Origin of the sequence: Methylovorus sp. MP688 (assembly GCF_000183115.1) — a bacterium.
GTDB lineage: Bacteria > Pseudomonadota > Gammaproteobacteria > Burkholderiales > Methylophilaceae > Methylovorus > Methylovorus glucosotrophus.
The window spans coordinates 2590973-2648354 of record NC_014733.1; the positions used below are offsets into that span (position 1 = coordinate 2590973).

Annotated in this window: 55 protein-coding genes and 1 riboswitch (2 of these 56 cut by a window edge); of the genes, 23 read left to right on the plus strand and 32 right to left on the minus strand. The window is 55.4% G+C overall.

Annotation, left to right across the window (positions count from 1 at the left end):
- The 3 genes in view from MPQ_RS12310 to MPQ_RS12320 are tightly spaced (at most 13 nt apart) and all read right to left on the minus strand, a layout consistent with a single transcriptional unit that may run on beyond the window.
- Positions 1 to 25, minus strand: partial view of a VIT1/CCC1 transporter family protein gene (locus MPQ_RS12310; protein ID WP_013443287.1) — the 5' portion only. The gene continues 1019 nt to the left of window position 1, outside the view; 25 of the gene's 1044 nt are visible here — the first part of the coding sequence; the start codon lies at positions 23 to 25; the stop codon falls past the left edge of the window.
- A gap of 13 nt (positions 26 to 38) precedes the next feature.
- Positions 39 to 1529, minus strand: coding sequence for a YifB family Mg chelatase-like AAA ATPase (locus MPQ_RS12315; protein WP_041362418.1), 1491 nt, complete (start codon positions 1527 to 1529; stop codon positions 39 to 41).
- A gap of 9 nt (positions 1530 to 1538) precedes the next feature.
- Positions 1539 to 1805 (minus strand): accessory factor UbiK family protein, encoded by a 267-nt coding sequence (locus MPQ_RS12320; RefSeq protein ID WP_013443289.1) that lies wholly within the window; start codon positions 1803 to 1805, stop codon positions 1539 to 1541.
- Positions 1806 to 2047: 242 nt separating this feature from the next.
- Between MPQ_RS12320 and MPQ_RS12325 the strand changes: the two genes are divergently transcribed.
- The 5 genes from MPQ_RS12325 (at position 2048) to gshB (ending at position 7387) form a co-directional block, all read left to right on the plus strand.
- Positions 2048 to 2866, plus strand: a complete 819-nt coding sequence (locus MPQ_RS12325; protein ID WP_013443290.1) for a TorF family putative porin — start codon at positions 2048 to 2050, stop codon at positions 2864 to 2866.
- Positions 2867 to 2963: 97 nt separating this feature from the next.
- Positions 2964 to 3302, plus strand: a complete 339-nt coding sequence (gene glnK, locus MPQ_RS12330) for a P-II family nitrogen regulator (RefSeq protein WP_013443291.1) — start codon at positions 2964 to 2966, stop codon at positions 3300 to 3302.
- A 12-nt stretch (positions 3303 to 3314) separates the two neighbouring features.
- Positions 3315 to 4754 carry an ammonium transporter gene (locus MPQ_RS12335; RefSeq protein ID WP_013443292.1) on the plus strand — a complete coding sequence of 480 codons (1440 nt, stop codon included), beginning with the start codon at positions 3315 to 3317 and terminating at the stop codon, positions 4752 to 4754.
- Positions 4755 to 5172: 418 nt separating this feature from the next.
- Complete coding sequence (gene gshA, locus MPQ_RS12340; RefSeq protein WP_041362419.1) at positions 5173 to 6450, plus strand: glutamate--cysteine ligase; 1278 nt, start codon at positions 5173 to 5175, stop codon at positions 6448 to 6450.
- Between the two features lies 1 nt (position 6451).
- Entirely contained in the window at positions 6452 to 7387 is a 936-nt protein-coding gene (gshB, locus tag MPQ_RS12345) for a glutathione synthase (protein ID WP_041362421.1), read from the plus strand.
- A 33-nt stretch (positions 7388 to 7420) separates the two neighbouring features.
- Here gshB and MPQ_RS12350 read toward each other — a convergent pair whose 3' ends face one another.
- The 6 genes from MPQ_RS12350 to MPQ_RS12375 are packed head-to-tail and all read right to left on the minus strand — an operon-like array spanning position 7421 to position 14336.
- Complete coding sequence (locus MPQ_RS12350; protein WP_013443295.1) at positions 7421 to 11116, minus strand: pilus assembly protein; 3696 nt, start codon at positions 11114 to 11116, stop codon at positions 7421 to 7423.
- Positions 11117 to 11127: 11 nt separating this feature from the next.
- The gene (locus MPQ_RS12355) at positions 11128 to 11748 is read right to left on the minus strand and encodes a hypothetical protein (RefSeq protein ID WP_013443296.1); all 621 of its coding nucleotides are present in this window, start codon (positions 11746 to 11748) and stop codon (positions 11128 to 11130) included.
- A 2-nt stretch (positions 11749 to 11750) separates the two neighbouring features.
- Positions 11751 to 12878: a PilW family protein gene (locus MPQ_RS12360; RefSeq protein WP_013443297.1), complete on the minus strand. Its 1128-nt coding sequence runs from the start codon at positions 12876 to 12878 to the stop codon at positions 11751 to 11753.
- Positions 12875 to 13330 (minus strand): pilus assembly protein PilV, encoded by a 456-nt coding sequence (locus tag MPQ_RS12365; protein ID WP_238525311.1) that lies wholly within the window; start codon positions 13328 to 13330, stop codon positions 12875 to 12877. Before MPQ_RS12365 ends, MPQ_RS12360 begins: the two co-directional genes overlap by 4 nt.
- Positions 13330 to 13896, minus strand: coding sequence for a prepilin-type N-terminal cleavage/methylation domain-containing protein (locus MPQ_RS12370; RefSeq protein ID WP_041362900.1), 567 nt, complete (start codon positions 13894 to 13896; stop codon positions 13330 to 13332). The genes MPQ_RS12365 and MPQ_RS12370 overlap by 1 nt, the downstream gene beginning before the upstream one ends.
- Positions 13896 to 14336 carry a type IV pilin protein gene (locus MPQ_RS12375; RefSeq protein ID WP_041362423.1) on the minus strand — a complete coding sequence of 147 codons (441 nt, stop codon included), beginning with the start codon at positions 14334 to 14336 and terminating at the stop codon, positions 13896 to 13898. Before MPQ_RS12375 ends, MPQ_RS12370 begins: the two co-directional genes overlap by 1 nt.
- Positions 14337 to 14505: 169 nt before the next feature.
- Here MPQ_RS12375 and MPQ_RS13760 point away from each other — a divergent pair, with 169 nt between their 5' ends.
- Both MPQ_RS13760 and lysA read left to right on the plus strand, forming a co-directional pair.
- The gene (locus MPQ_RS13760; protein WP_013443301.1) at positions 14506 to 14664 is read left to right on the plus strand and encodes a lipoprotein; all 159 of its coding nucleotides are present in this window, start codon (positions 14506 to 14508) and stop codon (positions 14662 to 14664) included.
- Positions 14665 to 14725: 61 nt separating this feature from the next.
- Positions 14726 to 15973 carry a diaminopimelate decarboxylase gene (gene lysA, locus MPQ_RS12380; RefSeq protein ID WP_013443302.1) on the plus strand — a complete coding sequence of 416 codons (1248 nt, stop codon included), beginning with the start codon at positions 14726 to 14728 and terminating at the stop codon, positions 15971 to 15973.
- Positions 15974 to 16062: 89 nt separating this feature from the next.
- Here lysA and purU read toward each other — a convergent pair whose 3' ends face one another.
- Complete coding sequence (gene purU / locus MPQ_RS12385; RefSeq protein ID WP_041362903.1) at positions 16063 to 16917, minus strand: formyltetrahydrofolate deformylase; 855 nt, start codon at positions 16915 to 16917, stop codon at positions 16063 to 16065.
- A gap of 171 nt (positions 16918 to 17088) precedes the next feature.
- Here purU and MPQ_RS12390 point away from each other — a divergent pair, with 171 nt between their 5' ends.
- Genes MPQ_RS12390 through ispH form a run of 3 tightly spaced genes read left to right on the plus strand, consistent with a single transcriptional unit; the run spans position 17089 to position 19511 of the window.
- A complete protein-coding gene (locus tag MPQ_RS12390; protein ID WP_013443304.1) occupies positions 17089 to 17622 on the plus strand; it encodes a GyrI-like domain-containing protein in 534 nt (177 codons plus the stop codon).
- Entirely contained in the window at positions 17619 to 18536 is a 918-nt protein-coding gene (locus tag MPQ_RS12395) for a CobD/CbiB family protein (RefSeq protein WP_013443305.1), read from the plus strand. The genes MPQ_RS12390 and MPQ_RS12395 overlap by 4 nt, the downstream gene beginning before the upstream one ends.
- Positions 18537 to 18584: 48 nt before the next feature.
- Positions 18585 to 19511 (plus strand): 4-hydroxy-3-methylbut-2-enyl diphosphate reductase, encoded by a 927-nt coding sequence (ispH, locus tag MPQ_RS12400; protein ID WP_013443306.1) that lies wholly within the window; start codon positions 18585 to 18587, stop codon positions 19509 to 19511.
- Positions 19512 to 19584: 73 nt separating this feature from the next.
- Here the strand turns inward: ispH and MPQ_RS12405 are convergent, their stop codons facing one another.
- Positions 19585 to 19965, minus strand: coding sequence for a DoxX family protein (locus MPQ_RS12405; RefSeq protein WP_013443307.1), 381 nt, complete (start codon positions 19963 to 19965; stop codon positions 19585 to 19587).
- 88 nt (positions 19966 to 20053) lie between these two features.
- Here MPQ_RS12405 and MPQ_RS12410 point away from each other — a divergent pair, with 88 nt between their 5' ends.
- From MPQ_RS12410 to fae, 3 genes are all read left to right on the plus strand, one after another.
- Positions 20054 to 20236 (plus strand): hypothetical protein, encoded by a 183-nt coding sequence (locus MPQ_RS12410; RefSeq protein ID WP_013443308.1) that lies wholly within the window; start codon positions 20054 to 20056, stop codon positions 20234 to 20236.
- On the plus strand, positions 20223 to 20666 hold the full coding sequence (locus MPQ_RS12415) for a GNAT family N-acetyltransferase (protein ID WP_015831080.1): 444 nt from the start codon (positions 20223 to 20225) through the stop codon (positions 20664 to 20666). Before MPQ_RS12410 ends, MPQ_RS12415 begins: the two co-directional genes overlap by 14 nt.
- 103 nt (positions 20667 to 20769) lie before the next feature.
- Entirely contained in the window at positions 20770 to 21321 is a 552-nt protein-coding gene (gene fae / locus MPQ_RS12420) for a formaldehyde-activating enzyme (RefSeq protein ID WP_013443310.1), read from the plus strand.
- Positions 21322 to 21473: 152 nt separating this feature from the next.
- Here fae and MPQ_RS12425 read toward each other — a convergent pair whose 3' ends face one another.
- The 16 genes from MPQ_RS12425 to MPQ_RS12500 form a co-directional block, all read right to left on the minus strand.
- Positions 21474 to 21839: a hypothetical protein gene (locus tag MPQ_RS12425; protein ID WP_013443311.1), complete on the minus strand. Its 366-nt coding sequence runs from the start codon at positions 21837 to 21839 to the stop codon at positions 21474 to 21476.
- A gap of 123 nt (positions 21840 to 21962) precedes the next feature.
- The gene (sulP, locus tag MPQ_RS12430; RefSeq protein WP_013443312.1) at positions 21963 to 23579 is read right to left on the minus strand and encodes a sulfate permease; all 1617 of its coding nucleotides are present in this window, start codon (positions 23577 to 23579) and stop codon (positions 21963 to 21965) included.
- 125 nt (positions 23580 to 23704) lie between these two features.
- Entirely contained in the window at positions 23705 to 24811 is a 1107-nt protein-coding gene (mutY, locus tag MPQ_RS12435; RefSeq protein WP_238525312.1) for an A/G-specific adenine glycosylase, read from the minus strand.
- A gap of 151 nt (positions 24812 to 24962) precedes the next feature.
- Positions 24963 to 27653 (minus strand): AsmA family protein, encoded by a 2691-nt coding sequence (locus tag MPQ_RS12440; protein WP_013443314.1) that lies wholly within the window; start codon positions 27651 to 27653, stop codon positions 24963 to 24965.
- Between the two features lie 91 nt (positions 27654 to 27744).
- Entirely contained in the window at positions 27745 to 28380 is a 636-nt protein-coding gene (locus MPQ_RS12445; protein ID WP_013443315.1) for an exopolysaccharide biosynthesis protein, read from the minus strand.
- 3 nt (positions 28381 to 28383) lie between these two features.
- On the minus strand, positions 28384 to 29202 hold the full coding sequence (locus tag MPQ_RS12450; RefSeq protein ID WP_013443316.1) for an undecaprenyl-diphosphate phosphatase: 819 nt from the start codon (positions 29200 to 29202) through the stop codon (positions 28384 to 28386).
- A gap of 118 nt (positions 29203 to 29320) precedes the next feature.
- A complete protein-coding gene (locus tag MPQ_RS12455) occupies positions 29321 to 29716 on the minus strand; it encodes a YidB family protein (protein WP_013443317.1) in 396 nt (131 codons plus the stop codon).
- An 86-nt stretch (positions 29717 to 29802) separates the two neighbouring features.
- Positions 29803 to 31149 carry a pseudouridine synthase gene (locus tag MPQ_RS12460; RefSeq protein ID WP_041362905.1) on the minus strand — a complete coding sequence of 449 codons (1347 nt, stop codon included), beginning with the start codon at positions 31147 to 31149 and terminating at the stop codon, positions 29803 to 29805.
- Between the two features lie 133 nt (positions 31150 to 31282).
- The gene (gene thiC / locus MPQ_RS12465) at positions 31283 to 33166 is read right to left on the minus strand and encodes a phosphomethylpyrimidine synthase ThiC (RefSeq protein WP_013443319.1); all 1884 of its coding nucleotides are present in this window, start codon (positions 33164 to 33166) and stop codon (positions 31283 to 31285) included.
- Positions 33167 to 33233: 67 nt separating this feature from the next.
- A riboswitch (TPP riboswitch) is annotated at positions 33234 to 33345 on the minus strand.
- Positions 33346 to 33482: 137 nt separating this feature from the next.
- Positions 33483 to 34130 carry a tetratricopeptide repeat protein gene (locus MPQ_RS12470; protein ID WP_013443320.1) on the minus strand — a complete coding sequence of 216 codons (648 nt, stop codon included), beginning with the start codon at positions 34128 to 34130 and terminating at the stop codon, positions 33483 to 33485.
- A complete protein-coding gene (locus MPQ_RS12475) occupies positions 34127 to 34951 on the minus strand; it encodes an SDR family oxidoreductase (protein WP_013443321.1) in 825 nt (274 codons plus the stop codon). The genes MPQ_RS12470 and MPQ_RS12475 overlap by 4 nt, the downstream gene beginning before the upstream one ends.
- On the minus strand, positions 34948 to 35628 hold the full coding sequence (locus MPQ_RS12480; RefSeq protein ID WP_013443322.1) for a TenA family transcriptional regulator: 681 nt from the start codon (positions 35626 to 35628) through the stop codon (positions 34948 to 34950). The genes MPQ_RS12475 and MPQ_RS12480 overlap by 4 nt, the downstream gene beginning before the upstream one ends.
- Positions 35615 to 37141 (minus strand): AMP-binding protein, encoded by a 1527-nt coding sequence (locus MPQ_RS12485; protein ID WP_013443323.1) that lies wholly within the window; start codon positions 37139 to 37141, stop codon positions 35615 to 35617. Before MPQ_RS12485 ends, MPQ_RS12480 begins: the two co-directional genes overlap by 14 nt.
- A gap of 8 nt (positions 37142 to 37149) precedes the next feature.
- Positions 37150 to 37791: a thermostable hemolysin gene (locus MPQ_RS12490; RefSeq protein ID WP_013443324.1), complete on the minus strand. Its 642-nt coding sequence runs from the start codon at positions 37789 to 37791 to the stop codon at positions 37150 to 37152.
- Positions 37792 to 38017: 226 nt separating this feature from the next.
- On the minus strand, positions 38018 to 38557 hold the full coding sequence (locus tag MPQ_RS12495) for a hypothetical protein (protein WP_015831091.1): 540 nt from the start codon (positions 38555 to 38557) through the stop codon (positions 38018 to 38020).
- Positions 38557 to 39552 carry a hypothetical protein gene (locus tag MPQ_RS12500; protein ID WP_041362426.1) on the minus strand — a complete coding sequence of 332 codons (996 nt, stop codon included), beginning with the start codon at positions 39550 to 39552 and terminating at the stop codon, positions 38557 to 38559. Before MPQ_RS12500 ends, MPQ_RS12495 begins: the two co-directional genes overlap by 1 nt.
- Positions 39553 to 39660: 108 nt before the next feature.
- Between MPQ_RS12500 and MPQ_RS12505 the strand changes: the two genes are divergently transcribed.
- The 5 genes from MPQ_RS12505 to MPQ_RS12525 all read left to right on the plus strand — a co-directional run bounded on the left by MPQ_RS12505 (position 39661) and on the right by MPQ_RS12525 (position 44726).
- On the plus strand, positions 39661 to 41340 hold the full coding sequence (locus MPQ_RS12505; RefSeq protein WP_049821909.1) for a PAS domain-containing sensor histidine kinase: 1680 nt from the start codon (positions 39661 to 39663) through the stop codon (positions 41338 to 41340).
- A complete protein-coding gene (locus MPQ_RS12510; RefSeq protein ID WP_013443329.1) occupies positions 41340 to 42713 on the plus strand; it encodes a sigma-54 dependent transcriptional regulator in 1374 nt (457 codons plus the stop codon). The genes MPQ_RS12505 and MPQ_RS12510 overlap by 1 nt, the downstream gene beginning before the upstream one ends.
- Before the next feature lie 95 nt (positions 42714 to 42808).
- A complete protein-coding gene (locus MPQ_RS12515) occupies positions 42809 to 43471 on the plus strand; it encodes a protein-L-isoaspartate O-methyltransferase (RefSeq protein WP_013443330.1) in 663 nt (220 codons plus the stop codon).
- 73 nt (positions 43472 to 43544) lie between these two features.
- Entirely contained in the window at positions 43545 to 44114 is a 570-nt protein-coding gene (locus tag MPQ_RS12520; protein WP_013443331.1) for an isochorismatase family protein, read from the plus strand.
- Between the two features lie 6 nt (positions 44115 to 44120).
- Entirely contained in the window at positions 44121 to 44726 is a 606-nt protein-coding gene (locus tag MPQ_RS12525; protein WP_013443332.1) for a hypothetical protein, read from the plus strand.
- Positions 44727 to 44878: 152 nt separating this feature from the next.
- Here the strand turns inward: MPQ_RS12525 and waaA are convergent, their stop codons facing one another.
- A complete protein-coding gene (gene waaA / locus MPQ_RS12530) occupies positions 44879 to 46177 on the minus strand; it encodes a lipid IV(A) 3-deoxy-D-manno-octulosonic acid transferase (protein WP_041362910.1) in 1299 nt (432 codons plus the stop codon).
- A 385-nt stretch (positions 46178 to 46562) separates the two neighbouring features.
- Between waaA and MPQ_RS12535 the strand changes: the two genes are divergently transcribed.
- Together MPQ_RS12535 and MPQ_RS12540 are read left to right on the plus strand one after the other, a co-directional pair.
- On the plus strand, positions 46563 to 48707 hold the full coding sequence (locus MPQ_RS12535) for an adenosylcobalamin-dependent ribonucleoside-diphosphate reductase (protein ID WP_013443334.1): 2145 nt from the start codon (positions 46563 to 46565) through the stop codon (positions 48705 to 48707).
- A 69-nt stretch (positions 48708 to 48776) separates the two neighbouring features.
- A complete protein-coding gene (locus tag MPQ_RS12540; RefSeq protein ID WP_013443335.1) occupies positions 48777 to 49496 on the plus strand; it encodes a hypothetical protein in 720 nt (239 codons plus the stop codon).
- A 39-nt stretch (positions 49497 to 49535) separates the two neighbouring features.
- Here the strand turns inward: MPQ_RS12540 and MPQ_RS12545 are convergent, their stop codons facing one another.
- Positions 49536 to 50714: an MFS transporter gene (locus tag MPQ_RS12545; protein ID WP_238525313.1), complete on the minus strand. Its 1179-nt coding sequence runs from the start codon at positions 50712 to 50714 to the stop codon at positions 49536 to 49538.
- 95 nt (positions 50715 to 50809) lie between these two features.
- Here MPQ_RS12545 and MPQ_RS12550 point away from each other — a divergent pair, with 95 nt between their 5' ends.
- The 3 genes from MPQ_RS12550 to MPQ_RS13590 all read left to right on the plus strand — a co-directional run bounded on the left by MPQ_RS12550 (position 50810) and on the right by MPQ_RS13590 (position 53966).
- Complete coding sequence (locus MPQ_RS12550) at positions 50810 to 51316, plus strand: MarR family winged helix-turn-helix transcriptional regulator (RefSeq protein WP_041362430.1); 507 nt, start codon at positions 50810 to 50812, stop codon at positions 51314 to 51316.
- Positions 51300 to 52334 carry a DUF2628 domain-containing protein gene (locus tag MPQ_RS12555; RefSeq protein ID WP_148225299.1) on the plus strand — a complete coding sequence of 345 codons (1035 nt, stop codon included), beginning with the start codon at positions 51300 to 51302 and terminating at the stop codon, positions 52332 to 52334. Before MPQ_RS12550 ends, MPQ_RS12555 begins: the two co-directional genes overlap by 17 nt.
- A 159-nt stretch (positions 52335 to 52493) precedes the next feature.
- On the plus strand, positions 52494 to 53966 hold the full coding sequence (locus MPQ_RS13590) for a hypothetical protein (RefSeq protein ID WP_013443338.1): 1473 nt from the start codon (positions 52494 to 52496) through the stop codon (positions 53964 to 53966).
- Positions 53967 to 54097: 131 nt separating this feature from the next.
- On the opposite strand, the gene MPQ_RS12565 is transcribed toward MPQ_RS13590, so the two are convergent.
- The 3 genes in view from MPQ_RS12565 to MPQ_RS12575 are tightly spaced (at most 9 nt apart) and all read right to left on the minus strand, a layout consistent with a single transcriptional unit that may run on beyond the window.
- Entirely contained in the window at positions 54098 to 56467 is a 2370-nt protein-coding gene (locus MPQ_RS12565; protein ID WP_013443339.1) for a hypothetical protein, read from the minus strand.
- A 9-nt stretch (positions 56468 to 56476) separates the two neighbouring features.
- Entirely contained in the window at positions 56477 to 57232 is a 756-nt protein-coding gene (locus tag MPQ_RS12570; protein ID WP_013443340.1) for an ABC transporter permease, read from the minus strand.
- A gap of 3 nt (positions 57233 to 57235) precedes the next feature.
- Positions 57236 to 57382, minus strand: partial view of an ABC transporter substrate-binding protein gene (locus MPQ_RS12575; protein WP_013443341.1) — the end only. 864 nt of this gene lie beyond the right edge of the window; 147 of the gene's 1011 nt are visible here — the last part of the coding sequence; its start codon lies off the right edge, out of view; the stop codon is at positions 57236 to 57238.

Consider the following 57382-nt stretch of genomic DNA (forward strand, 5'->3'; position numbering starts at 1 on the left):
GCCAGGCGGAATGGTATTTTTCCATGAGATGTAAGCCTTTATATTTCGTGCTTGCGGTACTGAATCGCCTCGGCCACATGCGCAGTTGCGATATCCCTGGCACCCGCCAGATCGGCAATCGTGCGGGCCAGCTTCAATATCCGATGATACGCCCGGGCGGACAGGTTGAGCCGATTGATGGCCTGCTTTACCAAGGCTTGGCCTTGGGCATCCAGCTCGCACCAGATATCGATCTCATGACTTTCCAATAGTGCATTGGCTTTCCCCTGGCGTTGCACTTGCAGCGCACGCGCAGCCTCGACACGGCGACGCACCAGATCACTGCTTTCGCTGCTCTCACGCGCCAGCAATTCATCGTCGCGCAAGGCAGGTACTTCTATATGCATGTCGATACGATCCATCAGCGGGCCGGAAAGACGATGGCGGTAGCGCGACACCTGGTCAGGCGTGCAGCGGCATTTATTGTTGTAATGCCCCAGATACCCGCAAGGGCAGGGATTCATCGCGGCTACCAGCTGGAAGCGCGCGGGGAAGTCCGCCTGCCGGGCAGCTCGGGAGATGGTGATGCGCCCCGATTCCAGCGGCTCGCGCAGCACCTCAAGCACCTTGCGATCAAACTCCGGCACTTCATCCAGAAACAGAATGCCGTGGTGCGCCAGGGATATTTCGCCCGGGCGTGGCACACTGCCGCCTCCCACCAGCGCCACCGCCGATGCCGTGTGGTGTGGCGCGCGGTAAGGCCGCTGCCGCCACGCGCTTGCTCGAAACGCGCCGTTGAGCGACTGAATGGCGGCAGACTCCAATGCTTCTTCTTCGGTCATCGCGGGCAAAATGCCTGGCAATCTGGCGGCCAGCATAGACTTCCCGGTACCCGGCGGTCCTTGCATCAAGATACTGTGTCCCCCTGCCGCCGCCACTTCCAGAGCACGCTTGGCATGTGCCTGCCCCTTCACGTCGGCGAAGTCAGCATAAGCTAGCGTGGTGGATGGCACTTCCGGCTGCTGCAATGCCAGCGGCGACTGACCAAGCAAATGCGCGCATACCGCAAGCAAACTGCTGGCGGGCAGTATCTGCGCATCCGTCACCAGCGCAGCCTCCGCTGCACTGGCTTCGGGCAAAATAAAAGCCCGGCCATCGCGCCAGGCTTTATAGGTCATAGCCAAGGCCCCTTTGACGGGGCGCAGCTCCCCGGTAAGGGCGAGCTCTCCAGCCATTTCATATTGCGCCAAACCCTCTATCGGCAATTGGCCGGACGCCGCCAGAATCCCGATCGCGATCGGCAAATCATAGCGCCCACTTTCCTTGGGAAGATCGGCAGGCGCCAGGTTGACCGTAATGCGGCGAGCAGGAAATTCGAACTGCGCCGTCTGCAGGGCAGCGCGTACTCTATCTTTGCTCTCCTTCACCTCAGCTTCGGGTAAACCGACTATCGTAAAGCTGGGAAACCCATTGGCAAGGTGCACTTCCACATCCACCGGTGGTGCATCCATGCCACACAATGCACGACTTTTAATGACCGCAAGTGACATGATTCACATCTAATTGTTGGTTTTTTGCAACAAAACTTCCAGTTCTGTCAGTTTTTGTTCCATTTTTTCCAATTTAATCTGCGCATCATCCAGCTGTTGCCTTGCAACCCGCAACAAATCGGCCTGTACGTCAAATTCCTCTCGAGAAACCAGCTCCAACTTGGTGAACGCGCCCTGTAATAGTGCATTTAAATTCTTCTCCAGATCACCCAATGGGGATGATTTGGAAATTTCCTTTATTTTCAATGACAAATCATTCAAAAAAGCCGAATTCATGTTTCATTTACCTCCATCCATTACGTCATATTGGCTGTTATTCAGTGCGCGCATACATATGTAAACGCACCATAGGGGTGCCGCAAATTATTGTAAACAAGGAAATACTCTCATTGTTTCACCCAGCTCATTACTTTAGCATTGTAACTCAATGTTTTTCCGTGCTTTGTCTTTTTGGCACGAGTGTTGCTTTATGTTTGTTGCTCGTTTTATGTTGTTTTTTTACTCTGAAAGGAAATTCAATGCGTAAATCGCTTTTACTGGTAGCCGTTCTGGGCACCTTCGCAGCACCTGCTGCCGTTTTGGCCGCCGACGCTGCCGCTGAAGAAGCTGCTTCGCCACACACTTTCACCTACAACGTTGGCCTTTACAGCCAATACATCTTCCGTGGTTTGACACAAACCGCTAATGAGCCAGCTCTGCAAGGCGGCGTTGACTACTCCCACTCCAGCGGTTTCTACCTGGGCACCTGGGGCTCCAACGTTAGCTGGACCAATGCTAACAACGCTGGCGGCAACTCCATGATCAAGCAAGACAGCAGCCTTGAGTGGGATATCTATGGTGGCTACCGCAGCACCATCGGTGACACTGGCATTGGCTACGATGTTGGTTTGCTGCAGTATGTATACCCAGGCAAGAAAGTTACCGGCGCACAAGATCCTAACACCACTGAAGTTTACGGTGCTTTGACTTGGAAGTTCTTCACTCTGAAAGATTCTTACGTTGTTTCTGACGGCGCTTTCGGTGTTGATGATGGCCGTGGTTCCAACTACGTTGATCTGACAGCTGTATATCCATTTGCAGATACTGGCTACTCGCTGATTGCCCACGTTGGCTACCAATACTTTGACGGCACTGCAAAATCCCTCAAAGGTACTAGCGAAGACAACGACGATCGCTTCACCTACACCGACTGGAAACTGGGCGTAGCTAAAGCCTGGGACAACGGTGTTAACGTTGGCGCTTACTACACCGGCACCGACACCGACAATGCCTGGAAGCTTGACGGCAAGAACATCGGTAAAGATGCAGTTACCGTTTACGTTCAAAAAACCTTCTAAATTCATTTAACCCTCAAGGTTAAATTGTTTAGTTAAACTGGGATGAGGCGGCTGAGCAACCCGCCTCATCACTTTCAACACTCATCAGGAGACACGCATGAAATTCGTATCCGCGATCATCAAGCCATTCAAGCTTGACGAGGTACGGGAGGCTCTTTCCGCCATCGGCGTACAGGGGATCACCGTTACTGAAGTCAAGGGTTTTGGACGTCAAAAGGGCCACACCGAGCTGTATCGTGGTGCCGAATATGTCGTCGATTTTCTGCCAAAAGTAAAACTCGAAGTCGCCATTAAAGACGACATGCTCGATCAGGTGATTGAAGTGATTGAGAAGTCCGCCACCACCGGCAAAATCGGCGATGGCAAAATTTTCATTTTTGATCTTGAGCAGGTTTATCGCATCCGTACCGGTGAAACCGGTCCTGACGCGCTCTAATAGGGGACAGCCATGAAACGATTTTTATCTCTGATTACATTAGTTGGTATGTTGGGCCTGGGTACACTGGGCGCCAGCACCATTGGTTTTGCCGAAGATGAAGCTCCGGCAGCCACCACCACCGAGGCAGCTCCTGCAGCTGCCCCAGCTGAAGCAGCGCCTGCCGCTGAGGCAGCTGCTCCTGCAGAAGCCGCACCTGCCGCTGCTGCTGAAGAACCAAAACTGGATACCGGCAGCGCTGCCTGGATGATCACTGCCACTGTGCTGGTCGTGATGATGGCGGTACCTGGCCTGGCTCTGTTCTACGGCGGCCTGGTTCGCACCAAGAACATGCTGTCCGTGGGCATGCAGGTATTCGTTGCCTTCTCCCTGATCTCCGTCCTGTGGGCCGTATATGGCTACAGTATGGCCTTCTCGGAAGGGAACGCGATTGTCGGCGGCCTGAGCAAAGCTTTCCTGGCAGGTGTAACGCCTGACAGCCTCAGCGGTGTTATCCCTGAGTATGTCTTCATCACCTTCCAGCTGACCTTTGCTGCCATTACGCCAGCCCTGATCATCGGTGGTTTCTCCGAGCGTACCAAGTTCCCAGCCGTGCTGCTGTTCCTGGCACTGTGGGTGACCTTCGTTTACATCCCAATCGCCCACATGGTTTGGGGCGGCGGTCTGCTGAGCGATGCTGGCCCACTGTTTAACGGTCACGGCGCCAAGGACTTTGCTGGTGGTACTGTTGTGCACATCAACGCTGGTATTGCAGCGCTGGTAGGTGCCCTGGTTATCGGCAAGCGTATTGGTTACGGCAAAGAAGCCATGCCTCCACACAACCTGGTGATGACGCTGATTGGCGCCTCCTTGCTGTGGGTGGGTTGGTTCGGTTTCAACGTAGGTAGCGAACTGGCTGTTGATGGTGTTGCTGGCCTGGTTCTGATCAACACACAACTGGCTACTGGTGCCGCTGTTGTTGGCTGGGTATTTGCTGAATGGCTGTTCAAGGGCAAACCAAGCATGCTGGGTGCTGCTTCTGGCGCGATTGCTGGTCTGGTTGCCATCACCCCTGCTTGCGGCTTCATCGGCCCTATGGGTTCCATCATCCTCGGCTTCCTGGCCAGCTTCATCAGCCTCTGGGCTGTTACCAAGCTGAAGAATGCCCTGGGTTATGATGACTCTCTGGATGTCTTCGGTGTACACGGCATTGCCGGTATCCTGGGTGCCATTGCAACTGGCGCACTGATGTCTGCAGACTTCGGCGGTGTTGGATATGCTGAAGGCGTGACCATGGGCCAGCAAGTAACGACCCAAGCCATCGCAGTGGGTATCACTGTGGTATGGACTGGCGTTATCAGCTACATCCTGTTCAAGATTGTTGACATCGTCATCGGCCTGCGCGCAAGCGAAGAGTCCGAGCGCGAAGGTCTGGACACCACTGAACATGGTGAACGTGCTTACCACTACTAAGCCTTGACGCTTAAGTAGCAGTTAGTCAAAACGGGCGCAGCAATGCGCCCGTTTTTTATTGTTCATTAAACTCTTCAGCACACGGCGACCTGAGCCGCAGCAACATCGGTGGATTGGCTTGGCGTCATAAGGCGATTGCTTGGTTTTGCACATTCATGGTGCATAAATGCACATTTATCAGCTTTGGCAGGCCGTTTACCCCAGGAAAATAGCAGAGAATGCCGCCTCAAGAGCTGGCACAGCGTTTGCTTATGTATGATCAGGCATAAATTGCTCCACACCTCGGTGTTTCGAACATTTTATTGCTCGGTTTCCATGCATTATCTCCTCCTCTTCGGGCGCAATCTGCGCCCGTTTTTTTTAGGCAGATGGATGCAACTAAGCTAAAATCCTACGGACTCATACAATTTGATTGAATATGGTCCCTCATCTTACAACGGCCTTGACCGGCCCCCTGTTATCCCTTGAACAACGCATGCTGGCAGCCATGCCACAAATCGAACATTGGTTTCGCAGCCAGTGGGCCGAATACAGCGTTCCTTTTTATGCTTCCGTTGATTTGCGCAATGCCGGTTTCAAACTGGCTCCGGTAGATACCAATCTCTTCCCCGGCGGATTCAATAACCTGAATCCCGAATTTCTCTCCCTCTGCGTGCAAGCCGCCATGAGTGCAGTTGAGAAGATCTGCCCGGATGCCCGGCGCCTGCTGGTGATTCCCGAAAACCATACCCGTAATACCTTTTACCTGCGCAATGTGGCAGCGCTGACCAACATCCTGCGACATGCTGGTTTGGAGGTACGCATTGGCAGTATCTCGCCCGAAATTACCGAGCCGACCTACCTGGAAACGCATGATGGTGGCAGCATTCTGCTCGAGCCTGTGCAGCGCAAGGGCAATCGTCTGGTGCTCGATAATTTCGACAGTTGCGCGATTTTGCTCAATAACGATTTATCCGGTGGCGTGCCGGAGATTCTGCAAGGGCTGGAACAGAACCTGATTCCCCCTTTGCATGCTGGCTGGGCTACCCGCCGCAAATCGCAGCACTTCAGTGCCTACAACCGCGTTGCCCAAGACTTCGCCAATCTGCTTGGCATTGATGAGTGGTTGGTAAATCCGTATTTCGATACCTGTAGCGGCCTGGATTTTCATGCGCGCGTAGGCGAAGCCGAGCTGGCTGAAAAAGTGGAACAACTGCTCGCCAAAATTCGCATCAAGTATGCGGAATATGGCGTTGAGCAAGAACCGTTTGTCATCGTGAAAGCCGATGCCGGCACTTACGGCATGGGCATCATGACGGTGAAAAGCCCGGATGACGTCAAAGACCTCAACCGCAAGCAGCGCAATAAAATGGCCGTGGTCAAAGAAGGCCTGCAAGTATCCGAAGTGATACTGCAAGAGGGCGTATACACGTTTGAATGCATCCATGATGCGGTGGCTGAGCCCGTGGTCTACATGATGGATCACTTTGTGGTGGGCGGTTTCTATCGTGTGCATACCGGACGTGGCGTGGATGAAAACCTCAATGCCCCTGGCATGCACTTCGAACCCCTGGCTTTTGAAAAACCTTGCTCGCTGCCCGACTGTGCGGGAGCGCCGGATGCGCCACCCAATCGCTTCTATGCCTATGGTGTTGTCGCGCGACTAGCCTTGCTGGCAGCGGCAATTGAGCTGCAAGAACACGACCCAGACCAATAATATGCGGCTACTCTTCATTCTGGATCCGCTGGACAAGCTGGTCACTTACAAAGATACCAGCCTCGCCATCATGCGCGAGGCTGCGCGTCGCGGCCATGCGCTGGCCGTATGCGAACAGCAGCAAGTGTTGCTGCGACATGACAAAGTCACCGTGCAATATCGCGACTTTGCCTTTGGCGAGCATGGCTATGTGCTGGGGGATTTGCAGGAGACAGCGCCTGAGCAGTTTGATGCCGTGCTGATGCGCAAAGACCCGCCGTTTGATAACGAATTTCTGTATAGCACCTATCTGCTGGAAATCGCCGAACGTCAGGGCGCGCGCATTCTGAATGCACCACAAGCGGTGCGTGGCTGGAACGAGAAACTCTCCATCACCCGCTTCCCGCAGTTTGCACCGCCCTTTCTGGTGACACGCCAGCGTGGGCTTATTCGCGAGTTTCTGGCGTTGCATGGCGATATCGTAGTCAAGCCGCTGGATGGCATGGGCGGTAGCAGTGTGTTCCGTTTGACGCAGCAAGATCCGAACATAGGCGTGATTCTTGAAACCATCACCGACTTCGAAAAGCGTACCGTCATGGCCCAGCGCTATCTGCCAGAGATCGTTAAAGGCGACAAACGCATCCTGATCATTGACGGGGAGCCAGTACCTTACGCCTTGGCACGCATCCCGCAAAATGGCGAAACACGCGGCAACCTGGCAGCAGGCGGCAAAGGTGTAGCGCAACTGTTAACCGAACGCGATCGCGAGATTGCCACTACCGTCGGCAAAGTCTTGAAAGCGAATGGGCTATTCCTGGTTGGGCTTGATGTAATTGGCGACAGCCTCACAGAAGTGAATGTCACCAGCCCGACCGGCATGGTAGAGATTGCCGCACAAACTGACTGCAACCCGGCGGCATTGATGGTGGATGCGCTGGAAACACTAGCGACAAAGTAAAGGCTCCAACGCGGTTGGAGCCTGATGACATCTCTATTCCGTGGTGATCTCTCTCCAACTGGCACGTATTGATGTCTGATCAACCCCACCTGTAGGGCCAGGACCACCTGTACATGAAGGACATCCGATGTCACCTCCCACCGTTGAGGTGTTATAACGCAAGGTTCCATTCGGCAGGGTATATAGCGAGAGGCCAGTAATCAACCCACCCGAAGAGTTATAGCTGCCCTGCGCGCTAGTGCCTGCCGTCGTGAAGCGACCCGTTTTGTAATCAAAGAAATAGATCCAGCTATCTCCGCCTGGACTGCAGGCATCCCCGCTAGGAATACCACTTGCCACCACCAGCGTACCTAGCCCCAGTTGCGGATTGACGAAGACCCGCTCGCCGGTGGTCGGAAGATCGGCGTACCAGCTGCCATTGACGCCAGTGCCACTGACGGTAGCCGTATTGCCTGATTTGGTAATGGTGATGGCATTAGTCCGCGGATTACTGATCGCTGTACCAGTATCGCGCAAGGCATAAATACTCTGCACACCCGTCGTTGCCAAATCCGTCAAGCCCAGATATGCACCCGTAGCGACATATACGATATGCGCGGTACTGCCCGAGATCGCTCCAAGTTGAGGCTTAGTGGTGATGGGCTGCGCGGTGTTACCATATTTCAGCTGAGCCAAAGTAGACACATTGTAATCACTCATGTTGAAGCGCCAGACATTACCCAACATATCTCCACCATAAACCTGGGTGATCGTGGCGTCGGCATTCGGATTATCCGCCCAGCCAGCAATTCTGGATAATCCACTAGGCGTCGTGGTGTCACCCACGCCAGTCGAGACTTTTCTGATCAGCGCACCTGTCAGGGCATTCAATACATACAAATAGCCCTTGCCATCGCCTGGTGTGACATTGTTGTAACCTGAAGTCACCATCACCACCCAGGTACCATTGGGCAACTTGCCTATCACCGGGTTGCCAAAACTATAGCCCAGGTTTTCGTCAGCTACATCGCAATAGGTGCTATCGCTGCAGAATTCCCATAACCCGCGCGGTGCAGTGGGATCTGTCACATCCAGTGCGTAATAGCCACGCCCACCTGCATTCAGACCGCCCACCAAAATGGTTTTCCAGCCACCACCCGCATAAATATCCATCACGATAGGCGAACCGTCTACATAATACTTGTGCTTGGAGGAGTAATTTTTATCCGCCAAAGCATACATATTCTGCATAACCACCCGCGGTACAAACGCCCAGCGCTCCGCACCCGTGTCGGCATTGAATGCATGCAGCATGCCATCATTCCCGCCAACATATAACGTAGCTGGTCGATTGGCATTAGCTGACTTGAAGGCCCCATAACTGGGCGAAACATAATCACCAAAGTTGTAACGCGGCGCTTTCACATAGGCCGGAATCGAGTTGGCGAGATCGCCCAGCACATGATCACGATCGCGAAACGCCTTGCTCGCTTGCGGGTTGCTGCCGACATTTTCATGCTGGCTTTGACCACGCAGGAAGTTGATCAGATTGGTCGCATTGTTCGCAATGGTTTGGGTCGCGGAATTCAAGACCGGACACTGGGAAAGCTTGCTGCACTGGTTGGTAAACAGCAGCACTTCGCTGGAAGTCAGATTGGCGGTGTTAAACGGTACCAGCGCACGGCTGGTATTCATTTTGTATATGGTACGGGTATCGGTATCGATACCGCCTTTGGCATCGAGCTGGCTCTGTGCCGACCACAAGTTGGCCGAGGTGGCCAGGCCCGTGGTCAGATCGACGGTACCCGCAACAATCTCACCATCCCACTTCACTGTCCGATAGGTGGCATTAAAGGCGTAGTTATCGCCTGACGTCAGATTCGGACTACTGGTGGTCGCGGCCGACGCATCAGTGGATTTGGTATTCACCGCGGCCAATGCCGTTTGCAAGCCGGACGTTACTGCAGAGGGATCAGATGCGCTGAAATACTGGCCCCGGCCATTCACGGCCGCGTGCCACAGATCATCGACGGCGGTGAGCGTATCAGCCACGGGAACCGGCCAATTTTTAACGCCATCAATAATGTCCTTGAAGTCGCCTTGTGGCGTCTGGTAATAGGGGTCGTACTCCAGTTCACCATTCAGACCCAGGCCCAGGGTAAAGGTCACCATATGCTGCTGGTTATTGTTATCGGTAGGTGACTTCAAGAGATCACTGGCAGGCATGGATGGTCGCAGATCGGTCTGGTAATAGTACAGGGCCACATCCGCCAGAGTATTGGTTGAACCAGCGAGACCACCATCGTATACCCCATCAGAACGCTTGGCGTAGCCAGTATTTGTATTGTCCTGATTGCCGATGGCGCTGCTACCGTCCAGTTGCACACCCGCATTCCCATTCCAGTAACCATCCGTGGTCAGAATCGTGAAATTCTGCTGGCAGGAATACTGCATGGGGTCATCCGTGGTCATCGAGTTGATGCCATTCGTTTTACCACCGTAGTAACGCCCTACTCGAGAAAGCGCCTCGCGCAGAGGAGTACCACCGCTGGGGTCCATGCCATACAGGCGCTGGTACCAGGTTTTCTTGTTGGTAGCGTTAAAGGTATCCAGCTTGAGGAATTTGCTGGAAGCAGTATTGAGCGTCAGAAACCCCACGCGGTAAGCATCATCCAGCGAGCTGAAAGCACGGCCTGCCGAGCTTTTCATATTCATCATGCGGGTGCGGTAATAGGCATACCAGTTGGCAAAATTGTTCATTTCTTCGGTATAGCTGCATGTGCTGCCACTGCAATCCGAGCGACTGTCAGCCTTGGGGAAAGTGGCGCCCGAGACGATATTCACGCGCCGGAATTTGCCGTAGCGGGCATAGCGGAAACCAGCGCTCAGGTTGAAAGCCGCCTGGCAGCTATTCGCTGCAGGATTTCCAGAAGTACCGGCATTGGTATTGTTGTTGCAATAGCGCACATAGGCCGGAAAACTATAAGTACTGTTAGCCGCGGCTTGTACATTGCAGGTTTTCAAGTCGGCGCGTGTGCAGTACTCGATCGGCGTGATGGTGTAGTAATGCGGATTCGAGTTTATCGTGGTCGGATAACGGTAAGTGCCGGTGGTCGAAGTGTAGGGATTGGTTCGATCGTTATCGGGAAAATCATAATCATCGTAAGAGCCGGAGCTACGATAATCGATACCGTTACGCTTACAGGTCGTGCCATTGGAGTTGCAGTAAACCCGCTCAGGAAACGCAGTCTGGATATTCACTGTCCCCGACGTCTGACCGCAACTGGTGTTCATCGTATGCCCATTGGTACGCACTGCTGTCCAGGTGGTCTGGCTGGGCAGGTTGCTGGTGGGATCGCACGGATTCACCGGCGGCGTATAAGTAATATTCGGGTTGTAATAGGTAGCGTTGTGGTAAAAGCTGTAAAAAGGGGGATCGCCACCATCCACCATGGCCGCGCCGTCATCACGGCCTCCTGAACATTTAGTACTGCCGCCATTAACCAGCCGGCAGTTATAAATAGTGCCGGCAGAGCTGGTATTGGAAACGTTATCTGGCAGGTAATTGAAGTCCATACTGCCAGAGTCATCCAGCACGAACATGACGTTCGGCTTGACCACAGTGCCTGAATTATTTGAGATCGGCGCACTGGCAATATCGGTCAGGGCCGCGGTGGCGGGCTGGGCCAAGATCAAGCCCAAGCCAGTCAGAAAAATCGACAGGCATTTTTCAAGTTTTCTGTTCAGCATTTTCCTGACTCCTAAGGCTTCACTGTAATGGTGCTCTGGGTGATGCTCACTGCATTGCGAGGGCCTTTTACCCTGGTGGTCACGCGGTAATACACCATGAACCCTCCGGTATAACTCCCACCGCCGCCACCTTCCGAGCCTCCGGCGTTCTGAGCGTTGCCATCAGCCATTGTTCGCTTGATGCAGAGTTGTCCATTTTCCCCTGTGGGATCAAAGGCCACGCCCGCCAACTTGCACATGCGCTGGATGACATATTGCGTCGTATTGCCCGCAGCATCGCTAGATAGAGTGACAGCGCTGGTCCATGCCGACTCGGCCACCCAATTGCGGTCATTCCATACAGCGAGGGTCGAACCCGGAGAACCTCCGTTAGCGGGCAATGATGAAAAATACCCACTGCCAGGACTATCTGAGGTTAGCGATGGCTGATTGGCAGACAGCCATTGATACGCAATCTGAGTACCGCGATCTGAGGACATCAGGGCGGATTTTTTGAACGCCACATTACCGGCAATGATATTGCCGGTATCCACAGAACGCACCAGCGCAACACCCGCCAAGGTCATGGCCACCAGAAAGATCAGGGCCAGAAACAGCACGACACCGCGTTGTGTGTTGGGAAGGTTACGCATCACTAGGGTACCCATACCAGATTACGCAAGACATTGGTGGTTTCAAAAACCCGATAGCGGTAGCACCGCCAATCGGCATTAGTGCCTACATTGGAAAAGGTTTTCGTCGTCACGCCATCGGGCCGCCAGACGGGCAAGGTGGTGGTGACATTACAAGCGGCTTCGCGCTTAATGCTGCGCGCCACCAGACCATACCGTATCGCCTTGACCTGCGACCAGGCTGTGTTGAGGGCAGCAAAATTAGCCCCGGTAGGCGTCACGGTATCCCAAGTGTTAATCACTCCGCTGCCAGTGGTGTCCTTGCCATACTCGGCCTGGAGATCAACGATATCGGTGGCAATAATGCTTTGCGAACCCGTCATATTATTGGTTTGCACGAGATTTCTGCGTCCTGAGTTATCCTGCACGATGCTGTAACTATTATTGACGGGCGATGGCCCCAAATTGAATAGCAAACTATTTTTAGGATAAAGAGGCAGAACGCCATCGTTATAACGAAAACTCTGTGTGACAGGACCTAGCTGGTAATTTCCTGTCTCGTGCATCACCCGGCCCACGCTGTCATCCGCCCCACTATACTGGATGACATCCCCGGTTCCGGTAGTGCCGTCCGCCAGCACCAGCACATCTCCCAGTGTGTAGCCATAAATGGTATTTTTCCCCGTGTTGCTTGCATTCACTGTGATACCTTCTGCGCCCTTCGCTTCTAGTCGCGTATATTCAGGCACAAGAGTAGTAGCGGCATTGCCATAGCTCACCACAATGGTATCTGGGGCATCAGCAGCACCCTGCATAATCAGGATAGGCACAAAGACAAAAGGGGTTGCTGCCACCGTGCGTGGCCCTGAGTCGTTAAGGTTAACTGTCCCCCCCATGAAACCAGACACCTCACAAGCACCGGAACATGGAGTGATGTTCATGCCATATCCTGCCTGCCGCATATCCTTGTCCATTAGCAACATCGCCAGAGCTCCATTTTGTTGCGCGTCGCTACCGCTGGTGGTGGTCTGTTTGCTCTGTTCGGTAATCGAAAACACTTGCGTAATAACAAGGCTGCCCAGCAAGGCGATCACGATGCCGACCATCAACTCGACCAGACTGAATCCACGAGAAAAATGTTTTGTTATCATGATTTGCTTGCGCTGATATAAGAGACCGAGCGGAAATTGTGCCGACCTTCATTGGCAGTGGCACCCGGCGCTTGCCAGAAAACATTCACCGTGACGGTCCAGCCGTTGGCGGCACTGCCGGCGATAGTAATGGTGGGCGCATTCACATTGCCTTGTACATTCACCCCTGGCAAGGTGCCGATGTTGGCTAACCAGGGGGCAAGTGCTGTTGCCGTCCCACCGGGGTAAGCATAGGTCGAAATATTGGGTACATCCGCCCACATGAGGGACACGATACGCTCGGCATACAAACTAGCTTCCAGACGATATTGGGCGTCAGCCACGGTTTTGATCGCCGACGCATGCAAGCCCACGATCGCCAGTATCCCGATAGAAAAAATCAGGATGGCAATCAGGCCTTCGAGCAGAATGGAACCTCGCTGGGCAGAGCGGTGTTGAGAGGGGGGCGACATCAACATCTTCTGCCATCTCCAGTTAAGGTAACATTTGGGTCACAGCTGCGCACCGAGGCGCCACGGATCTGAATACGCAGTTCTCTGCTTTGCTCAGTAGTAATGCTGTCGTTATCAATAATGATATCGCTGATCGAACTCGCCAATGACACCCCACCAACATCCGGATCAGGTATCCGCCCCATCCCATTAAATGTAATAGTCGCAGCACCGCCGGGAGTGACCGTTGTCTTAACCGCACTGGCACTTTCTGAAGCATCGCGGCTCTGGATAATGGCGGGACAATCTTGCAAGCCATCACCATCGTTATCACCCACCACGGTTAGGCAACCTACGCTCCATCCGGTCTGGCCTATCAGGGTAAAGCGCACCTGGGCATTGCGACGCACGGCCTCGGCCCGTGCCAGTTGCAAGCCATTCAAAATGGCTTCGGACGCTGACTTGATTTGTACATTGGCCATGAAAATACGAAAACTGGGAATCGCCACGGCTGCCAGAATGCCAACAATGCTGATCACGATGAGCATTTCAATCAGCGTAAAGCCTGGCGCATGACGGGTTGGCATCAGCAACTGCTCCCTGCCTTGGTCAACCAGCATGTTGCCGAAGTCTGAGTCGTACTCCCGAACTTGGTCTTTGAAGTTTTGGCGTTGTTCTGGTCTATGGTGTAAACAAAGCTGGCCATGGGGCCGTTGCCGGTCGCCGTAATCAAATAAGACTGCCCCCCATTGTTGGTGGCACATGCCACATCAAAATGATCGACCGGTGAGGGTATCGCACCGCAAGCCCCTCCATTCGCATAGGTGCGATTATCCTGATAGTAGCGCTCCATGCGATTACGCATTTGCGACAACTCCGCGGTTGCCTGGGGAATCTGGGCACGCTTCACGTAATCGGTATAACTGGGATAAGCAACGGCAGCCAGGATGCCGACAATGGCAACCGTGATCATCAACTCAATCAATGTAAAACCAGCTTGCTGGCAATCTCGGAATACTTGGCGCATGGCGTACCCTTTCTAGGTAACTGAATCATGCTTATCTTAGCGCGCAAACGCCAGTCTCGCCCGACGTATGGTCAATTTTGGGCGATAAGCGGCGCGCAAGTCCTCCGCCATGCGATATAGAGGCTTTGTGTTAAAATACACAGGCTTTTCACTTGTACAGGCACACCCCATGCGCGCAGTTCTCCTCGGCCTTTTATTTACCATCAGCCTCGCTGCCTGCGGCACCAAGGGGCCGCTTTACATCCCTGAAAAGCAATATCCGCTCGATCCGGCGGAGCGAAAAGCGGTACCCAAACCCGCCAAGCAAAGCAGCGACCAGGTGCCCTGAGGCAGTTGGCAGCTGAAATTCTTTGTAATCCCTTACACCCACACGGCATAGATCAACTCACGTGAACGCATTTCAACTCAAGAACGGCCAACTGCACGCCGAACAAGTGCCGCTGAACCAGTTGGCAGAGGAATTCTCCACCCCTTGCTACGTCTACTCGCGTCAGGCGCTGGAAACGGCCTATCGCGACTTTCAGCAAGGCTTTGCGGGGGTAGACCACCTCGTGTGCTTTGCGGTCAAAGCCAATCCCAGCCTGGGCGTGCTGAGCGTATTCGCCAAGCTGGGCGCCGGGTTTGATATTGTTTCCGGTGGTGAGCTGGCGCGCGTACTGGCAGCGGGCGGTGATGCCTCCAAAGTGGTGTTTTCCGGCGTGGGTAAAACCGCCGATGAAATGCGGGCTGCTCTGACCGCGGGGATTTTCTGCTTCAATGTGGAGTCCGCAGCCGAGCTGGAACGATTGAATGAGGTGGCAGGCAGCATGGGCAAAATCGCCCCGGTATCGCTGCGGGTCAACCCTAACGTGGATGCCAAAACCCACCCTTATATTTCCACTGGCCTTAAGAACAACAAGTTCGGCGTTGCCTACGAGCAGTCACTGGCGCTTTATCAGCAGGCCGCGGCCATGCCCAACATTGACGTGCACGGCGTGGATTGCCATATCGGCTCGCAGCTGACTGAGCTGTCGCCGTTTCTGGACGCGTTTGACCGCGTCCTGGCGCTGGTTGACCAGCTGGAAGCAGCTGGCATTGCTATCCGCCACATCGATGCAGGTGGTGGTATTGGCATTTGCTACAACGAAGAAACACCACCGGATTTTGCCGCCTATGCCGCGGCGATGTTGAAGAAGCTGGGTGATCGCAAGGTCAAGCTGGTGTTTGAGCCTGGCCGTGCACTGGTAGGGAATGCTGGCGCCTTGCTGACGCGTGTGGAATACCTCAAGCACACCGAAGCCAAGAACTTTGCGATTGTGGATGCCGCCATGAATGACCTGATGCGGCCTGCGCTTTACGATGCTTACCACCAGATTGCCGAAGTCAGCCCCGATGCCACGCCCAAAGAGATATACGAAATTGTGGGCCCGGTTTGTGAAAGCGGCGACTTTCTTGGCCATGACCGTGAACTCGGCCTGAAGCAAGGCGATCTGCTGGCGATCCTGTCTGCAGGCGCTTATGGCATGAGCATGAGCTCCAATTACAATACTCGCCCCCGGGCTGCGGAAGTCATGGTGGATGGTGCAAGCTATCAACTCATCCGCAAGCGGGAAACCATTGCCGAGCTGTTTGCGCTGGAAAATGTCGTAAAAGACTGATCTCATCCATCTGCAAACAAAAAAGCGAACGGTTGCACGTTCGCTTTTTTGTTTGGCTTTACGACTGGTCGCCGCTTAAATGCAGCCGCCTAATCAAAAATCACCGTCTTGTTAGCGTAAAGCAGAATACGGTTTTCAATGTGCCAACGCACGGCGCGCGACAGCACCACGCGTTCCAGATCACGCCCCTTCTGGATCAGGTCTTCCACCTGGTCGCGATGGGAAATACGCGCAATGTCCTGCTCGATAATCGGGCCTTCATCCAGCACTTCGGTTACATAATGGCTGGTCGCCCCGATCAGTTTGACGCCGCGCTCAAATGCCCGATGATACGGACGCGCGCCAATAAACGCCGGCAGGAAGGAATGGTGAATATTGATGATGCGCTGCGGATACCGCTGCACAAAGGCAGGCGACAATATCTGCATGTAACGCGCCAGCACGATGAGGTCCACGCCGTATTGGTCAAACAACGCAAACTGCTTTGCTTCGGCTTCGGCCTTGTTGTCACGGTTCACCTCCACATAATGGAAAGGGATGCCATGGTACTCAGCCAGCCGCTCGGTATGGCGGTGGTTGCTGACAATCAGCGGAATCTCGCAAGCCAGTTCACCACTTTGGTGACGGTGCAGCAAATCGACCAGGCAATGATCGTATTGCGACACCATGATGGCCATGCGAGTGCGCTTCTGACCAAGCTTGAGCTGCCAGGTCATGCTGAAACGCTCGGCTATAGGCGTGAAATGCTCAGAAAAATTATCGGCATTGATGGCAGAATCGCTGAGATCCCACTCAACCCGCATCAAAAACAGGCCGTTTTCAGCGTCCTGATGCTGGTCAGCATGCAGGATATTGGCATTGTGGCGGTATAAAAAATCCGCAATACCTGCAACGATCCCTTTCTGGTCCGGGCAGGTCACCAGCAATGTGGCGGTATTCTTCATCATGGTCAGGTCGGCGATGCCGTCTTTTTTCGAAAAAACAGGATTATAGCAACTAAGGCCAGCACAAACGAATAGGCGCAAGCTGAATCAGTGCAAGGCGGGCAGGGTTGTGGTATCTTTTACCTTGATTATTGCTTCCCATGCCGCCACCCGCCTCAAGCACCTATACCCGTGAAAAAACAGCTACCCATTATCTTTATCGCCTTCATTCTGCCCATTACTGCCATGCTGTGGTGGTGGGGGCTTTTCAGCACCCCCAAGCTACAGATTGAACGGGCCGGCGATTATCACTATGCGTATCTGGAAGCGCAGGGTGTTTATTCCAAACTCGGCGAAACGCTGGCAGAGGTCAAGCAGGAGCTGGACAGACAAGGTATCAGCCACGGCGCTGAAGTTACGCTGGTCATGACCGACCCCCGCAAAACCAAGCCCGCCGACTTGCTGGCACGCACCGGCTATATGATTCCAGCAGATGCAAAACTGCAATCTCCGCTTAAAAGTGCGACCATTCCCAAACGTGAAGTGGTGGCTGTCAGCATCAAGGCGCACCCGCTGCTCGCCTATGGCAAAACCTACGGTGCCCTATTGGACTATACGAATCAGCACCACTCTTCATTACAATTACCTACGCTGGAAATTTTCGAAAACAGCGTATTACGGGTAGAAATGCCGTTATCGCATGAACCGCAGGATGCATCTCCATGAATTTCATTGTTCTGGTCAGCGCGCTCGCTCTCAGTTACTACCGCCCGCATAAAAGCCTGGACTGGCTTTTTCATATTTGCACGCCTTATGCACAATTGCTGGAACGCAACTTCAATGGCGGGAAAAACCGGCACGGCGTTGTAGCCTGGACCCTGGGTGCCCTGCTGCCTTCCATCGTGATTGGCTTTCTGTATTACGGCCTGATGGAGCTTAACGTCATCGTTGGCATGCTGTTCGGCATTGCCGTGCTCTACCTCATCCTGCGGTTCAGCCGGTTCAGCCAGCGCGCCGAGCGCATTGCCACCGCCCTTGCTGACAAAAACATAGATGAAGCCCGCACACTGCTCAGCCAGTGGGAGCCCCCGCTGGAAACCAGCCATTACAATGCTGCTGAAGTCGCCCGTGTCAGCATTGAAACCACACTGCGCCGCGCCCACCAGGGGCTGTTTGGACCTATTTTCTGGTTTGTGCTGCTGGGCCCCGGCGGCGCGCTGCTTTATCGGCTTTCGCACCTTTTCATGCAAAGCTGGGAACCCCATCTGGATAACCACTTCCATCGTTTCGCCCACCGCGCATTCGAGTGGCTGGACTGGCTGCCTATCCGTATTTCGGGCGCGTGTTTTGCCATTGTGGGCGACTTTGAGGATGCCGTTTATTGCTGGCGCACGCAAGCTGCCGGCTGGCCAGAGCAATCCCTGGGGATCATTCTGGCGAGTGGCGCAGGTGCCTTGGGCGTAAGATTGGGTGAGCCGCTGCCATATCGCGGCGTATTGCAGTTCCGTCCGGAGCTCGGCCTGGGTGATGAAGCCGATGCCGATTATCTGAAAAGCGCGGTAGGCCTCGTGTGGCGCGTGCTGGTCTTGCTGGTCGGCCTGCTGTTGCTGTTAACCTTTGCCCACTGGCTGGGCAACTAGGGTGGCCATAAGCTGCCCATCATTGTTAAGCTGAATCGAAGACACTCTATGGATATCGTACTTGCCAACCCACGCGGCTTCTGTGCCGGCGTCGATCGCGCCATCATCATTGTGGAGCAGGCGCTGGAGAAATTTGGCGCCCCCATCTACGTGCGCCACGAAGTCGTACACAACAAATTTGTCGTGGATGAACTCAAGCGCAAGGGCGCCGTGTTTATCGAAGAACTGGAAGAAGTCCCGCCAGGCAATACCGTGATTTTCAGCGCACACGGTGTGTCGCGCGAAGTCCGTACCGACGCCGAGGCGCGCGGTCTGCGCGTGTTTGATGCCACCTGCCCGCTGGTTACCAAAGTCCATAATGAAGTCGCTAAAATGCGTCAGGATGGCAAAGAGATCGTCATGATCGGCCACAAGGGTCACCCTGAAGTAGAAGGCACCATGGGCCAGTCTGATGGCGGCATGTATCTGGTGGAAAAACCGGAAGACGTGGATAGCCTCCAGGTCAAAGACCCCGCCAAACTCGCCTATGTCACGCAGACGACGCTCTCCATTGATGACGCTGCATCTATCGTCACCGCCCTCAAGGACAAATTTCCCCTCATCAGCGCGCCCAAAAGCGACTCCATCTGCTATGCCACGCAAAACCGCCAGGATGCCGTGAAGGCGATGGCCAAGGATTGCGATCTGGTGATCGTGGTGGGTTCACCGAATAGCTCCAACTCAAACCGCTTGCGTGAAGTGGCACAGAACCAGGGCATCGAGTCTTACATGGTCGATAACGCCAGCTACCTGAACGCCGACTGGCTTGCAGGCAAAAAGCGCATCGGCGTTTCCGCTGGCGCCTCCGCACCCGAGATTCTGGTGAAAGAAGTCATCCAGCGCCTGCAGGAAATGGGCGCGGCCGAGGTCACTGAGTTGCAGGGTGTGGTTGAGAATGTGGTATTCCAACTGCCTAAAAACCTCAAATCCGCCTGAAATAAACCCCAAAAACCTATAAAAAAGCCCCGCATTGCGGGGCTTTTTTTATGCAGAAGTACTCACTGGCCTATTACTTCTTGAGGTTATCCAGGCTGAACGCCGTTTTGGGATTAACCGCCAGAATGATCATGCCACCCGCAATCGCCATGTACTGCATAAAGACGATAGGTTCATTGAACTTGAGTATGACGGCGACAAATATGGAATAAATGGCCAGGGTAATCGCCGCGCCACGGGTTTTGAAGCCTAGGAATAACAGGCTACCTGCCACCAGCTGAACCAGTATCATGATGGGAGCGAATATGGTGCCCAGTCCGTGTTGTGCCAGAAAGTCCTGATATGCCGAATAACCATCCGGATTCTTGAAAATCAGCATCAATTGGATAATGATGGAAACCAGATAAATTTGCGCCAGCAGCAGACGACCGATCAGACTGAAAAATTTGTTCATACACACTTTCCTGAGTTGGTAACATGGCAAAACGGCATGATGCCTGCAAGCCTGACTGGCCGCAAGCCCGCAACACGAAGGAGCAAGCATGAAAATCCTCATTATCCTTGGCGCATTACTGCTTGTTGCATGCAGCCCCGAGCCGGATCACAGCACGCCCAAAGTCGCGGAAGAGGCACGTGCGGCGCTGGATAAAGCCAAGCAGGTGGAAAATACCCTGCAGCAATCGGAGCAGGCACAGCGCGAGCAGATTGAGCATGCCTCCGAGTAATACCTGCCCTGGTTACATTATCAAGCCAGTGTGCTGGCAGCAGGCAGGGGCATCCCTGATGTATGTGCGCCGCACGGTGTTCATGCAGGAACAACAGGTGCCAGAATCGCTGGAGTGGGACGGGCTGGATGAAGAGGCCCACCATCTGCTGGCCTGCACCTTTGGACATGAGGTGATCGGTTGCGCGCGCATACTGCCGGATGGACATATTGGCCGCATGGCCGTGATGCCGGGGTGGCGCGGCCATGGGGTTGGCCGGGCACTGCTCGATAAAGCCGTCACGCATTGCAGCCATCTGGGCCTGCGCGAAGTAAAACTTTCCGCGCAAACCCATGCCATCGCGTTTTACCAGAAGGCCGGTTTTGTGGTGTGCAGCGCGGTCTACATGGATGCGGGCATCCCGCATTGCGACATGATCCTTACGCTGTAAGCCCCGCAACGACTGTTTGCCCCACCCTGCCCGCTTGGGTAAAATGCAGGGTCAAGATTTTCTTCAAACCCCTCTTTTTCTTATCCCACAAAAGGAATTCCGCATGTCAAAAATTATCATGAAAGCCGGTGAAGCTACCGTATTCAGCGAAGGTAAAGACGTTACTGCAGCGATGCCAGAAATCGTCATTGGCGCTGTAGACGGCCCAGTAGGTACCGCATTTGCCAACATGATGGCGCAGAGCAAGGGCCACACTGCCATGTTCGCCGTACGCGACATCAACCAGCTGGTACGCCCTGCCACCATGATGGTGCCTAAAGTCACGCTGAAGGATTCCACCAACATCGAACTGTTCGGTGGCCTGGTACAAGCCGCGACCGCTGATGCGATTCTGGACTGTGTGATCGAAGGCATCATCCCCAAGGATCAAGTCAATGACCTGTGCATCATCAGCCTGGTGTGGATTGATCCGGGCTGTGCAGCCCTGGCCAAGGAAGGCACGCTGGACAAGGCAGACATGTACAAAAACAACTACGATGCCACCAAGCTCGCCATCAAGCGTGCACTGAACGATGAGCCGACCATTGATGAACTGATCGCCAATCGTCACAAGATCAAGCATTGCATGTGGGAAGACAGCTGGGATCAGAAGTAATCAGCCCCGCTGAGCTTTAAGAAGGGAGTCCAGGCATTATGCGCTGAGACTCCCAGCATCAAAAAACCCCGGAAGTTTTTACCTTTCCGGGGTTTTTTATTGGCGTGCAGCCTGAATCTAGCGGTGCCGATTCAGGCCTTGGCTGTCAGTGCTTAATACTTCTTCACCAACTCGGGGGAGAATGGCTCCAGCACGCAACGCAACTCCAGCACTTTTGCCTTGTTAGGGGCTTTGTCTGTGGTCGCGTCAAATTCAATCACGCTCTGGTCACGGTTGGTCCAGATAAACCCACCGCCTTTGTTCACGTTACCTGCCATGTATTGGACAGCTTCGGAGCATGCACTCACATCATCGTAAACGCCTGTTTTGATGAGGTAGTGATTATCCAGATGGTCAAGTATTGCGACCATACTGCTCCATTGGCCCGCACGTGGTTGGGGAACACTCACCTCGGCGGCCATGGCATTGCCAGCCAACATCAGAATAGCGGCAGCAGTCAGGGTTTTCATAGCTTGCATCGTCTTCTCCTTTTTTATATCAACATTATCAATCAAGCATAGGTACGACCATGCCAGGCTTGAAAAGTTGAGATATTTATCGGGAGACCCGTCAGATGGCGCTCTGAAAAGCGTTGCCCGGGCTTATGTCAGTTGCGTCAGATCATCAATGACATTGGCTGCGCCCAGCTGGCCTAACAAGCCAGCGCGTTGCAGTTTGTAACACACATTGGCACGCATTCCACATAACACCAGGCGCGTATCGTGTTTATTGCAGGTATCGCGCAAATCCCACAAGGCCTGCATACCCGTCGCATCCACAAACGGCACATGCTCCAGTCGCAACACCAGCACGCGTGCATGGGCATGCACATGTTCAAGCGTGGTTTCCAGCCGCTCGGCAGCCGCAAAGAAAAAAGGCCCTTCCATATCGAACACCACGGTTTGCGGCGGCAAGGTGTAGCCATGGTGAGCGGCATGCTGCTGCACTTGCGCATCCGTCTGCCGGGTAAGTACCACGGCATCGGACATGCGCTTCATGAACAGCAGAGCGGCCAGCAATACGCCAATATTGACCGCGATCACCAGATCACCAAAGACCGTCAGCAAGAAGGTAATCAGCAGCACTGCCACATCTGCACGGGGAGCCGTCGTCAGCATATGGCGGAAGCGCCCTATTTCACTCATGTTCCACGCCACCACAAACAGAATGGCCGACAACGCGCACAAGGGAATATGCGCCGCCAGCGGCGCCAGTATCAATACAATCAACAGCAAGGTAAGCGCATGCACCAGCCCAGAGAGCGGACTGGTGGCCCCATTGCGGATATTGGTCGCCGTACGGGCGATCGCCCCGGTGGAAGCAAAGCCGCCAAACAGTGGGGAGAAGATATTGGCAATACCTTGGCCCACCAGCTCCTGATTCGAATTATGGCGGGTTCCCGCCATGCCATCGGCCACCACGGCAGATAGCAGAGATTCAATCGCCCCCAGCAAGGCAATGGTAAAAGCGGGCCCGATCAGATGCAGCACTTCAGACAGGCTGGTCTCCGGCCAGGCAAATTGCGGCAATTGTTGCGGTATCCCGCCGAAGGCACTGCCTATGGTGGCTACGCCATCCAGTCCCAGAGCGGCATGCAGCAGGGTTGCCGCCAGCATGGCGACCAGGGGCGCCGGAATACGCTTTAGTACGCGCGGCGAATACAGCAGAACGGTCAATGTGAATGCAGCCAGGAGTAAAGTGGGAACATGGGTCTGCGGAATGGACTTCAGCAGATGCCAGAGCTTCTGGTGAAAGTGCTCCGCACCCGGTTGCACAGGCAGGCCGAGAAAGTCTTTCCACTGCCCGACGAAGATAATGACAGCAATGCCGCTGGTAAAGCCGATGATGACGGGATCCGGGATATAGCGGATAACTCCGCCCATACGCGCCAGGCCCATGCCAATGAGCATGAATCCCGCCATCAGCGTGGCAATCTGCAAACCTGAGATACCGTACTGTGCGGTAATCCCCGAGAGAATGACAATAAAGGCACCGGTGGGCCCGGCTATCTGCAGGCGGCTGCCGCCAAAAAGTGAGGTCAAGGCTCCGGCGATGATCGCGGTATACAAGCCTTGCTCGGGTTTGGCGCCGGAAGCAATGGCAAAGGCCATGGCCAGTGGCAACGCCACTACACCGACGATGACGCCAGACACAATATTTGCCACCCAATGCTCCCGGGTAAGCAATCCTGCGCGTTTAGCTTCAAGTATGGCAATCATGATGGCACCCCCATTCTTGCACACAATACCCGCTAACTTCAAATGGGTATTACGCTATCCGGGGAGAATTAAGCAATGAAGAAATAGGCACTGGCCCAAGTGCGCCTTCGCGCATGTAAAGCGGATCAGAGCAAGGCGGTTTGCTGCCAGCGCAACTGCTCCAGCAGTACACGCACGGGCGCGGGTATGCCCGCCTGCACCGCGGCTTCCAGCGTCAGCCATTGAATATCGGGGGTTTGATTTGCCGTCAGTGCCGCCTCAACCGCCAGGGGCTGCGGCAATATATGCAGCTTGAAATGGCTGAACACATGGGTCAGCGTGCCGAAGGGTGGTAACTTCTGCGTCTGAAAGCCATAACGCTCAACAGCGGCCTGCTGCGCATCCAGTGTGCTATCGACTTCCGGCAGGCTCCATAAGCCGCCCCAGATGCCTGAACCGGGGCGCTTTTCCAGCATGACCTGATTGTCGTGCAGCAATATCAGCATGGTGGTGGATTTTTCCGGGATCGCCTTGCGCGGCTTGGAAGCAGGCAATTCACGCGTGCGCCCTTCACGGTATGCCAGACACGTCGTCTGCAAGGGGCAGGCATCGCAGCGTGGGCGGCTGCGCGTACACAAGGTGGCGCCCATGTCCATGAGTGCCTGAGCGTAGGGGCCGTGCTCTTGTGCTGGCTGCAGGCGCTCTGCGAGTGCCCACATCTGCTGTTCCACGCGCGGCAATCCAGGCCAGCCCTCAATGGCAAAATGCCTAGCAAACACGCGCTTTACATTGCCATCCAGTATCGGGTGTGGCGCCTCGAATGCAAATGAGGCGATAGCCGAGGCGGTTGAGCGGCCTATGCCAGGCAAAGCCTGTATGGCTTCCAGCGTTTGCGGGAACACTCCACCATGCACTTCCATGACCTGCTGAGCTGCCTTGTGCAGATTGCGCGCGCGGGAGTAATAACCCAGCCCGCTCCAGTGCTGCATGACATCATCCTGTGTCGCCATCGCCAGGCTGGCAATGGTAGGAAAGCGCTGCATGAAGCGCTGGTAATACCCTATCACCGCCGCCACCTGGGTTTGCTGCAACATGATTTCCGACACCCAGACCGCATAAGGGTCGCGCGTTTGCTGCCACGGCAGATCATGGCGGCCATAGCGCTTCTGCCAGCTGATCAACTTGCTGGCAAATGAGACCTCAGAGTCTGCAGGTACAGGCTCTGGCGAGAGAGTATGTACTGACTCAGGCATGCCTATCCCCTGCATGCGGCACCCTCATGCTCGACCCGTTTGCAGAGAGCACGGCTCTTGGGCAAATGCACCTGGAGTCACCATCAGCAGCAGCCTTTTCAGGCGATACAGGCAAGTCGGTCGGCAGTTGCATTAACAAATGATCCAAGAATCAAAACCCCAGCAATTTGTTGAGTTTTTTCTTGGCCTTTTCTTCCGGTGTTTCTTTTGGCGTGGCATCGGTATTGGAAGGCTGGCCATCTGCAGGCACCGTGGTGGTGTCTTTCTTGCCACCCAGCAAGGATTTCAGAGCTTCCTCCTTATTGCCGCCCATGAGGTTCTTGACGGCTTCACCTTTGGTACCACCCACGCCCTCCAGTAACTTGTTCTTGGCAATGGCAGCGCCCAGGCCAGCGAAGTCGATGGCATACGCGGGCTGGGCAAACGTGCCACTGAGCTTGATGGGAATGGTCAGGCCATTCATCTCGGACAAATCGGCACCGCCCTGGCCCTTGAGTGTATTCACCACCGTCGGCTTGGCCACGTAATCCAGGGTTTCATTGGCAATATCGATATCGCCACTGCCGGTAATGCGGAACAGGGGCGCTTTCATGCTGAGGTCTTCGTTATGCGCCACGCCATTTTTGATCGTGAAGCTGGCCGACATTTCGCTGAAATCGGTCTTCTTGCTCTTGTCGCCCGTCACACTGCTTTGGCCCTTCAGCACATTCAGCTTGTCTTTCACGCCGCGCAGGGTGCCCGCAACATCAATCCCTTTAACGGCACCATCGGCAAGGTTAAGCGCGGCCTTGCCGTTCAGGGCTTTTTTTAGGGCACTGACGGTCCCTCCCTGCGTCGTGATATCCAGATTGAGCGTGCCCTTGCCGCTCAACATATCGTTATTGATGGCATCGGTAAGCAAGGGGCCAATGGCGATGCCTTTCATGTCCTGCCTGACGGTGATGCTGGGGGTAGTGCGAGCATCCACTTTCAGGCTGCCATTCACACTGCCTTCATACAGATTGGCCGACAAGGGCGCCAACTCAGCCACGCCATCCTCTGCCTTGAGCTTGAGGCGCACGTTGGTGGACTTGATGTTCGCCACTTTCAGCCAGCCTATGCGCAGTTCGCCATTGGCATTGAATTGCTTGAGCGCACTCAGATCAATGGGCGCATCGGTCTGCGGCTTTTTAGCGGCATCACCAGGCTTGGCGGGGGGAGCATCTGATTTTGTGATGTATTTGTCGGCATCAAGCTTGTCGATGTCGATATCAAAGCGGTAGATGGGGTTGGCAAAGCGGCTGATACCAAGGCTGCCGGCAATCTGGCTGTCATCCAGCTTCACGCTCAGCGGCTTGATATCCAGGGTCTGCCCGTCGGCTTTGATACCAAGTTTGAGATTACTCAGCTGGTATTTGTCATAGACAATGCGGCCCATCTGCACATTGCCCTGCAAGCGCAAATTCGCCAATGCTGAAAGATCTGCAGGTTTGGCTGGGCTGGATTTATCCACTGCTACGGGCTTGCTGCTGGCTTTGCTAGCGGGGCTTCCCAGCAGGGCGTTCAAGTCCAGCGCATCGCCCGTCAGGTTAAAACGGATGTCTGGCTGGTCAAATTTGCTCACGGCCACATCGCCCTTGAGCCGGGTGGCATCCAGATTCAGCGTGAAGTCACTATTCACCAGCTGCTGTTTGGCATCCGCATGCAGCTTGAAGGCAAAATCGCCCTGCATTTCGCGCTTGGGCAAGGCAGGGTCATTCACGTTGATCTTGCCCACCAGCTTGGGCAGATCAAACACCTGGGTTTCAAGATTGCCAGTGAAGGGGGAGTTGAAGGTGCTTTGCAGCTGATGCTCGCCCTGCTTCACATTCACTTCACCGCTGATACCGCTACTTTGCACCGCCTTGGGCGAGCCTTTGAGATCGGCCAGCACCAGTTTGGCGGTGAGGATGTCGCTGCCTTTTTCCTGGCTGAGATTGATGCTAGCCTGCTTGCCGCTGACCGTGTCCTGCTGCACGCGGATTTGCGGAGCATCCAGCGCTACTTTGAGCTTGGCGCCATCCTGCGTGGCTGCCAGAGCAAGCTTGAGGCTATCCACCAGCAGTTCCATGTGCTCCAGTCGCGCATCCACATCGCCACTGAGCGTCAGATCCGCATCCTTCAGGGTGGCAATATCTCCCTTGATGCCCGCATCCAGGCCCTTGACGGCAAAATGCTGTTGCTCGGGGTCGGCCAGCACATTGCCCTTGATGCTCACGCTGGCCTTCACGGCAGGATTATTCGCCTCCAGCTCAAAATCACTTGCCAGATCAAAGGGGGTGCCCAGCGCCACATGACCGGTCTTCAGATTGAATTTGCGCAGCGCCAGCTGCTTGTCCGTCATCTCGTCGCGCACGTTCAAGGCGGCATTGGTAACGTTGATGCCATCAATATCAAACTTGATCTGCTCGGACTCTTCTTCATCCTTGCTCATCAGATCGTCAAAGTTGGTAGTGCCATCCTTGTAGCGCACGATATTGGCACGCACGCCGTCCACATACACCGTATCCACCACCAGCTGTTTTTTGAGCAATGGCAGCAGGGCCAACGAGACCTTGAGGCCATCAACAGCAGCAAACTCCTTGTCACTGTTGTGTTCGGAAATCGAAATGCGGCCGAGATCCGCCCCTATGCTAGGCCAGAAGGCAAGCTTGATATCGCCATCCAGATGCAGGGTGCGTTGTTTTTTCTCTTTGACCAGGTTTATCACGGTTTGCTTGTAGTCGTTGGGGTTGAAGGTCGCGGCCACAATACCCACCACCACCAGCAAAACGACCACCACAGCGGCCAGGCCTATCAGGCCGAATTTGAGTAGTTTATTCATGCACAACGCCTCCTCGTATTTGCAGCCTGCCTGGCATGGCGGCTACTTATTCGTGATTTCACACCGCTAACAATCATGCAGCAACGGGGTATTAGCCACCCCAACCGAATCTGGACATGGCCTCCGCCCCCAGATAGTAAATGCCAAAGAAGAAAAATCCAAAATAGACGGTGGTGAAGATCAACCAGAAAAAAGCGATCATCACCATCAGGCCATCCTGCTCAAGCTGACCTATGCAGTAAAACAAGATGGCCAGCCCGGGCAGCACATTATTGAGCGGCAATACACCAAAGGGAATCGCCATCAACAGACCTGAGGCGATCAGGATGAAACCACCTATCTTGCGGCCCCGCTCTCCCTCCACCAGGCGTGGATATCGCTGCGGGCGACTAAAGCGGCGGCAGAATCCGACCACCTTGAGGCTGATTTTGGCCAGCATGCGCCAGCTTTTTTCGCTCATGGTCACGCCACGAATTTTTTGCGGCAGCACTGGCGATTCCGCCCCACGCCACAGTTGCCAGCCCAGGGCAGCAAACGTGAAGCCCCCCAGCACTGTGAGCGGCCCCAGCGGAATGGGCTGCAACAGCGGCAACACCAATATCAGCGCGATCAAGCCGAAGGCAGCATGATCCAGACTATCCAGCGCCTCGCCCAGACTCAGCGGACGCTGCTGCGCCGTCTCGGCAAAGCCACTCAATATCTCAACGACACGTTCGTAGCTATGCATGCCTTAAGCGAACTTGAGGAAGTAGATCAGCACCAGCGTGCCAAACACGATGCGGTAATAGGCAAATGCGCGGAAATCATGGTTAGCCACATAGCGAATCAGGGTTTTCACCGCGATCAGCGCGGCAATGAATGCCATGATGAAGCCCACGGCGAACATGGGAATGTCATCGGCGCTGAATAAAGCGCGGTTTTTGAACACATCGTAACCACTGGCCGCCAGCATGACAGGGATCGCCAGAAAGAACGAAAACTCGGTGGCCGCCTTGCGCGACAAGCCAAACAGCATGCCGCCCAGGATGGTGGCACCCGAACGCGAGGTGCCGGGAATCATGGCCAGCGACTGGGCAAACCCGACTTTGAGTGCCTGCAGGGGCGTAATGTCATCCAGCGTGGCCGCCTTGTGCACGACATCCTTGCCATCAAAATGGCGTTCAATCCACAAGATAAGGAAGCCGCCGACGATCAGCGCCACTGCGACATTGATGGGCGAAAACAGATGGGTCTTGATAAAGCTGTGAAAGACCAGGCCCAGCACCGCTGCTGGCAGAAAACCGATAAATACGTTCAGGACAAAGCGTTGTGATTTCGGGTTGCTGGTCAGCCCCTGGGCGATCCCGGTCAGGCGCGTACGGTATTCCCAGCATACGGCGAGAATCGCCCCAAGCTGGATCACGATCTCAAACACCTTGCCTTTGTCATCGTTGAAATTGAGCAAATCGCCTGCCACGATCAAGTGGCCGGTACTGCTGATGGGGAGGAACTCGGTGGCGCCTTCGAGGATGCCCAGAATGGCGGCTTTGAGGAGTAACAGCAAATCCATGGATATTATTTCTCTTGTTCAGTGTTGTAATGAAAGGCACAGCATAAGCCTGCAACATGACTCCCATATTGCGCTTAAGACCCAAGCAACTTATGGGCCTGCATACTGAGCTGCAGGATTACATGCGTCGCCAGGCCGACAGGGCCTGCGCCATCAGGTCGGATTGGGTTTGTGGCACCTTGCCGTCGGGGCTGAGCTTGTCCACCACCTTGGGCAGATAATTTGCCAATGTTCGCGCGACCTCATCCAGCGACATATGAAATTTTTGCGCGATATCGGTCAACACCTGTGTGCCAAGAGCCGCTTCTATCTGATCAGGCGCCAGCGGCAGATTTTCACCATTCGCCAGCCAGGAATCGACTTCTTCGGCCATGCCAGCATCGCGGAATTTCTGCAGCACGCCAGGCGCGCCACCATTACGTTCGATAATTTCCAGGGCAACCTGGAACATGCGGCCTTGTTCGCCACCCATTTTTGCGGCCACGGAGCCCGCAATGCTACTAAATAAACCCATGATTCAGCTCCTTACTGTTCAGTCTGGCGTCAAGGTCGTTGACTTCGTATGCGCTTTTTCCACTGAAAGATAAAGCCTGGTCTGCATTAAAACCGTTCGCCGGGACGCAGGTAACGCCATTGCCCCGGTGGCAACTTGCCCAGGGCCACACTGCCGATGCGCACGCGCTTCAAGCCCACCACATGCAGACCTACCAGCTCGCACATGCGGCGGATCTGACGCTTGCGACCTTCGCGCAGCACAAAGCGCAACTGGTCTTCATTCTGCCAGGACACTTTGGCTGGCTTGAGTTGAACACCATCCAGGCTCAAGCCATGGTTAAGCTTGCGCAAACCTTCATCCGACAAGGTACCCTCTACACGCACCAGATATTCTTTTTCGGTTTGTGAATCCTCGCCAATCAGCTGGCGTGCCACGCGGCCATCCTGCGTCAGCACCAGCAAACCGGTGGAATCAATATCCAGGCGACCGGCCGGGGCCAGCCCTTTCAGGAATCCACGTCTGAACTCTTTTTGTACCGGGTCTTCTGCCCAGTGATTATCGGGATGCACCAAGACGACAGCGGGTTCATACCCGTCTTCTGCCTGACCCGACACATAGCCCACTGGCTTGTGCAGCAGGATGGTGACAATCTCGGACTGATGTTTCTCTGCCTCTTTACTGACTTCGATGTTGGCGTCGGGTTCCACACGGGAGCCCAATTCGTCCACGACCTGGCCATTTACGCGCACCCAGCCATTCACAATCCACTCGTCTGCTTCGCGTCGCGAGCACAGGCCAAGCTCCGCCATGCGCTTGGAAAGCCGCGGCAAATCAGGCTGCGACGCCACAGGCTTGGGTGTGAACATCGGGTTCTGCGTGCGATCGCGATTGAAATCGCCCGCCACAAAACCATCGCGTGCCTTGCCACCCCGGCGCGGGGTATCACGATCACTGGCAAGCCTATCAGCGCGATCAGCTGCAGGGCGGCGTGGGCGCTCGCTACGCTCAGCCGGACGCTCGTCGCGCTGACGATTCTCGGGGCGTGCGTTATCCGCACGGGGGCGCGATTCGCCGCTACGCGCCGGACGATCTGATGCAGAGCGCCTTGCTGGCTGGCGCTCACTGGCGTCACGATCCGCGGCTACGCGGCGTGGGCAATCATTCTCAGCCGGGCTCTCGGCGACCTGATGTTCATGCAAGGTGCCATCGTGCCGATGATTGCGCTGACGCTTGGGCGCCGCACGGTCAGCAGCTGGGCGGGCACTGACGGCTCGCGCCGGCTTGTTGGCAGGAACGCGTGCTTCTGCTTCCTTGGCCGGAACATGGGCCACCGGTTTTGACGCCGCATCACGCGGACGCTTGGCCGGGTCTGCGCGCCGCACCGGTTTACGGCCGGAAGGTGCATTGGAATCAGCGGGTGTTGCTTTGGGGGGGAGTTTTAGAGTGGTCACAGCTAGGGTCTCGTAAGACAAGGCTAGATTTTACCTTGATCGTGGGGTGCATGCGCAGAGGAATCGCAAGAAATAAAAAAGCAGGCGCGAACGCCTGCTTTCCAATTCAAGGGCTTAAGGTATGCGAAAAGGGTTAAACCTTCTGATATACCTCGGAGCCCTTCTTCACGAACTCAATCGCTTTTTCCTGCATGCCCTTGCTCAGGGCTTCTTTTTCATCCACGCCCAGCTTGTCGGCGTAATCGCGCACATCCTGCGTGATCTTCATCGAGCAGAAGTGCGGGCCACACATGGAACAGAAGTGCGCCTGTTTGGCGCCTTCCTGCGGCAGGGTTTCATCGTGGAATTCCTTGGCTTTTTCCGGATCCAGACCAAGATTGAACTGGTCTTCCCAACGGAATTCGAAACGTGCCTTGGACAAGGCATTGTCGCGAATCTGCGCGCCGGGGTGACCCTTGGCCAGGTCAGCGGCGTGGGCAGCAATCTTGTAGGTGATGATGCCCACACGCACGTCTTCCTTGTCTGGCAGACCCAAGTGCTCCTTGGGCGTCACGTAACACAGCATGGCACAGCCGTACCAGCCGATCATGGCAGCGCCGATGCCGGAGGTAATGTGGTCGTAGCCTGGGGCGATATCGGTGGTCAATGGTCCCAGTGTGTAGAACGGAGCTTCACCACAGTGTTCCAGTTGCAGGTCCATGTTTTCCTTGATGAGGTGCATGGGCACGTGGCCTGGGCCTTCGATCATGCACTGCACATCGTGCTTCCAGGCGATCTGGGTCAACTCACCTAAGGTCTTCAGTTCGGCAAACTGGGCTTCGTCGTTGGCATCGTAGATGGAGCCAGGACGCAGGCCATCGCCCAGACTGAAGGACACATCGTACTGCTTCATGATCTGGCAGATATCTTCGAAATGCTCGTACAGGAAACTTTCCTTGTGGTGAGCCAGACACCATTTCGCCATGATGGAGCCGCCGCGCGACACGATACCGGTCATGCGCTTGGCTGTCATCGGGATGTAAGCCAGACGCACACCCGCGTGGATGGTGAAATAGTCGACGCCTTGTTCGGCTTGCTCAATCAGCGTGTCACGGAAGATTTCCCAGGTCAGGTCTTCGGCTTTGCCGTCGACTTTTTCCAGGGCCTGGTAAATCGGCACGGTACCAATCGGCACCGGGCTGTTACGGATGATCCACTCGCGGGTTTCGTGAATGTTTTTACCGGTGGACAGATCCATCACGGTATCGCCACCCCAACGGGTACCCCAGACCATTTTTTCCACCTCTTCGGAGATGGAAGAACCCAGCGCGGAGTTGCCGATATTGGCGTTGATCTTCACCAGGAAATTACGGCCTATGATCATGGGCTCGATTTCAGGGTGGTTGATGTTGGCCGGGATAATCGCGCGGCCACGGGCCACTTCATCGCGTACGAATTCCGGCGTAATCACCTTGGGAATGCTGGCGCCAAAATGCTGACCGGCGTGCTGGGTTTGCAGCAGTTCGCTCATGTTTTCGCGGCGCTGGTTTTCGCGGATGGCAATGTATTCCATTTCTGGAGTGATGATGCCGCGGCGGGCGTAGTGCATTTGGCTCACGTTCATGCCGGGCTTGGCACGCAATGGCTTGCGCGTCAGGTTAAAACGCATTTCGGCCAGCTTGGGGTCTTCCTTGCGTTGCTTGCCGAAGTCAGACGTCGGACCATCCAGTTGCTCGGTATCGTTACGCTCGGCAATCCAGCCAGCGCGCAGGGCGGGCAAGCCATTGCGGATGTCGATCTTCACATCAGGATCGGTGTAAGGGCCGGAGGTGTCATACACCACAACCGGTGGATTCTTTTCTGCGCCAAACGCCGATGGCGTGTCGGACAACGAGATTTCGCGGAAAGGCACGCGAATATCAGGGCGTGAGCCTTCCACATAAATTTTGCGCGATTTGGCAAATGGCTGCGTCGCACCCGCATCTACTTCGGCGGTCTCGTTCAGGAATTTGTTCAGGTTTTTATCAGTGGCGTTCATGTGATGCTCCAAAAGATGCAGGGAGCACGAACAGGCTTCACGGGGAGATGTACAGGAGGTACGGTGTGAGGCTTATCAGTGGCTTCCCTACGGCGGGATTATCCGCGTCAGGTTCAAAGGGTAACTCTCACTCTATAACCCTGATTAGATAAAGGATTAAGAGACCCCCAGCAATAGGCGAAACTTACGCGAAACCAGCAATAAAAGCAAGTTTGAAGGACTTCTGCTTGAAGGGGGCAAGCATCATAAAAAAAGGCACGGGCATGCGAAATTGCATACCCGTGCCCAAAGACGCAAGGCGCCAAGGGGGCCAGCGCTAGCGTTTCTTTTCTGCGGTCTTCAAACCTTCTTCCACATCCTGACGACGACCGGCATCGGCATCTTCACGACCGGGGCGAGCGGGTGCAGCCAGGGCTTTTTTGTAGTACTCCACGGCCTTGGCATATTCGCCCTGCCCACTCAGGAAATCGGCATAGAAGTAGTTGGGGTCTATGCCTGTGGGGTTGAGTTGCAGTGCTTTTTCCAGATACTCGCGGGCTTTTTTCTTGTCACCAAAGCCGATGGGCCAGCCTGGCACCTTGTAATAGAGCGAACCCAGCGAGGTATAAATCGAGCCATTCAGTGCATTCGGATTGATTTTCTCGGCGGCAAGCAACAGATCACGTGACTTTTCAGCGAGCTTGAGCGCGCCCAGACCACCCTTGGCCTTGGCGTAGGTACTCAGAATAATGGCTTCCCAGATCATGGGTTCAGCTGCGCCCGGATTGGCTGCACTTACCTGATGCGCTTCTTCCGACAGGGTTTTCAGCGCCGCTTCCTGCTGGGCATCGGGTATCTGGTAATTGGCATGCGCCCAGTCATGCTGCAGCTTGACGATGGCAGGGTCTACCTTGTCATCCGCATATAGCGGAGCGGCAAGCAGCGCTGTGCCGAGCAGGCAAAGCGCAAGAAAAGTGCGTTTCATTGAATTTCTCCTAAGGAATGGGAATGACGATTCACAAAAGGGGCGGCCAGGCGCGCCTGTTTTTTCATGCCGATGTTGACCAGTTTGGGCAGGGCGCTATTCAGCCAGGCAAAAAAGGATTCCGGCTGGCCGATGTAATACTCCTCGCACTCGCGGGCTATGGCACACACAATCTGGCGCGCGACGTCTTCCGGGGCATCCAGTGAAATATTGGCAGCGCGCAGCATGTGCGTGGTGGTGGCATCGTTAAGCGGAGTATCCACTGCACGCGGGGCAATGTAGGTCACCCGCACTGGTGTATCGACCAGCTCACGCCGCAGTGATTGTGAAAATCCGCGCATGGCAAACTTGCTGGCGCAATAGCTGGCGTAATGCGGAAAACCAATACTGCCGAAAATGGAACCGATGTTGACCAGCTGCCCTTGCTGCCTGGTCAAAAAGTGCGGCACCACGGCCCGGGCCAGCAAAAGCGGGGCGGTGACATTGGTCTGGATAATCTGCGCAATGCGTTCCGGGCTCTGGTCTTCAAACTGGATGAAATCCATGACGCCAGCGTTGTTGATCAGGATATCCAGTCCGCCCAGCTGTTGAATGGCAGTATCTACCACGCCCTGCGGGGCATTGGCATTTTCAAGATCAGCCACGATGGAAATACGTTCGCCGGGCATACCGCTCAGTGTATGCAGCAGTTCCTGCAATTTACCGGGGTGGCGACCCACCAGCGCGAGATGGGCGCCCTGCGACGCCAGCTCGACTGCCAGGGCCTGGCCGATACCGCCGGTAGCACCCGTCAGCAGGATACGGGCATTCTGGATATTCATGCGGCCTCCTGATACGCCGCGGGCAGGAAACGCTCACCCAGCTCGCGGAAAATATTGCCATACAACTGGTAGAACACGCGGGCACTGTGGATCAGTTGCGCTCTGTCAACCGCATCTTCAATACGGTTGACCAGGCCTTCGTAAAAAGCGGTGTGCCCGACATCCAGCGCGCCATGCGAAGTGAGATAGGTGAAGCTACCCTTGCCCAGGCCCAGGCTGGTACGGATGGCTTCGCCTGCCTGAGTTGCCAGCGCGGTACTGGTACCTTCCAGCACCAGCACCATGCCGAAGAAGCCGATCGGATTAACACGCTGTATGGTGTCGTGGGCATAGGCCACCATGATCTCGGTAGCCAGGCCGGGCTTGCCATGGCGCACGGCTTCGGCATCGCCACCACTGGCCTTGATGTCATTCAGAATCCACTCCTGATGCCCCAGCTCTTCTTCAATATACTCGGCCACCGCCTCGCGCAGCCACTCATAACGCTCCGGCAGGCGCGCACCGCAGGCCATCAGCAGTGGCACGGTATGCTTGACGTGGTGATAAGCCTCGGTCAAAAACGCGATATACGCATCCAGGCTCACCTGACCGCTGCCACCCGCACGAATCAAGGGCAGGCTGAACAGCGCATTTCGTTGCGACTCTGTCGCAGCAAGCAATTCATCATAAAACTTCATGGTGCTCTCTTTCATATAAAGGATTTATACGCGCAGCATATTGCTGCCAGATGGCATCGCGCCGCAGCCTGCCATTCGGGGTGAGCTGCTGGTTTTGCGGGCTAAAAGGATGTTCAGCCAGAATCCATTGCTGCACGCGGGCATAGTCCGGCAGCGTCTGATTGGCTTGTTGCACGGCAGCTTCAATCTGCGCCGTTATATCGCCGGGTACACGCGGCACAATCACCGCCACGCTCCAGGGGCGCGCCTCGCCAAACACGGCAACCTGCGCGATCAACGGCGACAGGGCCAGTTCGCTTTCCACCCATTCCGGCGACACATTGCGTCCGTATGAGGTGATGTAGATATTCTTTTTGCGGCCCGTGATGTGCAAATAGCCATCCTTGTCCAGATAACCAATATCGCCGGTAGGCCAGTACGTGACATGCATGGCTGGCTGGGCGGCATAGCCAAGCAGGGTGCTGCCTGCCACCAGCAGTTCGCCATCACTGGCAAATACCAGCTGAACGTGGGGAAGCAACTTGCCCACGCTACCCGGGCGCTGTTGGCCGGGCGCATTAAACGCCACCACCGAAGCACATTCCGACAAGCCATAGCCCTCGCATACCGGCAGGCCCAGCTCTGCTGCGCGCTGCAGCAAACGCGGTGCCACGCGGGCGCCACCCACGGCAATCAGGCGCAAGCTCGCAGGGGGAACCCAGCCAGACTCGGCGGCCATGACCAAGGCACGCAACAGCTCGGGAATCAGCAGCAATGTGGTCGGATTGGTTTCCTGTATGGTGCGCAGCAACTGCGGCACATTGAGGCCAGACGCCCCACTCAAGCCCACACGGCTAGATGAATACAAGGTCGTGGTCGCCCCAACCAGCAATGGCAGGTAAAGCCCGGCAATGTTTTCCAGCAAGGTCGACAAGGGCAGGATGCTGAGATGACTATCCTCGGCGGAAGCCGCCGTGGCATTGGCGAGCGAGCGGCTGACCTGCTCCATGGCCTGCGCGCTGAGGCATACACCTTTGGGCTGACCCGTCGTGCCGGAGGTATACGTCACCTTTGCCGTGCCAGCTGGCAAGGCTCTGGGTTCGGGGTTTTCAAACTGCAAGCGGCTGACCAATTGCCCGCCCACCAGTTGGTGATGCTTGCGGACGATGCGATAACCCTGTGCCAGCAACAGTTGCTCCATGACCATGGGCTGCTGGCAGAACAAGGTATCGATGCCAGCATCCTGTATGGCATGCATGATTTGCTGCGGCGAGAAAAATCCAGGCAAAGGCACGACTGGCAGCTGCAGTTGAAGGCAAGCCAAATCAAGCACGGCCCAGGCAGGGTCATTCTCCATGGCAATCGCCACCGCCTGTGGCCGCTCTTGTGGAAGACCGGACTGTTGAATGAACGCCGCTGCTGCATTGATTTCAGCAGGGAGCGCTTTATACGCGATGCTGAAGTGGCTGCCACGCAAGGCCGTATGGTCTGGTCTGGTTTCTGCGTGCTGCTGAATGGTGGTAAGAATAGACATGGCAGCTCCTACTGCATGCGACGCACGGCAAGCACTTGCGGTGCATTGTCATAATAACGACCCCAGTCAGGGCGCTCTTCGGCGGGCAAGCGCTGAATATCGGCGGCCCCCAGATGCACCAGCTGCATGTTCAGCTTGAGCAGGGCATTGCGCAGGGCTGGCGTGGCGGTAAACACCGCCCACTCGGCCTGGCTGCCATGCAGATAAAGGCTGACGCTGGCGAGCAGATGGCGAATATGCACAGGCTGAAATACCGCCAGATTGCCCACCTCCAGAATCTGGTCGCGCGCGACCTGCTTGCCGGTCGCGGCACTCAGGATCAAGTCGACCGGCTGATCGAGATAGGTTTCCAGAAACAGGGGCTGCTCGGCTGCATGTCGCACGCCACATACTGCATGCAAATTGCCCTCGTCATCGCGCAGGCTCATCAGCGTCGGCATGAAATGGCGTATGCGCGCGCCATGCACCAGTCGGAACACGCTGCGCACAAACTGCTCCAGCTCGGCGCGATCCTGCGCATCCGGCCCGGCCAGTGTGGTTTGCAAGCCACCCGCCATATGCAAGGGCACAATCGCTTGCTGGCGCTTGGTCGTATATGACTGATGCGCTTGTGTTATTTTCTGGGGATCAAAGCTCGGTGCCGGCAACATGACGACTCTCCTGTAGGTAGTAGTCATCATGTCGCAATCGGCATGCCATGTTAAAAAAATGGAAACTATATTTTATAAATCAAATACTTATATATTTAATTGCGAATGGTCGAAGCGCAGGAATTGTCAGGTGCAAGCCAAGACCATACAAAAATTGCAGGGTTTATCGCGCCAGAGAGGTTACGGCCCTCGCGATTGATCAAAAAAATCGCTATGCGGCAAGCACTTAAGGAGGGCAGCTCAGGGCCGGCGGGCTAGTGGTAAACGATCCATCTCCCAACAGCCAGGCAACGGCTTTGACCCGGGAATCCACCTTGCAGGCGTCGACATAGCCTATGCCACCCGGTGTATCCGCCACATAGCGCAGGACCGCCTCTTGCGAGGAAACCACATGCGGCGGCGTAGTGCCGTGGTAATACACTTCGTTCCAGTATTCGGCTTGCGTCTCGGGCAAGCTGCCCAGCACGCGCTGCGAGAACTGTCGCCGCTGGGGACTATCGGTCGGCAGGTTCACCGGCTGCATGCGCACACCTTCTGACCAATACAGTTTTTTGCGCCAGTAAATCAGCGAGAGATCAACCAGGCTGCCTATCTTGCCGCTCTGCGTCTTGGGCACCACCACCGCCAGCGTATCCGCAGGGCCTGCCAAAGGCTGGCCCATGGAAAGCATGCCGGCGAAGACGAGCGCGAGCACCGCCATGCACGGACGTGACACCCACACCGTCAGAAGGTCTCGATAGCGCAACATGCCAGGGCGGGAGAGCATCAGAACAGGATGGCAAACGAAGTAAACAGGCCCTTGGGCGCGTCGGCACGCTCTTCATCGCCACCCACATACTCGAGCTTGAACACCCGGTTAGGCTGCAAGCGCCAAGCGGTGCCTACGACCCAGCGTTCGGCCGAGCCTTCTGCCGGGCGCTTGAAGTTTTCCAGCCGACCGACGGCAAACCAGCGATTGCCCAGAGGCGCTACCGCCTGCAGATAGGCGCCACTGCCGCCATCGCGGTTATTGCTGTAGTAACGCTGATAGGCTTCTCCGCTGAACTCCCAGTCGTCGTGCTTGACCATGAAGTCGGCCCCCATTAGCCGGAACTGCGGCGTGCCGGGGATATCCTCGGTAAATTCCATCAGGGTCAGGCCAAGATTAAGCTTGCCGGTAAAGGCAAACCGCGCGCCGTGGGTATCGCGATACTGAATCTCGTCGCCGTCCAGATGCTGGTCTTCCAGCGCCTCCATGAAAAACGTGTATTCAAAGGCACGGTTATCAAACGACTTGGCACCATACAGCATGATGCCGTTGGTAGATTGCGGAAACAGGCGGCTGGTCGCCAGCGGGCGCGTGGTGGTCCACACCAGCGGCGCGGCATGGATAAGATTCCAGCGGCCAGCCGGGGTCAGGAAGCGGCCAGCGCGCAGATTGTATTGTTCGGAAATGTTGTAATCGAGGTAGAAACGCTCCAGGTCTATCCTGGCGCCATCGTTGGTGAGTCCCTCCCCGGACTTCCAACTCACGGGTTTTTCCTGCTCAAGTTCGGCGAAAAACCGCCAGCGGCCTTCGCCTTCCCAGCGCAGCAAAAAGCTCACCTCTTCCAGGCTGGCTTCGGATTTACCACCGGGATGCACATTCAGATAGGCACTGGAATAACCGCCCAGCTTGAAGCCATCGAGAAAACCGCCTGCCGTATCGTCCGCCGCAGCAGACTTGCAGAGGCTGAGTGCGACGACTACACTCAACACCCCATAGCAGCTTAATGCACGCATACATTCCCCAGCGTATGAATCACCAAAAATACACCTTCCCTTGCCTCAGGCGCGCTGCGTTTTGCGAAGAGCGCCTGATGCCGATTTGCGGATTCTCGCACTGAAATCATGCTCAGCAAAGCGCTACCGATACGATACATCCTGTTAGGAGCGTTTCTACTGGCAGGTTTGCTGCCCACCCTGCTGATTACCGGCATGGCGTTTTACGAGGCCAGAAGCGCCCTCAAGACCGAAATCAAGCGTGACATGACCACGCGCGCGATCGCCACGGCCGATGAAGTGGATCGCATGATGTTTGAACGCTTGCAGAACGTGGCCTCGTGGAGCCAGCTCGAAATCATGCAGGAAATCCGCATTGACGATGTCGACAAGCGCCTGTCCAAATTCCTGAGCGACCTCAAGCAAAGCTACCGCGATATTTATGTTGAGCTATATGTGGTCAACAACCAGGGCATGATTGTGGCATCGAGCAATATCCAGCGCATTGGCCAGCCTCACAAGCCCATCCAGCCCTGGCAAAAGGCCAGCCTGCCGCAAACGCAGATCAGCCTGGGGGCGATAGACCATGACCGCTTGCCCATACTCGCCACCATCTACAGCACCTCCACCGAAGCGCCGGTCGGGCAACTGGTGGCCGTGTTCGACTGGCTGCAGGTGCAGCATGTGCTGGAAAGTGCAGTCACTGGCCGCAGTGCCGCCGCGCTCTACGATAATCAGCAGCACCTCCTAAGCAGCACCAGCCGCTGGCATGCCATTCACCTGGCAAAAAAACTGAGCAGCCACGCCAAGACCAATGGTTACCAGAACTTTGCCGGTTTCGACTGGCGCGTGGACATTCTGCAAAACCGCGCCCAGGCCATGACGCCGGTGCGTCAGATGGCGTTTATCTTCCTGGCCCTGCTGCTGGTGACCGTGGCGCTGGCGACGCTGATCGCCGTGCCGGTCGCCCGCGCCATTACCCGCCCCATCGCCAAACTGACGAATTTTGCCCTGGGCTTTATGCGTGCACCGAGCAATTTGGCTCCGCCGCGCGGTGGCCCGGCCGAGATTGATGCCATGTCACACGCCTTTGCCCGCATGATCGAAGACCTGGAGCGCTCCAAAGAAAACCTGACGCGCGCCGCCAAGCTCGCCGTGGTCGGTGAAATGGCAGCCGCCATGAGCCATGAAGTGCGCACGCCGCTAGGCATTTTGCGCTCCTCAGCGCAGGTGTTGCTGCGCGAACCCACCCTCAGTGAAGAAGGCCGCGAAGTATGCGGGTTTATCATCAGCGAAACCGAGCGCCTGAACAAACTGGTCTCCACCCTCATCGACTCGGCCCGGCCACGCCTGCCCAATTTCACGCCCGTAGACATCAGCCAGCTGTGCTCCCAGTCGGCCGCCATGTTGCGCATGCAGGCCGAGAAAAAACATATCGCGCTGGAAACCCAGCTGGATGCAGGCCTGATTGCCATCTGCGACCCGGAACAGATGACACAGGTCTTGCTCAACCTGCTGCTGAATGCCATTCAGGTGTTGCCGGAGGGCGGCCGTATCGTGCTGGGTAGCAGCACAGCCGGTGAGCATGCCTGCATTACCGTATCTGACAATGGCCCGGGCATACCCGAAGAACAGCGCGAGCAGGTATTTGACCCCTTCTTTACCAAGCGCAGCGGCGGTATCGGCCTCGGCCTGTCCGTCGTCCGGCAGATTGTGCAAGCACACCATGGCAACATACGCGCCGGCACCAGCACGCTGGGCGGCGCTGAATTCCGTATTTTGTTACCTCTTTCCGGAGTAGAAAACTAATGTCCCCCCTCAAACGCATCCTGGCACTGGACGATGAACCCAATATGCGCCGCTTGCTGGAGATCAGCCTGCGACAAGCCGGTTACCAGCCGGTAGTGGCCGAAAATGGCCGGGAGGCGCTGGATATCCTGCGCGAAGGCGGCGCTGACCTGGTGGTGAGTGATTTGCATATGCCGGTGATGGATGGCCTGCAACTGCTGCAAGCCATGCAGAAGGAAGGGCTGCAAGTGCCGGTGATCATCGTGACGGCGCAGGGCGAAATCAGCACCGCCGTGGCGGCCATGAAGCTGGGCGCGTCGGATTACATTTTGCGGCCGTTTGACCTGGAAACCCTGGAAATTGCCATTGAGCGTGCGCTTTCGCTCAGCCGCCTCAAGCTGGAAAACCAGTTCCTGCGTGAAGAGGCGCACGGCGATGACGGTATGGTCGGCCAGAGCCCGGCCATACAGCGCGTGCAGCAAGCCATCCGCCAGGTCGCCCCGGAAAAAGCCACCACCCTGATCGTCGGCGAGACCGGTACCGGCAAGGAGCTGGTGGCGCGCGGTGTACATCAGCTTTCGCCGCGCAAGGATGCGCTGTTTGTCGCGGTGAACTGTGCCGCCATCCCCTCCGAAATGCTGGAGTCGGAGTTATTTGGTCACGAACGCGGCGCTTTCACCGGCGCCATCAAGGAGCGCATAGGCAAATTCGAGCTGGCCGATGGCGGCACCTTGTTTCTGGACGAAGTGACGGAAATGCCGGTCAACCTGCAAGCCAAACTGCTACGCGCCCTGCAGGAAGGCGTGATCGAACGCCTGGGCAGCAACCGCGCCACCGCCGTGGACATCCGCGTGATTGCTGCGACCAATCGCGACCCGATGCAAGCCGTCAAGGAGGGCAAGCTGCGCGAGGATCTGTATTACCGCCTGAATGTGTTCCGCATAGACCTGCCACCCTTGCGCGATCGCAACGGCGATATTCCCCTGCTAGTGTCGCATTTTCTGCAGAAGCGCCAGGCCAGTATCAGCGAAGCTGCCCTGTTTGCGCTGCAATCGTATGCGTGGCCAGGCAATGTACGCGAGCTGGAAAACGTGCTGGAACGCGCATGCATCGTTTGCGGCAAATCCGCCATTGATCCGCAACACCTGCCTGCCGATATTCTCAGCGCCAGCCCCTTGCCAGCATCTGTTTCGCCGGACAATGCCACTGCCGTATTATCGTTGCCACTGGCTACCGAAGCGCTGGAGAAAAAACTGATTGAAGCCGCCCTGCGGCAGAGCAAAGGCAATAAAAGCCGGGCCGCCAAGCTGCTGGATATCAGCGAGCGTTCGCTGTGGTACAAGCTCAGCCGTTACAAGCTGGATGATGAGCCAGCATCTGATTCAAGTCATTGAAATCAGCCAGAGAAAACGGGATTGAACCGTATTGATTGAAACTCGGAGTGCAGGCGCTATAATCAAGCACTCACTGACCATGCGACGGAAGCAAGATGATGCATAAGGATGTAGAACAAGCACGTTTTAACATGATTGAGCAGCAGATCCGCACATGGGAAGTGCTGGACGCCCGCGTACTGGACCTGTTAAGTCAGGTGCCGCGCGAGGATTTTGTGCCGGAACAATATCGTGGTCTGGCGTTTGCTGATCTGGAAATTCCCATCGGCGCTGGTCAGCAAATGCTTTCACCCAAGATGGAAGGCCGCATCGTGCAGGCGCTGGAAATCAGCAAAACTGACCGCGTGCTCGAAATCGGCACCGGCAGTGGCTACCTGACCGCCCTGCTGGCAACACTCGCCAAGGAAGTGGTCAGCCTGGAAATTCATGCTGACCTCAGCGTTGCCGCCCAACGCAAACTGCAACAGCACGGCATACACAATGTGAACCTGGAAATTGCCGATGGCAGCCAGGGCTGGGCCAATGGCGCACCGTATGATGTCATCGTGTTCACCGGCTCGCTACCTTTGCTGCCCGTGATTGCCGAACAGCAACTTGCCATCAACGGTCGCCTGTTTGCCGTGGTAGGCGAAGGCCCTGCCATGGAAGCCACCATGATACGTCGCGTCAGCGCCGACAGTTTCCGTCACGATGTGCTATTTGAAACCTCGGTGCCTCCTCTGCAAAACGCGCCTCATCCAGCTCGCTTCGAATTCTAAGCTCCTGCATGCGCGTTTATGAGTATCAAGTGCTCATGCGGGTAGCGTGCCAGTAGCGCGCACAGGGTAGATCATGAACCCCATGACCAAGCCACCCCACCTTGCCCAGCGCCACTTGAGCCAAGTGGTAGTGATTGATGTGCAGCAAAAGCTTTGCGCCGCCATGCCTGCCGACGAAGCAGTAACGGTGGTTCGCAACATTGGCATATTGCTGCAGGCAGCTGCGCTGCTGGATGTTCCACCGCTTTATACCGAGCAATATCCGCAAGGCCTGGGGCCCACAGTCGATGCCTTGCAGCCATGGCTGGGCAATGTCCCCCGCATCGAGAAAACTGTATTTTCATGCTGGCAGGCATCGGGCTTCCGTCAGCATCTGACGACCGACAGGCCGCAAGTCATACTCACCGGCATGGAAGCGCATATCTGCGTATTGCAAACCGCGCTTGACCTGCAAGCCCATGGGCATCAGGTGATCATCGCGGCCGATGCAGTTCTCTCCCGCCGCAGTGCCCACAGGGAGAATGCCTTGCAGCGGCTGATGCAAGCTGGCGTCATCGTCAGCAATACCGAGTCTATCGTCTTTGAATGGCTGGGCGCCGCGGGCAGCGATGCCTTCAAGCAGATCAGCAAGCTGATCCGTTAACTGACCATGTCGTTTGCAGGCCTTTCCTGGCGACGTCTTGCGTTTATCCTGCTGATCGCCTGGGGCGCCTATCACCACTGGCAGCAACGTGCCGAGCAGCATGGGCCGGGCGTCATCGCTGCCGACAGTCCGCAGCAGCAGAGCATCTCTCACCCAAGCTCCTTTTTGCTTAACAACTACACCATTACCCCATTGGCAGACTTCAGCCTGCAAGCCCGCGTACTCTCCACCCAGCGTTACCAGCTGGACCGTGCCGCGCAACTGGCACCCGTAGATCTGGCGCTTGGCTGGGGCCGCATGTCGGATGAGACGGTGTTATCCCAGATCAGCATCAGCCAGAGCGGTCGCTTCTATTTCTGGCGCGTTGAGCAGTTTCCCATCCCGCGCGAAGAAATCCAAAGCCATAGCGCGAACATGCATATGGTGCCTGCCGACGACACCATTGCCCAGCAACTGAAATCCATACGAGTGGGGCAGCGCGTGAGTATTCAGGGCCAGCTGATTGAAGCCAAAGGCGCCGATGGCTGGACCTGGCGCAGCTCGCTAACCCGCACCGATACCGGCAATGGTGCATGCGAACTGGTGCTGGTGAAATCACTCACTGTGGAGTGAGCATGAGGCCAGGCATGGAACCCAGGTAGGGATAGAACCAAGTTTGGATGGGAGCCCACAGGTCGCCGGAGAAAGCGGATGGTTGGATTTGAATCTACCTTGATCGGTAGTGGTGAAACTGAACAGCAGCCGGGTTACGTCATCCGGATTAACTAATGGGTTTGCGGTGCAATGTAGCGCGCCACCAGCTCACACACTTTGTGCACGGCCCCGCCGGCACTGCGGCTGAACTCAATCGCCGCCCACCCCATGGCCTGCCTGGCCTCAGCATCGCCCAGCAAGCGCTGCATGGCCTTGGCCAGTTCTCCGGAGTCGCGCACGCGCCAGGCGGCACGATCCGCAATCGCAAACTCGGCGGCGGCTTCAAAATTAAAGGTATGTGGCCCGACCAGCACGGGCTTGCCCATGGCGCAGGCCTCAATCAGATTCTGCCCACCGTAGGGCAGCAAACTGCCACCGATAAACGCCAGATCGCAAGCCGCATAGTAGGTAAACATTTCCCCCATGCTGTCGCCGAGGATCACTTCAACATTCAGGGCTGCGGCCTCTTCTGCGGTGACATGCGCCAGCCGCGAGCGCTGCAGGTAGGAAAACCCGCGTTTTTTCAGCAACTGCGCAACTTCCGCAAACCGTTGCGGATGGCGAGGCACCAGTATGGTCAACAGCTGCGGCACATCGGCCGCGCGTATGGCATCCAGAATCTGCTCTTCTTCGCCTTCGCGCGTGCTGGCCGCCAGAAACACCGGACGATTGCGCCCGACCAGTTCGCCCAGCCGCTCGCGCAGCGCGGTTCCCAGCGCATCTGCATCAGCAGGGGGTTCTACATCAAACTTGAGATTGCCGCATATGCTGACGTTTTTCGCGCCTAGCGATTGCAGACGCTGCTTGTCCTGCTCGGTCTGGGCAGCAATGGCACTCAGGCGTGCCAGGCCTTGCTCGGTGAGCCTGGCCACCTTGCCATAGCCATGGGCGGATTTAGCCGACATGCGGGCATTGACCAGCAACAGCGGAATCTGGCGTGCATGGCAGGCTGCAATGAGGTTGAACCACAACTCGGTTTCCAGGATCAAGCCTATCTCGGGCTTGAAATGGCGCAGGAAACGGGCAACCGCCCCCGGCGTATCGTAAGGCAGGTAAACGCGGTCTACCTTGTCGCCAAACAGCTGCTCGCTGGTGACGCGGCCGGTAGGGGTCGTATGGGTGAACAGGATGCGGTGACGTGGATAGCGCGCCTGCAAGGCCAGCACCAGTGGCGCAGCAGCACGGGTCTCGCCCACCGATACGCAGTGCAGCCAGATCACGGGTTGCGCCGGCACGCCACGATAAAAGCCGAAGCGCTCGCCCCAATGGTGCAGATACTCTGGCTGGCGCCGCAAGCCACGCCATAACAGCTTGATGGGGGCAAATGGCAACAAGCCATACAGCAATAGGGTATAGAGGAAACGAGGCATAAGGCTATTTTCGCACATATCCATCCTGCATTTCATCCTGGATCACATGCGACGCCTCATGACAGGGGAACAGCGCTGAAACGGGCATGCAGCAATGCCTGAAAAGGTCAATATCACGAGCAAAAATTTATTTTTCCGCTCGTTAGCAAGGGCTCACCTTTACGCTAACGCCTGCCCGCTGGCGTCTTGTCATTTGATGCACAAAAGCAGGCACTGAAATGGCGCGGATGCACCGAAAAATCTGCTTGACCATCACAAGGAAATGACATAATTTTGCACAAAAGCACAATATATTGTGGTCTTGCCTTAAATCAGACCTAGAAGGCCAGGCCTAAAATAACCAGCTTGATTAACCCATCAAGCATCGCCACAAGGAAGGATCCCCATGCTAAAAGCTGTGAAAGCTTCAGACAACGCCACGCAAGAAGTCCCCATGCAACCGGTTTCACTCGACATCTGGGACAAGAAATATCGCCTGAAGACCAAGCAAGGCGATCATATCGATGCGGACATGGATGACACCTACAAGCGTGTTGCCCGTGCATTGGCAGATGCTGAAGAAACCGATGCCAAGCGCAGCTTCTGGTATGAGCGTTTTCTTTGGGCACTGCGTCGCGGTGCCATCCCCGCCGGCCGTATTACCTCTAACGCTGGTGCGCAAGAGCACAAGCCCGCGACCAGTACCATCAACTGCACCGTGTCCGGCATTATTGAAGACAGCATGGATGGCATTCTGGAAAAAGTGCACGAAGCTGGCCTGACCCTGAAGGCTGGTTGCGGCATTGGCTATGAATTCTCCACGCTGCGCCCCAAGGGCGCATTCGTGGCCGGTGCTGGCGCTTACACCAGCGGCCCGCTGTCGTTCATGGATATCTACGACAAGATGTGCTTCACCGTTTCCAGCGCTGGCGGACGCCGTGGCGCGCAAATGGCGACCTTTGATATTTCGCATCCGGATGTCACCGATTTCATCAAGGCCAAGCGCGAAGCTGGTCGCCTGCGCCAGTTCAATCTGTCGACCCTGATCACCAAGGAATTCATGGAAGCGGTAAAGGCGGATGCCGAGTGGAAGCTCGCATTTCCTGTCACCGAAAAAGAAGCCAATCAGGACAGCCTGAATCTGGAAGATCCTACCCAGGTGGTATGGCGCGAATGGCCCGTCAAGAACAAGTACCTGACCCGCGAATCTGACGGCAAAGTCGCTTGCCGCGTGTACAAGACCATCAAGGCGCAACGTCTGTGGGATGTGATCATGTCCTCCACTTACGACTTCGCCGAGCCAGGGTTTATCCTGATCGACCGCGTCAATGAAATGAACAACAACTGGTTCTGCGAAAACATTCGCGCAACCAACCCCTGCGGTGAGCAACCACTGCCACCTTACGGCGCCTGCCTGCTGGGCTCGGTCAACCTGACCAAGTTCGTGCGTGAGCCTTTCACCGACAAAGCCTGGTTTGACTGGGAAGAGTATCGTGAAGTGGTCGCCACATTCACCCGCATGCTGGACAACGTGGTGGAAGTCAACGGCCTGCCACTGCCACAACAGCAAGCGGAAATCATGCGCAAGCGCCGTCATGGCATGGGCTATCTGGGCCTGGGCTCTACCCTGACCATGCTGAAAATGAAATACGGCGATGACGCATCGCTCACCTTCACCGAAGAAGTGACCAAGATCATGGCCGAAGTGGGCTGGCAAGTCGGTGTGGAACTGGCCGAAGAAAAAGGCCCGGCACCGATCATGGACGAAGAGTTCGTGGTGACTGCTGACCTGCTGGCAAAACGTCCGGAAATGGTCAAGGACGGCATCAAGCTGGGCGACAAGGTCAAAGGCAAGGTATTGATGGGCCTTTACAGCCGCTACATGCAGCAGTTCCCCGACAAGCTGCGCAAGCAGATCGCCAAGAATGGCGTGCGCTTTACGCACCACAGCTCGATTGCGCCAACCGGCACCATCTCGCTCAGTCTGGCCAACAACGCCAGTAACGGCATTGAGCCATCCTTCGCTCACCACTATGCTCGCAACGTGATCCGCGAAGGCAAGAAGTCCAAGGAAAAGGTCGACGTATTCTCGTACGAGCTGCTGGCTTACCGCGAGCTTATCAATGCCAGCGCCATGCCTTTCTCGGATAAACCCGAAGAGCAGTTGCCGGAATACTTCATGGACTCCTCCACCATCAGTGCCAAGGCACACGTGGACATCCAGGCCGCCGCACAGAAGTGGATCGACAGCTCCATCTCCAAAACCATCAACGTCCCCACGGACTACGACTTTGGCGATTTCAAGGACATCTACCTCTACGCCTACGAAAAAGGCCTGAAGGGCTGCACCACCTTCCGCTTCAACCCGGAAGCCTTCCAGGGCGTGCTGGTCACCGAAAAAGACCTCGAAAACACCACGTACAAATTCACGCTGGATGACGGCTCGGTAGTCGAAGTCAAAGGCAATGAAGAAATCGAATACGACGGTGAAATCCACTCAGCAGCCAATCTGTATGACGCGCTGAAAGAGGGTTACTACGGCAAGTTTTAATCGTAGCGCGTGAAGCGCTACGGTATGGGCACGGGATATCGATCCCTGCCCGACTGACAGGAGAACAATATGGCTATCAAAATAGAAAAAAAGATCACCGGCTACAGCGTAGTCACCGAAGAAGACAAGGCCAAGGAAGCCGCAGCCGCCGCTCAGCAAGAAGCGCATGAGCAGCAAGCAGCCCAGAAAATGGCCCAGATCGTGCAACTCGGCGAGCCGCTCAGCCGTCCGGAAATGCTGGTAGGCAACACCTACAAGATCAAGACCCCGGTCACCGAGCACGCGCTCTACATCACGATTAACGACGTGATCATGAACGAAGGCACCCCACAGGAACACCGCCGCCCATTCGAAGTCTTCATCAACTCCAAAAACATGGAGCACTTCCAGTGGATCGTCGCCCTCACCCGCGTGATGTCCGCCGTGTTCCGCAAGGGCGGCGACGTGACTTTCCTGGTCGAAGAGCTACGCAGCGTGTTTGAACCCAGCGGCGGCTACTTCAAAAAAGGCGGCAAATTCATCCCCAGCCTGGTGGCTGAAATCGGCGAAGTGCTGGAGCAACACTTCTACCAGATCGGCATGCTGAAAAAACCCGGCCTGGACGAACACCAGAAAAAACTGATCGAGGAAAAGAAAGCCGAATACCTCGAAAAACACGCTAACGAGCCAAAGAACGAAGAGGGCTTTCCACCTGGCGCGCAGCTCTGCAACAAATGCAACACCAAAGCCGCCATCGTCATGGATGGTTGCCTGACCTGCCTCAATTGCGGGGATAGCAAGTGCGGTTAATGTGATGTGAAAAGCCCGCGATTGCGGGCTTTTTTGAGTTCAAGGACGTATCAATACTTTTTGATAACTTGATGGTGAAAAGCGAAGGGCCAAGAATCCCATCATGAATGTTGCGATGAACATTCCCTCCCACGCATAAGATAGGCTGGCAAACTCCTCTCGTACCCAACCGGCCAGAAATGGCATGAAACTGGCAATAATATAGCCCCCTCCTTGCATAAACGCCGCCAAATCAGCAGCCATTTCTGGGCTATCAATATGGTCCATGGCCAATATTAAGGACAATGGAAATAGCGCACCTATACCCAATCCCAACAAGATCGTCGCCAGCAAAGCCATCTGGAGAGGGTACTCATGTAATACAACTAAGCCGGCGAGTGTAAAAAACAAGGCCGCAATAAGAAGTGGACGGCGATCATGGAATTTTCCCACTAATGCAGAGATTGCAAGACCGGAAAGGACTTCTGTCATGGTCAATCCAGCGAGTAGATCGCCCGCCATTTTGCGATCCTGTCCAAGCTCTACATAAAAAGGCGGCAGCCACGCGAGGATAAGGGTATAGGCCCCCGTATTGACCCCAAAAAACAGCATGAGCGTCCAGGCTCTTGAGTTACGCCAAAATGAATACCTGGAAATCTTTTTTTGCTCTCTGTTCGAGCCGGATTTTTCACTGATGAAGAACCACCAGATAAGCAAGGCGAGTAGCGCTGGCAGAACCCAGATCCCCAATGCTGCTTCCCATCCGAATTGGACACTGACTCTAGGGGTAACGGCAGCTGCAATGGCAGCTCCACTCATGATACCCGTGCTGTAGAGGGCCATCATATTGCTTGATCTGGCCCCGGAGGTTTTTTTGATGAAGCTTGGCAAGAGGGCTTGAATCAAGGCAATCCCCACACCGACCAAAACCGCACTCACTAACAAGCCATCAGCAGAATGATGGAGCACTCGACTGCCGCAAGCCAATGCCACCAAAAACATTCCTGTCGTAACACCATTCACTTCGCCCAAAAACTGGCGGAGAGGTCGGCCTAATAGAGCTCCCACCCCCATCAAAAAAACGGGCAACGTGGTCAACAGCCCCGCGCTAGCTGAACTTAGGCCGGATGAATGCTCAATCAAATCCAGCAATGGGCCGAGAGAAGCCATGGCAGGACGTAAATTAATAGCGATTAAAAGGATAGCCGCGACTAACGCAATTCGATTTGTATTCATCATGCACCCATTCTGTATTCTGAATTTATCTCGATATCGAGATATAATCAGTCTGAGTAGAATTTATCTCGATGTCAAGATAAAATGTGAGGTAACAAATGTCCAAACCAGATGCTGTCGATGAGATTCTTGCGCAATGGCGCCGCGAGCGTCCTGATTTAGACCCCAGTCCGATGGGCCCTATCGGACGCCTTGCACGATGTGAAGCTTTGATTCGCCGCAAGCTGGATCAGACGTTTACACAATTTGGGATGACAAGCTGGGAATTTGATGTACTTGCCACCTTGAGGCGTTCAGGCAAGCCTTATTGCTTGGCACCCACGGCACTTTATTCATCATTGATGGTGACATCAGGCACCATGACCAATAGATTGCAACGATTGGAAGAGAACGGATTAATAGAGCGAGTAAAGAGTACTCAGGACGCACGCAGCACACTGGTCAAGCTTACCTCTCAGGGAATCAATATCATTGATAAAGCCGTCGAAGCGCATATCGCCACAGAGAAAGCCATATTATCGAGCTTGCCACCGAGCTCGCTGAAGCAACTCGATCAACATTTAGCTACACTGCTAAAAATGTTAGAAGGTGACGAAAGAAAATAACTCTGCTCGCGTACGCCACAAAAACCATCATAAAAACCAACGTAAGACTTTAAACAAAGGGGAAATTAAAATGTACTGTCCTGCCTGCGGCACTTTGAATGATATCTCAGCAGTATTCTGCCCGAAATGCGGTCATATGTTGCCAGCAGTCAACTCCTCTCAAACCTCGTCTTCTGAGCCAAGCATTGAGGAATACTACACCGCAGTTATCGGCTCCAAGAATACCGATTACTACCTGAAAAAATTTCATAAGTTTGACTCCATGGGCAAAACTAGCGCCAGTTGGCATTGGCCCGCATTCCTCATTACCTTCTATTGGAGTCTGTATCGCAAGATGTGGAGGAATGCCCTGATCTACTTTGTGTCCCCATATCTCATCGGCGTTCCAATCAGCATTTTGGCCGCTTTCGGCAAGAACTCACTCATCATCACGGCCATTGCTACCTTGAGCTACCTGATTTATGTCTTTGGCATGCTCATCCTTCCTGGCATGTATGGCGACGCACTTTATTATGAGCATTGCAAAAAACTGATCGAAAAAGTAAAAGCTTCCACACCAGACCCTCAGCGTCAGCTAGGAGAGCTAACAGGTAGGGGGGGCACAAGCGGCGCAATTTTATGGATTTTCATCATGCTGTTCTTTGTTGCGTTCATAGGCATTCTGGCGGCGATTGCCATCCCGGCGTACCAGAATTACATAACGCGGGCCAAAACCGCACACGCCTATCAATCGGGCATAGAAGCTGCAGAGTCGGTGGCAACCTACTACGCCCAGCATAAGGCCTTGCCTCTCACCATTTATGAAGCAGGTTTCTCCGGGACATTACCTGCAGAAGTCAGTGAGATACGAGTAGACCAGAAGAATGGAGCGCTCATCGTGAGGATGGCGCAGGCTCCCATCTCCGGTAAATCTTTTGCTCTATTGCCTTCCATGGAAGGGGACACGATAGCCTGGCGATGTATCAGTGAGGATATTTCGGAGGAATTTTTACCAATGAGCTGCAGAAAACAACGCTAACGATTTAAACTACATACACGTCTTTGCCACATCCATCGTGACGAAATAGGGCTGGGAAATATGAGATTAATTTCCCCTCTTAATTGCATTAAACAGGTAAACCGTCCATTGGCTTTTTTCAACTGAAAACATCAGCATGTGATAGTTCAAGGGGGAAATATGCGTTATCTGAAAACAGTATTTGTTGTGGCTTATATACTGATATTGACAGCTTGCGCGCCCGCGGACCCTTATTGGACGGTGAAGTGTGATCAGAAAGAAAACTATGCTGCCAATGGCGTGAGTTGCCCCAGCCAGGTCAGCCACAAGCTTTTAAAGCCAGGGGATGAAGGATTCCCCAAACCCACCACGCCGCACACCGATGCCCAGACAATTTCACCCGCCGATAGCAATTACTATCTGGGCGTGGTGGAGTTTGACGAATATGGCAACCTTTTCAATCGTCGACAATTAGAAGACTTAATGGCGCAACTTGCGCTCAAGGATGCGGAAGAAGGACCGCCCCTCATCGTGGTCTTCACGCATGGCTGGCATCACAACGCGGGTAAGCAGGATGGCAATCTGCTGTCTTTTGCAAATGACACCTTGTCTGAAATCGCGACACTGGAGAAAAAAGTCTACGGAAGCAAGGCCAGACCAGTGGTCGGGATTTATGTGGGTTGGCGGGGCGAGTCGATCAACGTGGAATACCTGAACAATGTCACCTTCTGGGACAGAAAGAATGTAGCGCATGCCGTGGGCGATGGCGGATTGCAGGAATTATTCGTTAAGCTAGATGAGTTTCGATATGCCCCCAGCCGCGCAGGCAAATCGCGACTTGTGATTATCGGGCACAGTTTTGGTGGAGCTGTTACCTATTCGACCCTGCATCATCACTTTGTTGAAAAGCTCTCCTCAGATCAGCCATTACATCCGATAGGCGATATGGTGGTATTGATTAATCCTGCATTTGAAGCCATGAAGTTAAAGCCCCTGCTCGATATTGCATGGTCGAAAGAAGAATATCAGCAAAGCACGCGCCCGATGCTGATGATAGTGACCTCTGAGGCCGATACGCCAACACGTCATTTTTTCAAAGCCGGCCGTACGCTCTCCACCTTATTCTGGGATTATCACTCGGCAGAAGAGCGCGCCCTGAATACAACCGCAGTCGGGCATTACGTGCCTTTTATTACGCATAGCCTGGTCACGCTCAAGGCTGGCCAGGAATGCAAGGACCAAGCCGCCGCGGAACCCATTGATAGAAATGCCGTGAATGTGGGTTTGCCGGCCAATAAATATTGCTTTGATGAAATCCGAAAAATGCAAATCAAGCAGGGCCTGCCGGACGATCTGGTGGCAAAACCGATATTGCTGACACGATGCGACAACCCCAACGACTGCACCAATATTGATGGCAAGCCGTTTCTACCCAAAGGCAGCTATGAGGAAGGCAAAGTCCCGGTCGGCACCCCCATCCTGAATATCCGCACATCGGCGGGGGTAATGGCGGGACACAATGACATCTGGAACCCCACCATGCGCGCCTTTATTGTTGAAGTGGTCAGCAGCTCTTTAATCAATCTGCCTCGTGCTAATCACGCGCCAGTGCCCACACGCCGGGACCCGGCCGTACCTGAGCGCAGTAAATAAAGCGAAGCCTGGATCATCCGACTGCTTATTTCAGTCGGATGATGATCAACACACCACTCGGCGCCAAGCGCTCTTTATGCTGAAACCGCTACCCGGCTTATTGCCATTGCGCATCCCTGATAACGGTGGGATCAAAACCGCACAAACAAGGCCGACGTCCATACGCGTGACTGATCGCGCTGTCTTGCCGTAATAAACAGCGGATGTTCGCGACTGGGGTCCAGTTTCAAGGCGTCGAGCTCAATCTTTCCTGACAACTCGCGTGGCAGGGGCTTATCCGTAACGCGTTCGATCACCACGTTCAACTCAGCCCCTGGCAATTGCTTTACAAGGGCTGATCTAGACAGCAAGTCATCACCATTCAGTTCAATAGCCACTTCTGGCGCATGCACATAGGCTTGCGGCTGCAGCGGGTCGCCGACTTTGATGTAGCTGTCGATGCGCGAAGAGAAGCTGATGTGGCAGCCACTCAGCTGGGAGAGCTGAATCTCGATGGTATCGCTGTCGCCATTGGTGTCGGTGCGAAAGCCGATGGTGGTGGCGTTTTCGCGCCAGCAGGCTTGCTCGGGGTGATCCAGTCCATAGGCGGTAAAATCCTGAATCACGGCGCCGCTGATCCTGATTTCCCCGGTCCAGTAGGCACCGCGATAGCGGTCCTTGATTCTGGCGCCACCGAGTTTGATACGGATGCGGCTGTTCGCCAGGCCGATTTCCTCATGCAGGTTACGCGTCCAGATGCACTGGTCGCCGTCATACAGGCTGACCTCTTCCCAGCCGCCATCGCCCAGCAGTTGATACTCCAGCGGAACAGAGGCATTGGTTTGGTAAGCATCGCCCATCAGATATTCGCCCTGGCGCAAGCTGGCAAAGCTGCGCTCACCGGTGGTGGCGAAGGTGTGCCGTGCGCGCAAGGCTTTGGCGACGCCTTCGCGGTCAAATGTTTCGGCCAGCACGCCGGTTAATCCGCCACGCGATCCAAACACCGCGGTGGCTGGCACGCCGCCGCCACAACGGCCCTGGTGTTCATCGCTATTGGCTGCCGCGCCTACGCGATAGCCACGTTGCAAGGCTTCGGCGTATACCCAGTGGAATTGCCCCCAGGCCGAGCTGACTTCGATCAGGCGCTCCAGTTCGGGGTGGTGCCAGTCCAGGTTGCACCGGCGTCCGCCCACATGCGGCATCATCAGATGGCCTTCAGGGTCGTGCGCATAGGCCGCATATAGATCATCCACCGGCCAGGCGCCGGGCTTCAGTGTGCCGTGGGTAAATTCGTTCCACTCGAAGGAGCGCACCATGCGGCCCTGATCATCAAACGGGAACAGCGGTTTGCTATCACGCAGGAACACGATATTACGATCGCCCCCCGCGCAGGAGTTGCCGCACCACTCGGTACCCGGGTAGCACACAAAGCGCCCCGGCTCATTCAGGCTATGGATAAGCGCCACCGCTTTATCCCAGCGCTGCTCGGTAATATTGAAATCATTGGCGGTATAGCCCAGCACATCGAGCCCGGCAATATCGCGCCCATAGCTCAGGTTGTAGAGGGTATCGTTAGTGCCCACCGTATCATCCGAATGCACATGCAGATCGGCATATAGCGGGCGCAATGTGCCAGCACGGCTGGATATATTCACGTAAGCATTGCCAGCTGCCACCCTGGCGTCATCCACCCTGGCTTGTATTTTCCATTCGCCCGGCGTCCCCAGCTGGATGCTGCCAAGACGCACCACCGCCCAGCCTTGCTCAGCCAGGGTAAATGGCAACTGGCGGGTTTCATTGCCCGGCCCCAGTAATTCCACTTGCCCGGTTAGCGGCAGCTGACGGCAGGTATTGCCCCACAGATCATCCGCCCGCACGATGATGTCGAAAGGCTCATCGCGATTCACCAAGCGCGGCGCTACAACATGCAGCCCCGTGGGTTCGCCGGGGATAATATCCAGCAGCACATCGCCGGGGACTTCGGCAAACTTGGAACTGCCGAGTGGATCAATAAAGAGCCGGAACTGGAAATCCTTCTCCACAAAACTTTGCACGCGCGTTCCTGCGCCACCCTGCCGACGGTCGCCCAAGCGGATGACGATGCGATCGCCCGGATTCAGATAGCCATCGACAATATCCACAATCACCGTTTTCTGAAAAGGCCGCTCATGCCCTTTCTGGTCAAAGCGGACCTTGAGTGCCTGCACCGTGGCCGGGCTTTGTCCTGGCACCAGCTCACCCGCGTGATATTCCGCGGAAATATAGTTGGCGGCCGTGGGGTCGCTGGTCTGGAACAAAGCCCAGTCAGAATAAAACTTGAATGCCAGCTTGAGCCAGGCGCCATCGGCCAGGCCAGAGCCACCCACCTCATAGGTCAGCTGCAGTTCCGTCCATTCCCCCGCCACGATCTCGCGCCGGTTGCACGTGAGGCTGCCCAGGAAAGGCTTGCTTTTGTTGCGCTCATACAGCCCTTGCGGGGCTATGTATTCACCAGCTTCAGTTTTTGGGTCAAAAGTGTTCACGATAATCCTTTAATGCGCACGCCAGGTTTGGTAGTGCTTTTCTAACCGTTTGAATACCAGGCTTTCCATCAGCCAGGCGATGAGGCCGATAATGACGATGCCCAGCAACACCTGATTGGTATTGCCAACTTGCCCGCCCATGGACACCATCCAGCCTATGCCTTTGGAAGCGCCTATCATTTCTGCCGCCACCAGGGCGCGCCATGCCTGGCTGAAGCCGATACGCAGCGCCGCAGTGAAAAAGGGCAGGGAGGCCGGCATGTAAACATGCACGATCATTTGCAGCGGTGTCGCTCCCAGCGTGCGGGCAGCGCGCACCTCGCCATTGCGTATGCTTTGTATGCCTTCCTGCATGGTGATCGCCATGGGAAACACCGCCGCAATGAAGATCACCATGACAATCGACCAATAGCCCAGACCAAAAATGATCATGGTCAACGGCGCCCACGCCACGGGAGGGATCGCCATAAACAAGCTATTGAGCGGCGAGATAAAGTCACGGAAGCGGCGGAATAACCCGGCCGTGGTACCCAGCAGCAATGCGACCAGCGTTGCCAGGGCAAAGCCACCGGCTTCTTCCAGCAGGCTGGCCTTTAAATGCTTGAGCAGGCTGCCATCGGCAATCCATCGCTGCGCTTCGGCCATCACCTCCCACGGCTGGGGCAGAATGTAGGAAGGAAACCGGCTCGCCACCAGCACCCAGCACAGCAGCAGAAAAGGCAGGGAAGCCCAGCCCCAGTTGAATTTTTCCAAAAGACGCATCATCAATTACCGCAGCGATTGCTCGGCTTTTTGCAGGTACGAAGTCTCGACCACCTGCTCAACCTTGAGCGGCTTGCTGATAAAACCCAGGGAAGACGAATAATCCATCAGCCGCTGGATAAACTGCAGATCGGCCGCATCCAGGCGCGAGGA

Excerpts from the sequence above, each read along its gene's own strand:
- MPQ_RS12315 (WP_041362418.1), bottom strand. The coding sequence starts at position 1,529 with ATGTCACTTGCGGTCATTAAAAGTCGTGCATTGTGTGGCATGGATGCA.
- MPQ_RS12320 (WP_013443289.1), bottom strand. The coding sequence starts at position 1,805 with ATGAATTCGGCTTTTTTGAATGATTTGTCATTGAAAATAAAGGAAATT.
- MPQ_RS12325 (WP_013443290.1), top strand. The coding sequence starts at position 2,048 with ATGCGTAAATCGCTTTTACTGGTAGCCGTTCTGGGCACCTTCGCAGCA.
- glnK (WP_013443291.1), top strand. The coding sequence starts at position 2,964 with ATGAAATTCGTATCCGCGATCATCAAGCCATTCAAGCTTGACGAGGTA.
- MPQ_RS12335 (WP_013443292.1), top strand. The coding sequence starts at position 3,315 with ATGAAACGATTTTTATCTCTGATTACATTAGTTGGTATGTTGGGCCTG.
- gshA (WP_041362419.1), top strand. The coding sequence starts at position 5,173 with ATGGTCCCTCATCTTACAACGGCCTTGACCGGCCCCCTGTTATCCCTT.
- gshB (WP_041362421.1), top strand. The coding sequence starts at position 6,452 with ATGCGGCTACTCTTCATTCTGGATCCGCTGGACAAGCTGGTCACTTAC.
- MPQ_RS12350 (WP_013443295.1), bottom strand. The coding sequence starts at position 11,116 with ATGCTGAACAGAAAACTTGAAAAATGCCTGTCGATTTTTCTGACTGGC.
- MPQ_RS12355 (WP_013443296.1), bottom strand. The coding sequence starts at position 11,748 with ATGCGTAACCTTCCCAACACACAACGCGGTGTCGTGCTGTTTCTGGCC.
- MPQ_RS12360 (WP_013443297.1), bottom strand. The coding sequence starts at position 12,878 with ATGATAACAAAACATTTTTCTCGTGGATTCAGTCTGGTCGAGTTGATG.
- MPQ_RS12365 (WP_238525311.1), bottom strand. The coding sequence starts at position 13,330 with ATGTCGCCCCCCTCTCAACACCGCTCTGCCCAGCGAGGTTCCATTCTG.
- MPQ_RS12370 (WP_041362900.1), bottom strand. The coding sequence starts at position 13,896 with ATGCCAACCCGTCATGCGCCAGGCTTTACGCTGATTGAAATGCTCATC.
- MPQ_RS12375 (WP_041362423.1), bottom strand. The coding sequence starts at position 14,336 with ATGCGCCAAGTATTCCGAGATTGCCAGCAAGCTGGTTTTACATTGATT.
- MPQ_RS13760 (WP_013443301.1), top strand. The coding sequence starts at position 14,506 with ATGCGCGCAGTTCTCCTCGGCCTTTTATTTACCATCAGCCTCGCTGCC.
- purU (WP_041362903.1), bottom strand. The coding sequence starts at position 16,917 with ATGAAGAATACCGCCACATTGCTGGTGACCTGCCCGGACCAGAAAGGG.
- MPQ_RS12395 (WP_013443305.1), top strand. The coding sequence starts at position 17,619 with ATGAATTTCATTGTTCTGGTCAGCGCGCTCGCTCTCAGTTACTACCGC.
- ispH (WP_013443306.1), top strand. The coding sequence starts at position 18,585 with ATGGATATCGTACTTGCCAACCCACGCGGCTTCTGTGCCGGCGTCGAT.
- MPQ_RS12405 (WP_013443307.1), bottom strand. The coding sequence starts at position 19,965 with ATGAACAAATTTTTCAGTCTGATCGGTCGTCTGCTGCTGGCGCAAATT.
- MPQ_RS12410 (WP_013443308.1), top strand. The coding sequence starts at position 20,054 with ATGAAAATCCTCATTATCCTTGGCGCATTACTGCTTGTTGCATGCAGC.
- MPQ_RS12415 (WP_015831080.1), top strand. The coding sequence starts at position 20,223 with ATGCCTCCGAGTAATACCTGCCCTGGTTACATTATCAAGCCAGTGTGC.
- fae (WP_013443310.1), top strand. The coding sequence starts at position 20,770 with ATGTCAAAAATTATCATGAAAGCCGGTGAAGCTACCGTATTCAGCGAA.
- MPQ_RS12425 (WP_013443311.1), bottom strand. The coding sequence starts at position 21,839 with ATGCAAGCTATGAAAACCCTGACTGCTGCCGCTATTCTGATGTTGGCT.
- sulP (WP_013443312.1), bottom strand. The coding sequence starts at position 23,579 with ATGATTGCCATACTTGAAGCTAAACGCGCAGGATTGCTTACCCGGGAG.
- mutY (WP_238525312.1), bottom strand. The coding sequence starts at position 24,811 with ATGCCTGAGTCAGTACATACTCTCTCGCCAGAGCCTGTACCTGCAGAC.
- MPQ_RS12440 (WP_013443314.1), bottom strand. The coding sequence starts at position 27,653 with ATGAATAAACTACTCAAATTCGGCCTGATAGGCCTGGCCGCTGTGGTG.
- MPQ_RS12445 (WP_013443315.1), bottom strand. The coding sequence starts at position 28,380 with ATGCATAGCTACGAACGTGTCGTTGAGATATTGAGTGGCTTTGCCGAG.
- MPQ_RS12450 (WP_013443316.1), bottom strand. The coding sequence starts at position 29,202 with ATGGATTTGCTGTTACTCCTCAAAGCCGCCATTCTGGGCATCCTCGAA.
- MPQ_RS12455 (WP_013443317.1), bottom strand. The coding sequence starts at position 29,716 with ATGGGTTTATTTAGTAGCATTGCGGGCTCCGTGGCCGCAAAAATGGGT.
- thiC (WP_013443319.1), bottom strand. The coding sequence starts at position 33,166 with ATGAACGCCACTGATAAAAACCTGAACAAATTCCTGAACGAGACCGCC.
- MPQ_RS12470 (WP_013443320.1), bottom strand. The coding sequence starts at position 34,130 with ATGAAACGCACTTTTCTTGCGCTTTGCCTGCTCGGCACAGCGCTGCTT.
- MPQ_RS12475 (WP_013443321.1), bottom strand. The coding sequence starts at position 34,951 with ATGAATATCCAGAATGCCCGTATCCTGCTGACGGGTGCTACCGGCGGT.
- MPQ_RS12480 (WP_013443322.1), bottom strand. The coding sequence starts at position 35,628 with ATGAAGTTTTATGATGAATTGCTTGCTGCGACAGAGTCGCAACGAAAT.
- MPQ_RS12485 (WP_013443323.1), bottom strand. The coding sequence starts at position 37,141 with ATGTCTATTCTTACCACCATTCAGCAGCACGCAGAAACCAGACCAGAC.
- MPQ_RS12490 (WP_013443324.1), bottom strand. The coding sequence starts at position 37,791 with ATGTTGCCGGCACCGAGCTTTGATCCCCAGAAAATAACACAAGCGCAT.
- MPQ_RS12495 (WP_015831091.1), bottom strand. The coding sequence starts at position 38,557 with ATGCTCTCCCGCCCTGGCATGTTGCGCTATCGAGACCTTCTGACGGTG.
- MPQ_RS12500 (WP_041362426.1), bottom strand. The coding sequence starts at position 39,552 with ATGCGTGCATTAAGCTGCTATGGGGTGTTGAGTGTAGTCGTCGCACTC.
- MPQ_RS12505 (WP_049821909.1), top strand. The coding sequence starts at position 39,661 with ATGCTCAGCAAAGCGCTACCGATACGATACATCCTGTTAGGAGCGTTT.
- MPQ_RS12510 (WP_013443329.1), top strand. The coding sequence starts at position 41,340 with ATGTCCCCCCTCAAACGCATCCTGGCACTGGACGATGAACCCAATATG.
- MPQ_RS12515 (WP_013443330.1), top strand. The coding sequence starts at position 42,809 with ATGATGCATAAGGATGTAGAACAAGCACGTTTTAACATGATTGAGCAG.
- MPQ_RS12520 (WP_013443331.1), top strand. The coding sequence starts at position 43,545 with ATGAACCCCATGACCAAGCCACCCCACCTTGCCCAGCGCCACTTGAGC.
- MPQ_RS12525 (WP_013443332.1), top strand. The coding sequence starts at position 44,121 with ATGTCGTTTGCAGGCCTTTCCTGGCGACGTCTTGCGTTTATCCTGCTG.
- waaA (WP_041362910.1), bottom strand. The coding sequence starts at position 46,177 with ATGCCTCGTTTCCTCTATACCCTATTGCTGTATGGCTTGTTGCCATTT.
- MPQ_RS12535 (WP_013443334.1), top strand. The coding sequence starts at position 46,563 with ATGCTAAAAGCTGTGAAAGCTTCAGACAACGCCACGCAAGAAGTCCCC.
- MPQ_RS12540 (WP_013443335.1), top strand. The coding sequence starts at position 48,777 with ATGGCTATCAAAATAGAAAAAAAGATCACCGGCTACAGCGTAGTCACC.
- MPQ_RS12545 (WP_238525313.1), bottom strand. The coding sequence starts at position 50,714 with ATGATGAATACAAATCGAATTGCGTTAGTCGCGGCTATCCTTTTAATC.
- MPQ_RS12550 (WP_041362430.1), top strand. The coding sequence starts at position 50,810 with ATGTCCAAACCAGATGCTGTCGATGAGATTCTTGCGCAATGGCGCCGC.
- MPQ_RS13590 (WP_013443338.1), top strand. The coding sequence starts at position 52,494 with ATGCGTTATCTGAAAACAGTATTTGTTGTGGCTTATATACTGATATTG.
- MPQ_RS12570 (WP_013443340.1), bottom strand. The coding sequence starts at position 57,232 with ATGATGCGTCTTTTGGAAAAATTCAACTGGGGCTGGGCTTCCCTGCCT.